This window comes from Burkholderia sp. LFS061 (assembly GCF_047978125.1).
GTDB lineage: Bacteria > Pseudomonadota > Gammaproteobacteria > Burkholderiales > Burkholderiaceae > Burkholderia > Burkholderia pyrrocinia_C.
In genome coordinates this window covers 1-55,275 of the sequence record NZ_JBFPFS010000045.1, presented here as the reverse complement: position 1 = coordinate 55,275, position 55,275 = coordinate 1, and the positions used below count along the sequence as shown (strand labels likewise).

51 protein-coding genes and 1 pseudogene are annotated in these 55,275 nt (G+C 64.4%); 23 read left to right on the top strand and 29 right to left on the bottom strand.

Going from position 1 to position 55,275, the window contains the following annotated elements; all coding sequences use genetic code 11:
• The first annotated feature begins 220 nt into the window (after positions 1 to 220).
• Complete coding sequence (locus tag ACNQQL_RS29435; RefSeq protein ID WP_347067589.1) at positions 221 to 1,624, top strand: hypothetical protein; 1,404 nt, start codon at positions 221 to 223, stop codon at positions 1,622 to 1,624.
• A gap of 187 nt (positions 1,625 to 1,811) precedes the next feature.
• Here the strand turns inward: ACNQQL_RS29435 and ACNQQL_RS29430 are convergent, their stop codons facing one another.
• Entirely contained in the window at positions 1,812 to 2,216 is a 405-nt protein-coding gene (locus tag ACNQQL_RS29430; protein ID WP_347067587.1) for a DUF6088 family protein, read from the bottom strand.
• 573 nt (positions 2,217 to 2,789) lie between these two features.
• Positions 2,790 to 4,619, bottom strand: a complete 1,830-nt coding sequence (gene glmS / locus ACNQQL_RS29425) for a glutamine--fructose-6-phosphate transaminase (isomerizing) (RefSeq protein WP_347067585.1) — start codon at positions 4,617 to 4,619, stop codon at positions 2,790 to 2,792.
• Between the two features lie 156 nt (positions 4,620 to 4,775).
• Between glmS and ACNQQL_RS29420 the strand changes: the two genes are divergently transcribed.
• Positions 4,776 to 5,267, top strand: coding sequence for an Lrp/AsnC family transcriptional regulator (locus ACNQQL_RS29420; protein WP_034181959.1), 492 nt, complete (start codon positions 4,776 to 4,778; stop codon positions 5,265 to 5,267).
• Positions 5,268 to 5,277: 10 nt separating this feature from the next.
• Here ACNQQL_RS29420 and panB read toward each other — a convergent pair whose 3' ends face one another.
• Positions 5,278 to 6,129 (bottom strand): 3-methyl-2-oxobutanoate hydroxymethyltransferase, encoded by an 852-nt coding sequence (gene panB, locus ACNQQL_RS29415; RefSeq protein WP_072438418.1) that lies wholly within the window; start codon positions 6,127 to 6,129, stop codon positions 5,278 to 5,280.
• 77 nt (positions 6,130 to 6,206) lie between these two features.
• On the opposite strand from panB, the gene ACNQQL_RS29410 reads away from it, so the two are divergent.
• On the top strand, positions 6,207 to 7,025 hold the full coding sequence (locus ACNQQL_RS29410) for a helix-turn-helix transcriptional regulator (protein ID WP_347067582.1): 819 nt from the start codon (positions 6,207 to 6,209) through the stop codon (positions 7,023 to 7,025).
• A gap of 28 nt (positions 7,026 to 7,053) precedes the next feature.
• Here ACNQQL_RS29410 and ACNQQL_RS29405 read toward each other — a convergent pair whose 3' ends face one another.
• Both ACNQQL_RS29405 and ACNQQL_RS29400 read right to left on the bottom strand, forming a co-directional pair.
• Positions 7,054 to 7,587, bottom strand: coding sequence for a methylated-DNA--[protein]-cysteine S-methyltransferase (locus tag ACNQQL_RS29405; RefSeq protein ID WP_072438421.1), 534 nt, complete (start codon positions 7,585 to 7,587; stop codon positions 7,054 to 7,056).
• Positions 7,584 to 9,068 (bottom strand): DNA-3-methyladenine glycosylase 2 family protein, encoded by a 1,485-nt coding sequence (locus tag ACNQQL_RS29400; RefSeq protein WP_347067580.1) that lies wholly within the window; start codon positions 9,066 to 9,068, stop codon positions 7,584 to 7,586. The genes ACNQQL_RS29405 and ACNQQL_RS29400 overlap by 4 nt, the downstream gene beginning before the upstream one ends.
• A gap of 320 nt (positions 9,069 to 9,388) precedes the next feature.
• Here ACNQQL_RS29400 and ACNQQL_RS29395 point away from each other — a divergent pair, with 320 nt between their 5' ends.
• On the top strand, positions 9,389 to 10,681 hold the full coding sequence (locus tag ACNQQL_RS29395) for an MFS transporter (RefSeq protein ID WP_347067578.1): 1,293 nt from the start codon (positions 9,389 to 9,391) through the stop codon (positions 10,679 to 10,681).
• Positions 10,682 to 10,750: 69 nt separating this feature from the next.
• Here the strand turns inward: ACNQQL_RS29395 and ACNQQL_RS29390 are convergent, their stop codons facing one another.
• The gene (locus tag ACNQQL_RS29390) at positions 10,751 to 11,854 is read right to left on the bottom strand and encodes a LacI family DNA-binding transcriptional regulator (RefSeq protein WP_347067576.1); all 1,104 of its coding nucleotides are present in this window, start codon (positions 11,852 to 11,854) and stop codon (positions 10,751 to 10,753) included.
• 101 nt (positions 11,855 to 11,955) lie between these two features.
• Between ACNQQL_RS29390 and ACNQQL_RS29385 the strand changes: the two genes are divergently transcribed.
• Positions 11,956 to 12,792, top strand: coding sequence for an NAD(P)-dependent oxidoreductase (locus ACNQQL_RS29385; RefSeq protein ID WP_347067574.1), 837 nt, complete (start codon positions 11,956 to 11,958; stop codon positions 12,790 to 12,792).
• A gap of 19 nt (positions 12,793 to 12,811) precedes the next feature.
• On the opposite strand, the gene ACNQQL_RS29380 is transcribed toward ACNQQL_RS29385, so the two are convergent.
• Positions 12,812 to 13,132 (bottom strand): DUF1330 domain-containing protein, encoded by a 321-nt coding sequence (locus tag ACNQQL_RS29380; RefSeq protein ID WP_175964257.1) that lies wholly within the window; start codon positions 13,130 to 13,132, stop codon positions 12,812 to 12,814.
• A gap of 383 nt (positions 13,133 to 13,515) precedes the next feature.
• The gene (locus ACNQQL_RS29375; protein WP_175746697.1) at positions 13,516 to 13,974 is read right to left on the bottom strand and encodes a MerR family transcriptional regulator; all 459 of its coding nucleotides are present in this window, start codon (positions 13,972 to 13,974) and stop codon (positions 13,516 to 13,518) included.
• A gap of 77 nt (positions 13,975 to 14,051) precedes the next feature.
• Between ACNQQL_RS29375 and ACNQQL_RS29370 the strand changes: the two genes are divergently transcribed.
• Positions 14,052 to 15,296 carry an NADH:flavin oxidoreductase/NADH oxidase family protein gene (locus ACNQQL_RS29370; RefSeq protein ID WP_347067571.1) on the top strand — a complete coding sequence of 415 codons (1,245 nt, stop codon included), beginning with the start codon at positions 14,052 to 14,054 and terminating at the stop codon, positions 15,294 to 15,296.
• 114 nt (positions 15,297 to 15,410) lie between these two features.
• On the opposite strand, the gene ACNQQL_RS29365 is transcribed toward ACNQQL_RS29370, so the two are convergent.
• The 3 genes from ACNQQL_RS29365 to ACNQQL_RS29355 form a co-directional block, all read right to left on the bottom strand.
• Complete coding sequence (locus ACNQQL_RS29365; protein ID WP_347067569.1) at positions 15,411 to 16,874, bottom strand: PepSY domain-containing protein; 1,464 nt, start codon at positions 16,872 to 16,874, stop codon at positions 15,411 to 15,413.
• Between the two features lie 235 nt (positions 16,875 to 17,109).
• A complete protein-coding gene (locus ACNQQL_RS29360) occupies positions 17,110 to 17,595 on the bottom strand; it encodes a hypothetical protein (RefSeq protein WP_072438437.1) in 486 nt (161 codons plus the stop codon).
• Positions 17,596 to 17,793: 198 nt separating this feature from the next.
• A complete protein-coding gene (locus tag ACNQQL_RS29355; RefSeq protein ID WP_347067568.1) occupies positions 17,794 to 18,117 on the bottom strand; it encodes a DNA-binding protein in 324 nt (107 codons plus the stop codon).
• Positions 18,118 to 18,709: 592 nt separating this feature from the next.
• Here ACNQQL_RS29355 and ACNQQL_RS29350 point away from each other — a divergent pair.
• A complete protein-coding gene (locus tag ACNQQL_RS29350) occupies positions 18,710 to 19,342 on the top strand; it encodes a LysE family translocator (RefSeq protein WP_347067566.1) in 633 nt (210 codons plus the stop codon).
• 73 nt (positions 19,343 to 19,415) lie between these two features.
• On the opposite strand, the gene ACNQQL_RS29345 is transcribed toward ACNQQL_RS29350, so the two are convergent.
• Positions 19,416 to 21,044 carry an NADP-dependent glyceraldehyde-3-phosphate dehydrogenase gene (locus tag ACNQQL_RS29345; protein WP_347067564.1) on the bottom strand — a complete coding sequence of 543 codons (1,629 nt, stop codon included), beginning with the start codon at positions 21,042 to 21,044 and terminating at the stop codon, positions 19,416 to 19,418.
• Between the two features lie 936 nt (positions 21,045 to 21,980).
• Here ACNQQL_RS29345 and ACNQQL_RS29340 point away from each other — a divergent pair.
• Positions 21,981 to 24,110, top strand: coding sequence for a TonB-dependent receptor (locus ACNQQL_RS29340; protein WP_072438445.1), 2,130 nt, complete (start codon positions 21,981 to 21,983; stop codon positions 24,108 to 24,110).
• A gap of 129 nt (positions 24,111 to 24,239) precedes the next feature.
• Here ACNQQL_RS29340 and ACNQQL_RS29335 read toward each other — a convergent pair whose 3' ends face one another.
• Entirely contained in the window at positions 24,240 to 25,187 is a 948-nt protein-coding gene (locus ACNQQL_RS29335; RefSeq protein ID WP_258282997.1) for a LysR family transcriptional regulator, read from the bottom strand.
• 225 nt (positions 25,188 to 25,412) lie between these two features.
• On the opposite strand from ACNQQL_RS29335, the gene ACNQQL_RS29330 reads away from it, so the two are divergent.
• Positions 25,413 to 26,441, top strand: a complete 1,029-nt coding sequence (locus ACNQQL_RS29330) for a DUF1338 domain-containing protein (protein WP_072438449.1) — start codon at positions 25,413 to 25,415, stop codon at positions 26,439 to 26,441.
• A 364-nt stretch (positions 26,442 to 26,805) separates the two neighbouring features.
• Here ACNQQL_RS29330 and ACNQQL_RS29325 read toward each other — a convergent pair whose 3' ends face one another.
• Genes ACNQQL_RS29325 through ACNQQL_RS29315 form a run of 3 tightly spaced genes read right to left on the bottom strand, consistent with a single transcriptional unit; the run spans position 26,806 to position 27,639 of the window.
• Positions 26,806 to 27,003 (bottom strand): CsbD family protein, encoded by a 198-nt coding sequence (locus ACNQQL_RS29325; RefSeq protein WP_072438451.1) that lies wholly within the window; start codon positions 27,001 to 27,003, stop codon positions 26,806 to 26,808.
• 53 nt (positions 27,004 to 27,056) lie between these two features.
• The gene (locus tag ACNQQL_RS29320) at positions 27,057 to 27,419 is read right to left on the bottom strand and encodes a BON domain-containing protein (RefSeq protein ID WP_204422338.1); all 363 of its coding nucleotides are present in this window, start codon (positions 27,417 to 27,419) and stop codon (positions 27,057 to 27,059) included.
• Between the two features lie 55 nt (positions 27,420 to 27,474).
• Positions 27,475 to 27,639, bottom strand: coding sequence for a hypothetical protein (locus ACNQQL_RS29315; protein ID WP_175964246.1), 165 nt, complete (start codon positions 27,637 to 27,639; stop codon positions 27,475 to 27,477).
• A 369-nt stretch (positions 27,640 to 28,008) separates the two neighbouring features.
• On the opposite strand from ACNQQL_RS29315, the gene ACNQQL_RS29310 reads away from it, so the two are divergent.
• From ACNQQL_RS29310 to ACNQQL_RS29280, 7 genes are all read left to right on the top strand, one after another.
• Positions 28,009 to 29,538 carry a helix-turn-helix transcriptional regulator gene (locus ACNQQL_RS29310; protein WP_347067560.1) on the top strand — a complete coding sequence of 510 codons (1,530 nt, stop codon included), beginning with the start codon at positions 28,009 to 28,011 and terminating at the stop codon, positions 29,536 to 29,538.
• Between the two features lie 140 nt (positions 29,539 to 29,678).
• Positions 29,679 to 29,870, top strand: a complete 192-nt coding sequence (locus ACNQQL_RS29305) for a CsbD family protein (protein ID WP_072438455.1) — start codon at positions 29,679 to 29,681, stop codon at positions 29,868 to 29,870.
• A gap of 410 nt (positions 29,871 to 30,280) precedes the next feature.
• Positions 30,281 to 31,432: a branched-chain amino acid ABC transporter substrate-binding protein gene (locus tag ACNQQL_RS29300; RefSeq protein ID WP_347067557.1), complete on the top strand. Its 1,152-nt coding sequence runs from the start codon at positions 30,281 to 30,283 to the stop codon at positions 31,430 to 31,432.
• Positions 31,399 to 31,626, top strand: coding sequence for a hypothetical protein (locus ACNQQL_RS29295; RefSeq protein WP_072438459.1), 228 nt, complete (start codon positions 31,399 to 31,401; stop codon positions 31,624 to 31,626). Before ACNQQL_RS29300 ends, ACNQQL_RS29295 begins: the two co-directional genes overlap by 34 nt.
• Complete coding sequence (locus tag ACNQQL_RS29290) at positions 31,623 to 32,795, top strand: FAD-binding oxidoreductase (RefSeq protein WP_347067555.1); 1,173 nt, start codon at positions 31,623 to 31,625, stop codon at positions 32,793 to 32,795. The genes ACNQQL_RS29295 and ACNQQL_RS29290 overlap by 4 nt, the downstream gene beginning before the upstream one ends.
• 408 nt (positions 32,796 to 33,203) lie before the next feature.
• Positions 33,204 to 34,049: a GNAT family N-acetyltransferase gene (locus tag ACNQQL_RS29285; protein WP_347067554.1), complete on the top strand. Its 846-nt coding sequence runs from the start codon at positions 33,204 to 33,206 to the stop codon at positions 34,047 to 34,049.
• Positions 34,050 to 34,152: 103 nt separating this feature from the next.
• Positions 34,153 to 34,533: a VOC family protein gene (locus ACNQQL_RS29280; protein ID WP_347067552.1), complete on the top strand. Its 381-nt coding sequence runs from the start codon at positions 34,153 to 34,155 to the stop codon at positions 34,531 to 34,533.
• A gap of 211 nt (positions 34,534 to 34,744) precedes the next feature.
• On the opposite strand, the gene ACNQQL_RS29275 is transcribed toward ACNQQL_RS29280, so the two are convergent.
• Positions 34,745 to 35,716 carry a LysR substrate-binding domain-containing protein gene (locus tag ACNQQL_RS29275; RefSeq protein WP_072438468.1) on the bottom strand — a complete coding sequence of 324 codons (972 nt, stop codon included), beginning with the start codon at positions 35,714 to 35,716 and terminating at the stop codon, positions 34,745 to 34,747.
• A 136-nt stretch (positions 35,717 to 35,852) separates the two neighbouring features.
• Between ACNQQL_RS29275 and ACNQQL_RS29270 the strand changes: the two genes are divergently transcribed.
• On the top strand, positions 35,853 to 38,153 hold the full coding sequence (locus tag ACNQQL_RS29270; protein ID WP_072438470.1) for an NADP-dependent malic enzyme: 2,301 nt from the start codon (positions 35,853 to 35,855) through the stop codon (positions 38,151 to 38,153).
• A 183-nt stretch (positions 38,154 to 38,336) separates the two neighbouring features.
• Here ACNQQL_RS29270 and ACNQQL_RS29265 read toward each other — a convergent pair whose 3' ends face one another.
• From ACNQQL_RS29265 to ACNQQL_RS29225, 9 genes are all read right to left on the bottom strand, one after another.
• Positions 38,337 to 38,651, bottom strand: a complete 315-nt coding sequence (locus tag ACNQQL_RS29265; RefSeq protein WP_072438546.1) for a high-potential iron-sulfur protein — start codon at positions 38,649 to 38,651, stop codon at positions 38,337 to 38,339.
• A 56-nt stretch (positions 38,652 to 38,707) separates the two neighbouring features.
• Positions 38,708 to 39,049: a cytochrome C oxidase subunit IV family protein gene (locus tag ACNQQL_RS29260; RefSeq protein WP_034181991.1), complete on the bottom strand. Its 342-nt coding sequence runs from the start codon at positions 39,047 to 39,049 to the stop codon at positions 38,708 to 38,710.
• A gap of 8 nt (positions 39,050 to 39,057) precedes the next feature.
• Entirely contained in the window at positions 39,058 to 39,765 is a 708-nt protein-coding gene (locus ACNQQL_RS29255) for a heme-copper oxidase subunit III family protein (RefSeq protein WP_347067549.1), read from the bottom strand.
• On the bottom strand, positions 39,762 to 40,373 hold the full coding sequence (locus tag ACNQQL_RS29250) for a cytochrome c oxidase subunit 3 (protein WP_072438474.1): 612 nt from the start codon (positions 40,371 to 40,373) through the stop codon (positions 39,762 to 39,764). The genes ACNQQL_RS29255 and ACNQQL_RS29250 overlap by 4 nt, the downstream gene beginning before the upstream one ends.
• Positions 40,370 to 42,127, bottom strand: coding sequence for a cytochrome c oxidase subunit I (ctaD, locus tag ACNQQL_RS29245; protein WP_347067547.1), 1,758 nt, complete (start codon positions 42,125 to 42,127; stop codon positions 40,370 to 40,372). Before ctaD ends, ACNQQL_RS29250 begins: the two co-directional genes overlap by 4 nt.
• Before the next feature lie 24 nt (positions 42,128 to 42,151).
• Positions 42,152 to 43,300, bottom strand: coding sequence for a c-type cytochrome (locus ACNQQL_RS29240; RefSeq protein WP_347067545.1), 1,149 nt, complete (start codon positions 43,298 to 43,300; stop codon positions 42,152 to 42,154).
• A 334-nt stretch (positions 43,301 to 43,634) separates the two neighbouring features.
• Positions 43,635 to 44,147 carry a hypothetical protein gene (locus ACNQQL_RS29235; protein WP_347067543.1) on the bottom strand — a complete coding sequence of 171 codons (513 nt, stop codon included), beginning with the start codon at positions 44,145 to 44,147 and terminating at the stop codon, positions 43,635 to 43,637.
• An 83-nt stretch (positions 44,148 to 44,230) separates the two neighbouring features.
• Positions 44,231 to 44,515, bottom strand: coding sequence for a hypothetical protein (locus ACNQQL_RS29230; RefSeq protein WP_416392780.1), 285 nt, complete (start codon positions 44,513 to 44,515; stop codon positions 44,231 to 44,233).
• Positions 44,516 to 44,663: 148 nt separating this feature from the next.
• A complete protein-coding gene (locus ACNQQL_RS29225; RefSeq protein ID WP_347067541.1) occupies positions 44,664 to 45,173 on the bottom strand; it encodes a DUF1269 domain-containing protein in 510 nt (169 codons plus the stop codon).
• A 652-nt stretch (positions 45,174 to 45,825) separates the two neighbouring features.
• Here ACNQQL_RS29225 and ACNQQL_RS29220 point away from each other — a divergent pair.
• Positions 45,826 to 46,119 carry a hypothetical protein gene (locus ACNQQL_RS29220; protein ID WP_416392779.1) on the top strand — a complete coding sequence of 98 codons (294 nt, stop codon included), beginning with the start codon at positions 45,826 to 45,828 and terminating at the stop codon, positions 46,117 to 46,119.
• A 215-nt stretch (positions 46,120 to 46,334) separates the two neighbouring features.
• Complete coding sequence (locus ACNQQL_RS29215) at positions 46,335 to 47,303, top strand: hypothetical protein (RefSeq protein WP_416392782.1); 969 nt, start codon at positions 46,335 to 46,337, stop codon at positions 47,301 to 47,303.
• A 35-nt stretch (positions 47,304 to 47,338) separates the two neighbouring features.
• Here the strand turns inward: ACNQQL_RS29215 and ACNQQL_RS29210 are convergent, their stop codons facing one another.
• From ACNQQL_RS29210 to ACNQQL_RS29200, 3 genes are all read right to left on the bottom strand, one after another.
• On the bottom strand, positions 47,339 to 49,033 hold the full coding sequence (locus tag ACNQQL_RS29210; protein WP_347067539.1) for an NfrA family protein: 1,695 nt from the start codon (positions 49,031 to 49,033) through the stop codon (positions 47,339 to 47,341).
• Positions 49,030 to 50,988 (bottom strand): glycosyl transferase family protein, encoded by a 1,959-nt coding sequence (locus ACNQQL_RS29205; protein WP_416392781.1) that lies wholly within the window; start codon positions 50,986 to 50,988, stop codon positions 49,030 to 49,032. Before ACNQQL_RS29205 ends, ACNQQL_RS29210 begins: the two co-directional genes overlap by 4 nt.
• A gap of 143 nt (positions 50,989 to 51,131) precedes the next feature.
• A complete protein-coding gene (locus tag ACNQQL_RS29200; protein WP_347067535.1) occupies positions 51,132 to 51,479 on the bottom strand; it encodes a hypothetical protein in 348 nt (115 codons plus the stop codon).
• Between the two features lie 464 nt (positions 51,480 to 51,943).
• Between ACNQQL_RS29200 and ACNQQL_RS29195 the strand changes: the two genes are divergently transcribed.
• From ACNQQL_RS29195 to ACNQQL_RS29180, 4 genes and pseudogenes are all read left to right on the top strand, one after another.
• Complete coding sequence (locus ACNQQL_RS29195; protein ID WP_239483243.1) at positions 51,944 to 52,249, top strand: hypothetical protein; 306 nt, start codon at positions 51,944 to 51,946, stop codon at positions 52,247 to 52,249.
• A 12-nt stretch (positions 52,250 to 52,261) separates the two neighbouring features.
• The gene (locus ACNQQL_RS29190) at positions 52,262 to 53,905 is read left to right on the top strand and encodes a DUF2334 domain-containing protein (RefSeq protein ID WP_347067532.1); all 1,644 of its coding nucleotides are present in this window, start codon (positions 52,262 to 52,264) and stop codon (positions 53,903 to 53,905) included.
• 293 nt (positions 53,906 to 54,198) lie between these two features.
• Positions 54,199 to 54,891 carry a translesion DNA synthesis-associated protein ImuA gene (imuA, locus tag ACNQQL_RS29185; RefSeq protein ID WP_110281348.1) on the top strand — a complete coding sequence of 231 codons (693 nt, stop codon included), beginning with the start codon at positions 54,199 to 54,201 and terminating at the stop codon, positions 54,889 to 54,891.
• A pseudogene (locus tag ACNQQL_RS29180) lies at positions 54,824 to 55,275 on the top strand (DNA polymerase Y family protein); the annotation flags it as partial. The gene imuA and the pseudogene ACNQQL_RS29180, both read left to right, overlap by 68 nt.

Below are 55,275 nucleotides of genomic sequence, written 5' to 3'. Positions count from 1 at the left end.
CGGTCCAGCTTCGACGATCCGTCGCCAACTCAGCAGCCAATCGCATACGAAATCCTTTTGCGCAGCGACCTCGTGATCAAGACGAGGCGTTTTTCAACAGCCTGCTAGGGGGTGCTGGATGCGAGGGGCTTGCTTCGCCCAGCTTCAATCCATGGTCACAATCAAGTTTTACCTGATGCGACCGATAAGCAATGAATAGCAAAAAAGGCGGAGGTCCCTCATGCGTTACTTCGCGGTTCTAGAGTCGTTAGATGGTGATGTCGACCAAGAACACGTGTATCTAGACTGTATTTCTCAAGAGACATTTTCAGTCATGCGGCGAGTCGGAGGGCTGGCTCAATTTTCATCTGAACAGGCTGACGAGTATATGGGAGCCGTACTCCAGGTCAGGCGCGAATCATTTGCGCCGAGTCTACTGGATAGAATCAACAACGCGTCCGTACGAATTTGGTTCACGCTTACGGTCTCTGAGGTACGCGACGATGCAGCGGCGGTAGACATTCCTGCGACGTTTGTTTCCCTTGCCCCGACAGCCGCTGATGCGGAAGCCATTACTCTGTATATTTCACGACCGGAGGCACTCGACGCCGACACTCAGGCCGCGGCCGAGCGCATTTTTGACGCAACGCAGCTTGCCCCCAATTCGTTTGAACGGTTTGCGAGGCGGCTTGAAAAATTGTTTGCAAGCGAAGGCCGACGACATGTGGTTGCCTATCACGTTGGCCAAGGCAATTGCAATGCAGTAGTCGATGAGCACGAGCATCCGGTATTGTTCTTCGACCTAGGCTGGCCCATTCAGACCAATATAGCTGGCGCGCCAAATCCGCCGCCGCAGCTTTTCGATGTGCAAAGTGATGCTGGCATAGCACCGGTTGTGCTCTCACACTGGGATTGGGACCATTGGGCATATGCGCTCGAAAGCTGGCGTTACGACAGGGCCCGAGGCGCGCCTTTCGCGACGTGGAAAAGTGCGGCGCTTCACCGTCCGTGGCTTGTACCTGCACCGGAGAAGGCAATGAAGCTTGGTCCAAGCCATTATCTTCTTATTTTGAAACTCTACCATCAACGATGGGAGGGGCGACGGGCACTGCATTTCTGGTCTAGGCGAAAGAGCATGTGGGAAACTGGCAACCTGACGCTACTCAAGTGCTCCACCAAAAAACGAGACGTGTCCTATCGTAACAACTCCGGATTGGCGATGGTCGTTCGTATCGATGACGGTTGGAAGCGGGGGCTTGTGTTACTGCCGGGCGATTGCGAATTTGATAGCATTCAGTTTGACCGAGTTAGCTCGTGGGATTCACGTCGAATTGTCGCGATGGTCGCCAGTCATCATGGCGGAAAATTGAATGTCTTCGCCATTCCAGAGACCACCGTCTCAGACGCACGTCTCGTCATTTCGTCAGGCAAGAATAGATACGGCCATCCGAACAGCCGCATGTTAGACAATTACAGATTGCAGGGGTGGCATGACCAACAGCACACAAATTCATGGCACCACCGTCCGCGAATGTTGTCCTTAGTTCCGCGCATTGGAGCCACTCTCGTACAGCCCGTGAGCTTTGACAAGCCACGATGCGAGTGTGAAGGTATTCCCGACGCCAACATGTCTCTCGGAATCTGACCAATGTTCGCCGCATATATGAAGCGGCGAACATCACATCATCCAACCAAATCGGCGCACGTATCCGATTCGCTACAGGCACGCGTGACTGCGGCGCTAGGTCAGCCTTCTGCTTGCATATATGAGGAGGGCGGGCGAGATTTCCAGCTTGTGCCGCGAAAAGCTGCTTCAAACGGCCAATGCACCGTTATCGACCTATCTCGTATTTCACCGTCTTGCTTCCGACCCGGATTTTTCGACGTATCCGGCGTGCCCCCGTGTTGACCAAACCGTCCATTGGAATTTGGGTGGTAGTTCCCGCGTTGTACTCGCGCGCGAACCGTCCTGGGCGTACTTCAATGTTCAGCTTCTTGAAGGTCTCGGCGGCGACCGTCTCGAACGGGGCCGCTGGCGCCAGCGCGTTCGTGAATCTGTTGATGCGTGTTTTGCAGTAAACGCCGAGGCTGACACGTATCAGGCGTCCATCGCCGACCATTTTCGCAAGTACTCGGCTCACATGCGAGGCACTGCCAAGTGATGCAACCTCGGAGCGTAGAATGACTACACTTTTGCGTCTCTTAATAGAGAGAGCGATTCGGTCTTCAAGCTTCATGTGCTCTCCCTGCGGGGCGTTCATCGTTTCAAGATGTTGCGTATGCTCAGAGACAATCAAAGTATATGCGCTCGTGCCTTCTGGGGCCCGTGCGAAACCTATGCCTGCCGGAACACAGGGGTTTCTTAGCTCGCCACAGCGAAACCTGCATCATGCGGTGAAAGGCGGGGCATGAGCCGACAGCGCTTTCTTCCCTGTCCGCCGAAACCAGACAGCCGTTGCGTACAGGGGGCGACGCAATTACTTGAAAGGTATGGCCCAAAGGGCTGCCTCGGCCGACGCGGCCGAACGTTCCGCAGTCGAAGTGCTGACTGCCTCAGCCCGACGTGTCCTGAGCTGATGGGATAGTCACTCGTCATGAATGGAAAGGGGCTCAATACGGCGCGTGGATGGGCGCGATTTTTCCGAGGCATCCCGCGCTTTGGCCGAGCGCAAATGCCGTTGGAACAGTTTCACTTAAGCCCCGCCCGGCAGTCGTTTGCGGGGATTTCGGAGGACGTTAAGTGAAACTTCGCGCGTCGCTTTAAGTGGAACTATTCGAAGTTGCCAGCCCCCCGGCAGTCGCCGCCCGCCTCACTCCACCGTCACCGACTTAGCCAGATTCCTGGGCTTATCAATATCCGTCCCCCGCGCCAACGCAGCGTGATAGGCGAGAAGCTGCATCGGCACCGTATGCAGAATTGGCGAAAGCGGCCCGTAGTATTCATTGAGCCGAATCACCTCGATCCCGTCACCCGGCACCAGCCCACAGTCCACATCCGCGAACACAAAAAGCCGCCCGTTCCGCGCACTGACCTCATGCATGTTCGACCGGAGCTTCTCGAGCAGCATGTCATTCGGCGCAACCGCAATCACCGGCATCTCGTTGCTCACCAGCGCAAGCGGCCCATGCTTCAACTCGCCGGCCGGATACGCTTCGGCGTGAATATAAGAAATCTCCTTCATCTTCAACGCACCCTCGAGCGCGATCGGGTAATGCATCCCGCGCCCGAGAAACAGCATGTTGTCGCGTCGCGCGAGCAGTTCCGACCACGCCATGATCTGCGGCTCCAGCGCGAGCACCTTCGACATCGCGTCGGGCAGATGCCGCAGCGCACGCAGATGTTCCTTCTCCTCGTCATCACTCAACCGCCCGCGCACCTGAGCAAGCGACAACGTCAGCAAGAACAACGCAACGAGCTGCGTCGTAAAAGCCTTCGTCGAAGCCACCCCGATCTCGATCCCCGCACGCGTCACGAACTGCAGCGCACATTCGCGCATCAACGCACTCGTCGCGACGTTGCAGATCGCGAGCGTATGCATCATCCCGCGCTGCTTCGCGACATGCACCGCGCCGAGCACGTCAGCCGTCTCGCCGCTTTGCGACACCGCGACAACCAGCGTGCGCGGATTCGGCACGCTGTCGCGATAGCGAAACTCGCTGGCAATTTCAACGCTCGCCGGCAGTTTCGCGATGCTCTCGATCCAGTACTTCGCGGTCAGTGCCGCGTGATAGCTGCCGCCGCACGCGAGCAGCAGCACCGAGTCGACTTCATTGAACACGCGCCACGCACCGTCGCCGAACAGCTCGGGCATGATCGACGCGACGTCGAGCAGCGTATCGGCCACCGCCTGCGGCTGCTCGAAGATCTCCTTCTGCATGTAGTAGCGGTACGATCCGAGATCGACCGCGCCGCTATGCGCGGCGACCCGCTGCACCGTGCGCTCGACGCGCTGGCCGGCCGCATCGACGATCCAGTAGCGATGCAGCTGGATATCGGCGACGTCGCCGTTCTCCAGATACGCAATGCGATCGGTGATGCCTGACAGCGCAATCGCATCGGACGCCAGGAAATTCTCGCCTTCGCCGACGCCGACCACGAGCGGCATCCCGTCGCGCGCGCCGACGATCCGGTGCGGCTCGTCGCGGCACATCGCCGCGATCGCGTAGCTGCCGCGCAGTCGCGTGACCGCGCGCCGCACCGCATCGAACAGGTCGCCGTCGTACAGGTGGTCGATCAGGTGCGCGATCGCCTCGCTGTCGGTCTGGCTCGCGAACACGTAGCCCTGCGCCTGCAGTTCTGCGCGCAACTGGTCGCAGTTCTCGATGATCCCGTTGTGCGACAGCGCGATGCGCGCGTTGGCGTCGCTCGGCGAGAAGTGCGGATGCGCGTTGAGCGTGACGGGTGCGCCATGCGTGGCCCAGCGCGTATGCGCGATGCCGGTGTAACCCGACAACGCATGCTCGGCGATCTCGCGCTGCAGGTTGGCCACGCGATCGACGCTGCGGGCACGTGCCAGCGCACGGTCGCGGTAGACCACGACGCCGCACGAATCGTAGCCGCGGTATTCGAGCCGCTTCAGGCCGTCGACAAGGTTCGGCAGGATGTCCCGCTGGGCGACCGCCCCGACAATTCCACACATATCGCGCTCCGTAAATGTCCTGTCTGGATCAGTGAGAGCGATGGTAGAGGCGGTTGAATGGAATTAAATTTCAAAATGTCGACATAAATGAAACGACGCGTAGATCGTCTATCATGTTGAAATTAAATTTCACATCCTGACCGGAAGGAGCCGCCGATGGCCGGCATCACCCTCGACGATCTCGACCTGCGCATCCTCGCGATCCTGCAGGACGACGCGTCGGTGTCGAACCTGCAACTGGCCGAGCGCGCGCTGTCGTCGCCGCCGACCTGCATGCGTCGCGTGCGCCGGCTGACGGAAGCCGGCGTGATCCGCCGGCAGGTCGCGGTGCTCGATCCGGTCGCGATCGGCACGGCCGTCACGGCGCTGATCGAGATCAGCCTCGACCGGCAGACGGCCGAAGACTACGACGCGTTCGAAGCGTACGTATGCGCGGAGCCGGCCGTCACGCAGTGCTACCGCGTGTCGCCGGGCCCCGATTTCGTCGTGGTGGCCGATCTTGCCGACGTCGCCGAATACGACGAATTCGCGCGGCGGCTGTTCACCGGCGCATCGAACGTCCGCAACGTGCGGACGTTCTTCTCGACGCATCGCGCGAAATTCGAGGCGAACGCGCGGGTCGCGCATGCGATGCGCAAGCGCGCGTGATCGCGTCGCGTCAGGCGGCGGCCGCGTCCGCCAGTTGCAGCGGCTTGCCATACCCGAAGCAATGCGCCGGTTCGGGAAACACGCGCTGCCGCACGTCGTGCGCGTACTGGCGGATCGCGTCGCGCATCACCGTATTCGCATCGGCGTAACGTTTCACGAAGCGCGGCGTGTATGCATCGAACGCGCCGATCATGTCCTCGGTCACGAGCACTTGTCCGTCGCACGCGGGCGATGCGCCGATGCCGATCGTCGGGATCGTCAGCGTTTCAGTCAGATGGCGCGCGAGCGCTTCGGCGGTGCCTTCGATGACGACGCCGAACGCGCCGGCCCGCTCGGCCGCGCACGCGGCATCGAACACTTGCGCGGCCGAACGCGGGTCCATGCCCTGCGCGCGGAAGCCGCCCGTCGCGTTGGCCTGCTGCGGCATCAGGCCGACATGCGCCATCACCGGTATGCCGCGCTCGGTCAGGAAGCGGATGGTGTCGGCCATCTCGCTGCCGCCTTCGAGCTTCACGGCCTGCGCGCCGGTTTCGGCGAGCAGCCGCGCGGCAGAGCGATAGGCCTGCGCGGGCGATTCCTGGTACGTCGAGAACGGCAGGTCGACGACGACGCACGCTTGCGCGGCGCCGCGCACGACGGCCGCACCGTGTGCAATCATCATGTCGAGCGTGACGCGCAGCGTATCGTGCATCCCGTACAACACCATGCCGACGGAATCGCCGACGATGATCACGTCGGCCACGTCGTCGACGAGCTTCGCCATCGGCGCGGAATACGCGGTCAGCGACACGAGGCTGCCGATGCCTTTGGTCGAACGGATCGCGGTGACGGTCTTGCGGGTGGTGCGGGTATGAGCGCTCATGTTCGGAAGCCGTGTGAAAGAAGAGCCGCCACGGTAGCATCGCGCTCGTTCGTGCAATGACCTTCGGAGGACGTCTTATGTTGCTGGCGGGACAATCGGGTGACCCTTACGCAGTGCCGCCGATGGCGCGCCTGCCGAGGCCGCTGTACGTGCGTGCGTTCGGGATTCCCGGCAACGTGAGCGTCGACGCGCACAGTCATCCGTGGGCCCAGCTGATGTATGCGACGAGCGGCGTGCTCGAGGTGTCGACGCCGTCGGGTCGGCAACTGTTGCCGCCGCACTATGCGATGTGGATTCCGCCGCACGTGCCGCATGCGGTGTCGACGCGCGATTGCGTCGCGTTCCACAGCCTGTATCTCGACGAAGCGATCGCGCGCAGCGATGCGAACGACGATTGCACGATCCTCTGCATGACGCCGCTGCTGCGCGAGCTGGTGATTGCCACGGCCGAATTGCCGGTGAACTACGACGAAGCGGGGCCGGACGGCGCGCTCGTCTGCCTGATCGCCGACCGGATCGCGCGGATGCGGCCGGCGCCGCTGACGGTGCCGCTGCCGCGCGATCCGCGCCTGCTGAAAATCGCGCGCGCGTTGCATGCGCATCCGGGCGATACGCGCAGTCTCGACGAATGGGGCCATCAGGTCGGCGCGACGCGGCGCACGCTGTCGCGGCTGTTCCGGCAGGACACGGGGCTGTCGTTCACCGAATGGCGGCAGGCCGTACGGCTGCTCGCGTCGCTGCCGCTGCTCGATGCCGGCGAGCCGATCGGTGCGGTGGCCGCGCAACTGGGCTACGACTCGACGTCGTCGTTCATCGCGCTGTTCCAGGCGAAATTCCGCATGACGCCCGGTGCGTATGCGAAGCGTGAAGCGCGCCGGCCTGTATTGAACGCGTGATGCGGCCACGCGTGCCGCGCGCCGTCACTCAGAACGCGAGCGCTGTCTGCACCGGATGATGTGCGCCACGCTCGAACCCGGCACCTTCTAGCGACAGCAGCGCGCGCTTGCGGTCGATGCCGCCCGCATAACCGGTCAGGCTGCCCGACGCGCCGACCACGCGATGGCACGGCACCATGATCGACACCGGGTTCCGGCCGACCGCACCGCCCACGGCGCGCGCGGCGCTCATCGGCAACCCGACGCGTTCGGTGATGTCGCCGTACGACACGAGCTCGCCGAACGGAATCGCGAGCAGTTCCTTCCATACACGCCGTTGAAACGTCGTGCCGCGCAGGTGGATCGGCACCGAGAACGTTTCGCGCATGCCGGTGAAGTATTCCGCGATTTCTTCCGCGACCTTGCGCGCGATCGGCGAAGTGACGAGCGCGTTTGCTTCCTGCGCGATCGAAAGCGACGGGAAGTATTTCTGGCCGACGAAGAACAGGCCCGTCAGCGCATCGTCCTCGATGCGCACGGCGATGTCGCCGAGCGGGCTCGGAATCAGGTGAGCGGGAGTCATCGCAATACGTCTCCTTGAAGGCGCCACACATGCAATGCGGCATACGCGCGCCACGGCGCCCAGCGCGAGGCATGCGGCGCAGATGATGGCATGCGCGAGCGTTCGATGTGTTCGATGTGTTCGCCGCGTGCGGGAAGCAACGCATCGTCGGCCGGGAATGCATTCGGCCAGGCCATCGCACGCATCGCGACGTACTGTACCGCGCGCTCGTCGAAGCCGGGCATCGCGCGCAGCGCGGCGAGCGTCGCGTCGAGCGGCGCCATCGGTTCGAGTGCGAGCATGCCGTCGGTGACAGCGCGTGCGAGCGACAGGATCGCCCGTGCCGTTTCGCGCGTAATGCCGAGTTCTTCAAGCGCCGCCGGTGGCAGGGCGGCCAGCGTCGCCGCGGGAGGCAGCGCATGCGTCAGCCCCGGCAGCACGCCTTCTACCTTAGTGCCGAAGCGTTCGGCGATGCGCGCGAGCACCGCACCCGCATGCGCGGCCGCGAGCCGTTCGCCCGCGATCGCGCGAAGTGCGATTTCGAGGCCGTCGAACGCGCCGGGCACGCGCAAGCCGGGTGAGCCGCTCGCGAGTGCGCCGAGATGCGCGTCGATCACGTCGGGGCGGCTGTCGAGATCGAACAGCCGCCGCACGCGCGCGAGCACGGCCGGCACGACCGGCGTCAGCGCGGGCGACACGGTGACGGCCAGCGCGAAGCGCTGCGGCACGTGCGCGACGGATAACCATCCGGTTAGGCGGTCACCATCGTTGCGATTCGGCAATTCGACGACGCGCGCATAGCCTTGCGCGTCGATCCGCTCGACGCCGTCGATCTGCCGCTGCGCGAGAAAGCGCATCAGGTCGGCCCACGCGAACGGCGGCCGGTATGGCAGCGGGAACGTCATGTCGCCTTCGGCGGACGCGCCGGCCCCTTTGCGGAGCCGCAGCGGATTGAGGCCGTAGCGCTGCCGGAACAGGTCGTTGAAGCGCCGCACGCTGCCGAACCCGGCCGTCGATGCGACGACGGCCACCGGCAGCGCGGTGTCGGTCAGCAGCCGCTTGGCCATCAGCAGCCGGTGCGTCTGCGCGAACTCGACCGGCGATACGCCGAACTGCGCGGCGAAGATCCGGCGCAGATGGCGTTCGGTCACGCCGACGCGCCGCGCGAGCGCGTCGACGGAATGCTCGTTCAGGAACCCGTCCTCGATCAGCGTGGCGGCCGCGTCAGCGAGATTGCCTGAGAGGTCGAGCAAGCCGTGGCCGGGCGCGAGCTCGGGGCGGCAGCGCATGCACGGCCGGAAGCCGGCTTTCTCGGCGGCCGCGGCGGTCGGGTAATAGCTGCAGTTCTGCGCTTTCGGCGGCTTCACCGGGCAGACGGGGCGGCAATACACGCCCGTCGTCGCGACGCCGACGAAGAACCAGCCGTCGAAGCGGCGGTTCCGCGAAAGCAGGGCGTCGTAGCAGGTGTCGGGATCGAGGCGCATGAAACGACTGTAAACCATCCCCGTCATCGATTCTGGCTGGAATCGGACATGTGTATCGGCGTCCGTGCCCCGATTCGCGCGTTGGAAAATCCGGGAAAAACGGTTAATACCACTCTTCGAAACAGTCGTCTCTTTTGCCGCGACCATTTTGAGATGACTCATCGAAATCCCCGACTGACAGCGGGCCGGCCGACGCCCTATGCTTTGAAAAACGTTTTCCAGAAGGGTTGGCGATCGGCCGTGCGCGACAGCGCGCCATGGCCGTCCGCCCCGGCGCCGGTCGCCGGTCAACGAATATCGTGCGGCGCGACGGGCGCGGCCGCGCATCGGAGACATTCATGCAATCTGCCGTCGTCGGCACGGTGCGCGCCGTCGCCAGCCGCTACCGCTGGACCGTCTGTGCGCTGCTGTTTTTCGCGACCGTCATCAACTACATGGATCGGCAGATCCTCGGCCTGCTCGCGCCGATGCTCCAGCACGACATCGGCTGGAGCCAGGTGCAGTACGGCCGCATCGTGATGGCGTTTTCCGCGTTCTATGCGCTCGGGCTGCTCGGCTTCGGGCGCATCGTCGACTGGTTCGGCACGCGCGTGTCGTACGCGGTGGCGATGCTGGTATGGAGCATCGCCGCGATGCTCCATGCGGCGGTCGGCTCGGTGACGGGCTTCGCGTTCGTGCGTGCGCTGCTCGGGATCGGCGAGGGCGGCAACTTCCCGGCCGCGATCAAGACGACGGCCGAATGGTTTCCGCGCCGCGAACGCGCGCTCGCCACCGGCATCTTCAACTCGGGCGCGAACATCGGCGCGGTGTTCGCGCCGGCGATCATCCCGGCGATCGCGGTGGCCTACGGCTGGCGCGCGGCGTTCGTGATCATCGGTGCAATCGGCATCATCTGGCTCGCGGTGTGGCTCGTGCTCTATCGGCAGGCCGACACGCGCGCGCTCGCCGCGGAATACGACGAGCCGCGCGACGAAGCCGAAGCGCTGGACGCGGCGAACGCGAACGCCGGTGCGCCGCGCTGGGGCGAGCTGATCCGCAAACGCGAGACGTGGGCGTTCCTGGTCGGCAAGTTCCTGACCGACCCGGTGTGGTGGTTCTACCTGTTCTGGCTGCCGAAGTGGCTCAACGAGTCGCGCGGGATGGACATGCAGCACATCGGCCTGCCGCTCGTCTGCATCTATGCGCTGACGACGGTCGGCAGCATCGGCGGCGGCTGGCTGTCGTCGATGCTGCTGCGCGCGGGCTGGAGCGTGAACCGCGCGCGCAAGACGGCGATGCTGATCTGCGCGTGCTGCGTGCTGCCGATCGCGTTCGTGTCGCAGGTGCAGAGCCTGTGGATCGCGGTGCTGATCGTCGGCCTCGCCGCCGCCGCGCACCAGGGCTGGTCGGCGAACCTGTTCACGACGGCGTCCGACCTGTTCCCGCGCCGCGCGGTCGCGTCGGTGGTCGGCATCGGCGGGATGGCTGGTTCGATCGGCGGCGTGCTGTTCTCGGAAGTGATCGGCCAGGTGCTGCAACGCACGGGCCACTACTGGGTGCTGTTCGCGATCGGCGCGCTCGCGTACCTGCTCGCGCTGGCGATCATGCATGTGCTCACGCCGAAGATGAAGCCGGCGAAACTCGACGCTTGATCGTAGTTCGGAAAACGAACGCGCCGCCATGGGCGGCGCGTTTTCGTTTTGAGGCGCTCGGCAGGCGACTCAACCGGCCGCTGCCGTCGACGCGCGCATGATCAGCCGCGGCTCGAACGTCGAATAGCTCGCATCGGTGCGCCCCGCGAGCGCGTCGATCAGCTTCTGCATCGCGAGCTCGCCCATGTTCTCGCTCTGGATGTCGACGGTCGTCAGCGCGGGCGCCGCGTATTCGCCGTACGGCACGTTGTCGATGCCCGCGACCGACACGTCCTGCGGCAGCCGGAAGCCGAGCGACGCGGCTTCCTTCATGAAGCCGAGCGCGATCAGGTCGTTGTAGCAGATCACAGCCTGCGGGCGCTGCGGCCCGAGCATCACGCGCGAGCACGCGCGTTCGCCGGCTTCGGCCGTCGGCGCGTGCGCGTCGTGCACGTCGAGCGTGAGCCCCGCTTCGGCGAGGCAGTCGCGCGCGCCCTGGATCCGTTCGTCGTTCACGCGTGCAGTGCCGAAGCCGAGATACGCGATGCGCGTGTGCCCGAGATTGAGCAGGTGGCGCGCGAGCATGTAGGTCGACAGCCGGTTGTCGATGCCGACGCTCGGAATCGGCAGGCCGGGGCTGCGGCGCAGCAGCACGAGCGGCTTGTTGAGATCGAGCATCCAGCCGGCCTCGTCGTCGGGCATCCGCGTGCTGACGATCAGCCCGTCGACGCGCTGCGCGAGCGCCTCGATCAGCGAGCGTTCGCGTGCCTGGTTCTCCTCGGTATCGACGAGCAGCAGCGTGTAGTCGTGCTGCAGCGCGATCCGGTTCGCGCCCTTGACCACGTTCGTGAAGTGCGGATTGCTGATGTCGAGGATCACGAGGCCGATCGTGCGCGTGCGCCCGGTGATCATCGAACGCGCGAGCGGGTTCGAACGGTAGCCGAGCCGGTCGATCGCCTCCTTGAGCCGCGCTTCGACCACCGGCGAGAAGCGCTGCGTGCCGTTCACGTATTTCGATACCGTCGCGACCGACACGCCGGCTTCCGCGGCCACGTCGCGGATCGTCGGGGAAACTTTTTTCATCGGAAGGGTAACGTTTTCGTTCGATAACGCCGGATTGTGGCAGAAAAAGCCGGCACGCGGCCACGAGCTGATATCGGGAAAGTGCGGATGGCTGCGAACAGGTTCGACCATTGACGTTCGGTTGCGGTCCCGCGTATAGTTGGAAAACGTTTTCCGATTCGAGGTAAAAACCGGATCGGAGTCCAGGTCAGATTCAAGGAGAAGGAGATTCGATGAACGCCTCATCCACCGGCACGCGCAAACCGTTCGGGCGCCTGCTGCTGACGGGCGCGGCCGGCAACCTCGGCCGCCAGTTGCGCGGCGCACTCGCGCAATGGGCCGACGTCGTGCGCGTCAGCGACATCGCGACGCCCGGCGACGCGGCCGCGCATGAAGAAACCCGTGTCGTCGATCTGGCCGACCGGCCGGCGGTGATGCAGCTCGTCGACGGCGTGGACGCGATCGTCCATCTCGGCGGCATTTCGGTCGATGCGCCGTTCGACGATCTCGTCGGCGCGAACATTACCGGCACGTACAACCTGTATGAAGCCGCGCGCAAGCACGGCGTGAAGCGCGTCGTGTTCGCGAGCTCGAACCATGCGATCGGCTTCCATCCGGTCACGGAAGTGCTCGACGCCGATTCGCCGCTGCGCCCCGACAGCCTGTACGGCGTGACGAAGTGCTTCGGCGAATCGCTGTCGCGCTACTACTTCGACCGCTTCGGGATCGAGACCGTGTGCCTGCGGATCGGCTCGTCGTTCGAGGTGCCGAAGAACCCGCGCATGCTCGTGACGTTCCTCAGCTATCGCGATTTCATCGAGCTCGTGCGCTGCTCGCTGCTGACGAACCGCGTCGGCCACGCGATCGTTTACGGCGCGTCGGACAACCCGGTGAAGTGGTGGGACAACACGAAGGCCGGTTTCCTCGGCTTCCGTCCGCGCGACAGCTCCGAGCAGTTCGCGGGATTGTTCCCGGTCACGGCGCCGACCGCCGACTACGACGATCCCGCGCAGTGGTTCCAGGGCGGCGGCTTCGTCGTCGGCGAGCCGATGGAGCGGAACGCTTCGTAGGTATCGCAGGCGTCGGGTTTCACCGCAGGATGTCGGTCGCCTTGTGCCGTTCATCGACGCCGTCGATCAGGATCAGCGGCCCGCTCGCGTGCCGTGCGCGCAGCGGCTGGATCTGCCGGTACGCATCCGACTCGTACCATGCGCGCGCCGTGTCGAGATCCGGGAATGCGATCGCGATCAGGTCGCCGCGCCACACGCCTTCGCGTACCTCCGGCCGCGCGCCGTGAATGACGAACCGGCCGTCGAACGGCGCGAGCGTGCCGTCGATGCGTTCGAGGTATTCGACGATGTCGTCGCACATGTCGACGTCGTGCAGGTGGGCGATGGCATAGGCGGTCATGGCGGGCTCCCTGGCGTGACGCGGTTCGTCGGTCGATGGAGCCATGATCGCGGCGCGGGCGGCGCGCGTCGATTACCTGAGACGTAAGCGAATCCGCACGGCCGCGCGCAAGCGCGCCGACCTGCCCACCGCTCGCGCGGTGCAACGGCTTTCACGCGCGCGAGCCTATGACCGTCAGAGCGACGCAGGCGTGTCGCCGCACTGCCTGGCGCATGCATTGCCGATACCGGATGTCAGCAGCGCAGCGATGAGGAATCCTCTGAAATGGGGGATCGTCATGCAGATAAGGTCAGGAGGTCGCGGTGCGGAAGCCGGCGCGTACGCGTCGGCTCGTCTCGCCGCACTGCGGGTTGATCGATCGGTGGGTGACGCAGTGCAATCGGTCACGCGCGCTTGCGCGTCGGCCGTGCGACGGGCGCCGGCGCCAGCGGTTCGCCGGCCTGCTCGCACAGCCGGTCGAGCATGCGTTGCGCGGCACCCGCGCAATCCTCGCCCGCCGGCTTGTTCTCGATCTCGTCGATCAGCGTCTCCAGATGGCGCCGGTTCTGCGCGAGACGCTGTTCGAGCAGCGCGATCTCGTCGACCTTGTGCCGCAGCGCGACCAGCAGTTCGTCGCGCGGCCACGCGCCGAGATCGGGCGGCAGCACCGCGCGGATTTCGTCGAGCGCGAATCCCGCGCGCTGCGCACGGTCGATGATCGCGAGCCGCGTCAGCGCTTCCGGCCCGTATTCCCGATAGCCGTTCGCTTGCCGGCGGGCCGGTTCGAGCAGGCCGCTCGCTTCGTAGAAGCGGATGCGCGACGCCGCGAGGCCGCTGGCCCGCGCCAGTTCGCCGATTTTCATGGGGTGCTCCAAAGGGGCTTGACCTTAAAGTTGACTTTAAAGTTATCGTTGGGCATCGTCAATCGAGGATGCGCTCCATGAACCTGTTTACGCCCCTGACACTGCCCAACGGCGCGGTGATCCCGAACCGGCTGGCCAAGGCCGCGATGGAAGAGAACATGGCCGATGCGGACCACGCGCCGTCCGACGCGTTGCTGCGCCTGTACCAGGCCTGGGCCGACGGCCAGGCCGGGCTGATCCTGACCGGAAACGTGATGGTGGACGGCCGCGCGATGACCGGGCCGAACGGTGTCGTGCTCGAGAGCGACACGCATCTCGACCGCTTCCGCCGCTGGGCGCAGATCGCGCGCTCGGGCGGCGGGCACGTGTGGATGCAGATCAACCACCCGGGGCGCCAGATGCAGGCGGCGCTTGGCCAGACGACGCTCGCGCCGTCGGCCGTGCCGCTCGCGCTCGGCGCGCTGTCGAAGCAGTTCCCGGTGCCGAAGGAAATGACGGAGGCCGATATCGCCGAGGTGCAGCAGCGCTTCGTGCGCGCGGCGCAGCTTGCGGAGCAAAGCGGCTTCACCGGCGTGCAGATTCACGCGGCGCACGGCTATCTGTTGAGCCAGTTCCTGTCGCCGCTGACGAACCGCCGGCAGGATCAGTGGGGCGGCAGCATCGAAAATCGCGCGCGCCTGCTGCTCGACATCGTGCGGGCCGTGCGCGCGACGGTGTCGCCCGCGTTCGTCGTCGCGGTCAAGCTGAACTCGGCCGACTTCCAGCGCGGCGGCTTCAGCGCGGACGACGCGAAGCGCGTGGTCGAGCTGCTGAACCCGCTCGACGTCGATCTCGTCGAACTGTCGGGTGGCAGCTATGAAGTGCCGGCGATGCAGGGCGAGGCGCGCGACGGGCGCACGCTTGCGCGCGAAGCGTATTTCCTCGAATTCGCGCGCGACATCACGGCCGTCGCACGGATGCCGCTGATGGTCACGGGCGGCATCCGGCGCCGCGCGGTCGCCGAGCAGGTGGTCGAAAGCGGCGTGGCGATGGTCGGCATCGCGACCGCGCTGTCGATCGATCCGAACCTGCCGCGCGACTGGCGGGCCGGCAAGGACAGCGCGCCGGTGCTGCAGCCGATCCGGTGGAAGAACAAGGCGCTGGGCGCGCTGGCCAACATGGCCGTTGTCAAGTTCCAGCTCACGCGGCTCAGCGAAGGGCGCCGCACGAACCCGCAGGTGTCGCCGCTGCGCGCGCTGGTCCGGCAGCAACTGGCCGCCCAATGCCAGACGCGGCGCTATCGGAAGTGGATGGCGGGGCGCGCGGCGAGCCCGCGCGCGTGACGTCGCTTTCCCGTGCCTGCCCGGCGGGCGCGCAAGCTGTGAGAACGGCAGTGGGCAGCATTGGTCTGAACTTCATGCTTCGGAATCCTTTGAATCGGTGGAATCGCTTCGCGGTCATGCTGCCGCGCGCGCCGCACGGCCGAACAGCAGGCGGTCGATCAACCAGACCGCGACGATCGTCATCCCCATCAGCGGGAATACGATCCCGAGCAGCACGAGCCCCGCGATCCAGCCGCGCATCGGCGGCGTGCCGCGTTCGCGCGACGGCGCGCCCAGCTTCCCGGCCGGGCGGCGCTTCCACCACATCACCGCGCCCGTGACGGCCATCGCGGCGAGCCCGAGCGACAGCACCGCGCAGATGATCTGGTTCGCGAGCCCGAAGTAGCGACCCATATGCAGCGACGTGCCGTACGACACGGCTTGCGACACCGCGCCGTAGTCGCCGTAGCGGATGTCCTTCAGCACCGCGCCGCTGTACTGATCGATGTAGATCGTCCGCTCCGCCTTCGGGTCGGCCGGGAAGTACGACGCGGTGAACACGCCGTCCGCGCCCGACGGCAGCGCGAGCGTGTAGCCGCTCGTCACGCCGAGCCCCGCGACGATCGCGATCGCGCGTGCCAGCGGCAGCGGCGCCGGCGTCGGCGCGGACGGCGAATGCGGAACGGGCACGTTGCCGACCGCCCACGGCGTTTGCGGCAGCGGCAGGTCGTCCATCACCATTCCCGGCATCGACTCGCCCGATTCGTGGTGATGGCCGGACGGCGCGGCGGCCTGCGCGCGCGCTGGCTCCGCGGCAGCGCCCGGGCGAGCCGAACGCACCGACGCGCCGCCCCATGCGCCCTCCGGCGCGCCGAGGTTCACGGTCGCGGCGAGCGCCTTGAAGTTCTTGCCCCACGAGCCCGACCACGGCAGCCCCGACAGGATGAATGCCACCGTGCCGGCCGCGAGCCAGATGCCCTCGGTCGCGTGGATGCTTTTCCACAGCGGCCGGCCGCGCAGCGACAGGTCGGGCCGCAGCGCGCGCCCGACACGCGCCGCGCCACGCGGCCACCACAGCGCGATGCCGGTGCCGACCATCACGAACGTCCAGCACGCGGCGAGTTCCATCAGCAACTCGCCCGTCTTGCCGAGCAGCAGCTTGCGATGCAGCATCCGGTCGACCTGCATGAAGCGTCGCTCGATGCTCAGCGTGCCGAGTACGCTGCCGTCGTATGGGTTCACGTAGACGCTCTCGCGGCTGCCGTCGCGCAGCCGGAACACATATTCGGCGCTGCGGTCCGGCGCGGTGGAGACCTGGACGGAAACCGGCGTTGCGCCGGCCGGCATCGCGGTACGTGCGTTTGCGAGCAGCGTGTCCGGATCGAGCCTTTGCGTGGCGCGCGACTCGACGAGCAGCCGGTGCGGATACAGCAGCGGCTCGATCTGCGGCTGGAAGCAATAAAGCGTTCCCGTGATCGCGAGGATCACCAGGAACGGCATGACGAACAGGCCGGCATAAAAATGCCAGCGCCAGAGCGTCCGGTAACCGGCGCTTGCGGAATGGGCGGGCGAGATCGCCCTCTCGATGGTGGTCGACATGGTGTCAGCTCCTCATGATCGTCGATCGGCGAGGCCGGCGCGGGCCGGCCGCCGTCAACGCGCCGGCATGCGAGCGTCGACGTAATGGGCAACGCGGCCTGATGCGCAGGCCATGCGCAAGGCGGCGCCGCCCGCGCGACGCGGACAGTCGGGTGAACGCTTGAATCGGGTTTAGTGAAACGAACGGCATGAAGGCTCATGCACATCGACGTGCACGAGCCGCTGGGCGGAACGTTCAGCAGAACAGAGGAGGGGCGCGGGAGGGCGGGCGATCGTCGAATATCGATCGCACGACGGGAAGGAAATCGGGAGGAATCCGGAAACGCCGCGGAATCGCGGCGGGAAACAGCAGCACCAGCAGGACGAACGACGCGAGTGCCGTGAACAGGGCGGCGCCGAATGCGCAGAGGCTGTCGCCGTTGCCTGAGGGCGCCGTCTTGTCGGCGTGCGCGTCGTGTTTGAGCGCATCGACGAGCGCCAGCGCATCGTTGGCCGGCGTGATCGGCGTGCTGGCGTCGAAGCGGGCGGCCAGTGCGGCCACGTCGACGATCAGCGGGCCACGGCCCGAACACAGCACCACCGAGCCCGCATCCGGACCGTCCGGATCGAGCATCACGGCACCCGACATCAGCGCGCGGGACAGCAGCGTCACGAGGAGGAAACCCCACAGAAGCTGTCGCGCGACGCCTTGCCGGAGCAGGAAGCGGCGAAGTGCGTTCATGGCGCGCGATTGTACATCCGTTTGCGGGGAGGGGCCGGCCACAGCGCTGATGATCGGGATAAGCCGGCGAGCGAGCGGGCGTGTGCGCGGGGCTAACGCGTCATGCATCGCTCGGCTTCGTGATCGCGGCGGCGATCGATGCGCGCATTCCGTCGTATCGGGAGGTGCCCTTGACGGAATCTGCCTCGCCAGGCCGCGTCACGCCGGATACGAATCGTCGACCTTCAGGTCCGCGAGCCGGAACAGCGTGCGCAGCGTCTGCGGATGAATGTCGCGGCGCGCGGCGAGCGACGTCAGCATGAAGTCGAGCACCTTCGCGTAGCGAAGCAGCACGAGGCAGCGCGGCAGATCGGGCGCGCGGCCGCGCATCTCTTCGGCGATGTGGACCATTTCGGTCGACAGCGTTCGTGCCATCTCGAGTTCCATCTGCTGTTTTTCGGTCCAGTCGGGCAGCGGCTGTTCGAGCACCTTCGCGAGAAAGAGCTGGAACGCCGTGTCGGACGAATTGGGCAGCGCATCCATGAGGGGCCTCGTTGCTTGCGCGGATCGTTCGGGCGTATTCGTGGATGCGCCCGAGGTTGAATTTGTGTCCGCGCGGGTCGTCGGCGCGGCTTTTACCGGAACGGAATGCAGTTTCCGTACCAGCGCCGCGATCCGATTGTCGAGCGATGTCGAGCGGCGATCCGGCGCCGGCCGGCGAGTCCCGCCGGTAGTGGGTTGCGCAGGCGGTCGAGGAGGATGTCTACAGGCGGGGCGTGGTGGACGTCAGGCCCACGGAGGGGCTCGGCGACGCGAAATGCTTCACGGATGTAACGTAACGCGGGCGGAACGCGCGGTGCGTTTCTGCCGGCGAACGGCCGAAACGTGCCGATCCACGCGTTCCGCCCGCGTCTGCCGTGCGTTCGCTGGCGGGGACGTCGAAACGGGACGAGCTCCGATGCATGGCGGAAACGGGCGGTGAATGCGCCGGGTGTTTCATATCCGAGACGGTTTCACGAACGGCGATTCGATTGGCGTGGCCGTCGAACTGGCCCAGCGATTGGCCGCGCAATTGTCCATGGGCAGACGGCCCGCGTTTGCCAACAATCTCGGAACCAACCCTGCGAGATTCGACATGAGCGTCCACGCCTTCTTCTCGGCCAACCTGCTGCTGGCCTACACGGCCTATTTCATCGGTACGGCCAGCCCGGGGCCAAGCAATCTCGCGATCATGTCGGTCGCCGCGAACCAGGGCCGCAAGGCGGCGCTCGCGTTCGCGCTCGGCGTCATTTCGGGGTCGATGTTCTGGGCGACCGTGGCGGCGCTCGGCGTGTCGGCTGCGCTACTCGCATGGTCGAAGCTGCTGGTCGCGATCAAGATCTTCGGCGGGCTGTACCTGCTGTGGCTCGCATTCAAGTCGGGGCGCACGGCGCTGTCGGGCACGGCGGCGGCATCGCTGAACGCGGCGCGCGAGCAGCGGCTGTCGCGCTTCTACATGCGCGGCGCGATGCTGCACTTGACCAATCCGAAAGCCATTCTCGTGTGGGTGTCGATCGTCGCGCTGTCGTCGAACGGCGCGGGCGCGTCGCACGGCGCCGTCGTGCCGGGCTGTGTCGTGATCGGGTGCCTGGTGTTCGGCGGTTATGCGCTCGTGTTCTCGATGGACGGCGCGCGCCGGCTGTACGTGCGCGGCCGTCGCGCGATGGAAGCGTGTCTCGCCGTCGTGTTCGGCGTGGCGGGGATCAGGCTGCTGGCGTCGAATGCATGACAAACAGCGCGGTGTTCGCTGAAACCCTCCGCAGCATCGACGCGCGGCGGAGGGTTCCCGCTTCACGATGGCTTCAGAAAATAAAGCCCGTATTGATGAACTTCGACGTGTGATCCGACACGATCGAGTCGAGCAACTGCTTGCTGCTGTCGGTCTGCTTCGCCGCGACCATCGAGCGGATCGAGAACGCGCGCAGCGCATCGCTCACCGACAGCGTGCCTTCTGCCGAATCCTTGCGGCCCGCGAACGGGAACACGTCGGGCCCGCGCTGGCACTGGCAGTTGATGTTCACGCGGCACACCTGGTTCACGAGCGGATCGACGAGCGCGCCGATCTGCGCCGGATCGGAACCGAAGATGCTGACCTGCTGGCCGTGATCCGACGTCGTCACGTAGTCGAGCGCGGTGTCGACGTCGTCGAACGGCGCGACCGGAATGATCGGCCCGAACTGTTCCTCGCGGTACAGCTTCATTCCTTCTGATACCGGATACACGACGGCCGGATAGAACAGCGTCTTGCTGAATTCGCCGCCCGAGTGGTTGATGACCTGCGCGCCCTTGGCCTTCGCGTCGTCGATCGCGTCCGTCATGTAGGCCGTGCGATGCATGCCGGGCAGCGGCGTGATGCTGACGCCTTTTTCCCACGGCATGCCGATCTTCAGCTGTTCGAGCGCGGCGGTGAAGCGCTTCAGGAATTCGTCGACGATCGAGCGGTGCACGAGCAGCATCTTCAGCGCGGTGCAGCGCTGGCCGTTGAACGACAGCGCGCCGAGCAGGCATTCCTTCACGGTGAGGTCGAGATCGGCGTCGGGCAGCACGATCGCCGCGTTCTTCGCGTCGAGGCCGAGGATCGCGCGCAGCCGGTGCGACTTCGGGTGCTGCTTCTTCAGGTGATCGGCCACCTTGCTCGACCCGATCAGCGCGAGCACATTGATCTTGCCCGACGCGAGCATGTGCGGCACGACCACCGCGCCCGGCGCGTAGATCGTGTTGATCACGCCGTGCGGGAACGCGTCGCGGAACGCTTCGAGCAGCGGCTCGAACAGCAGCGTGCCGTACTGAGGCGGCTTGAACACCACGGTGTTGCCCATCAGCAGCGCGGGGATCAGCGTCGCGAAGGTCTCGTTCAGCGGATAGTTGTACGGGCCCATGCACAGCACGACGCCGAGCGGCGTGCGGCGGATCTGGCCGATCGTGCCTTCCGCGATCACGAAGCGCGAGTTCGCGTTGTCGAGCTCCTTCAGCGCATCGATCGTCTGCGTCATGTACGTGACGGTACGGTCGAACTCCTTCTGCGAATCGGCGAGGCTCTTGCCGATCTCCCACATGATCAGGTTCACGACCAGTTCGCGCTGCGCGACCATCCGCTTGATGAAGTCCTGCATGCACGCGATGCGCTGCTCGACCTTCATCGTCGGCCACTCGCCGCGGCCCGAGTCGTACGCGCGCACCGCTGCGTCGAGCGCCGCGTCGCTTTCCGTTTCGCCCATTACCGGATAGCTGCCGATCTCGACCTGCTCGACGCTGCCGTCCGCCTGCCGCACGCACACGGGCGACAGCACGGTCTTGGTCGCACCGTTCCACGGTCGAAGTTCGCCGTCGACGAGCGACACGCGCTGGTGAATCGGCGAAGCGAGCCGGAACTCGGCGGGGATGTCTTGATACGCGGGAAACAGTTGTTGCAGGGAGGCGGAATCGGGCATGACGGTCTCGTTTGACTAGGTGTCCGGGAAGGACGGGCGATGCGAATCCTGAGCTGAATGATCCTCGATCCTGAATCGGCATGATGACGCGGGCACGACGGCACGTCACGCGGGAACATGGCCGAATCGGCGATTGGAACCAGTTCCATTAAAAAGGAACGCCGATGCGAATGCAAGAATTGCCGAATCTCGTCGCATGTATCGTAAGCATTCAGAAAGACTGTTGCCGAATGGCCGGTATAACGCGTTTGTTGCAACCGCAAACGTTTCACTTCGGCTGGTTTGGGCGGATAATGGCGCAGCGCGACGAAGAAAAAAATGAAGCGAGCCTGAGAGAGCAGACGTAGTGAACAACAGAAGAAGGTCCGCCGCGCTGCCGATGCGAGGTCGGCTGCCCGGAGCGCCGGGTCGGGGTTGCCCGGTCCGGCGCGCACCGGACCGTTGAATACGTGCCGCCCGTGCTTCACCGGATCCTTCGTGATCCTCTCCAGGCTTTTCGTCGTCGTATCCCGAACCCCGCCATCTGCCTGACCGTTTCCGTGCAATCCATTCGATACGGCCGATCGATTTCTTTCGATGTGCTTACGCCGATATGCGGCTCAGCGCCTCGAAATGAAAGGCATTCGTCAGGAATGCAGAGCGCGATGCGCATGCACGTTGCGGGCAGGCGACACGTTAAAAATTAATCGAAAACACGAATCATTCTCGTTTATTATTCCGCACCATTACGAGCCGTGACGGGATGTCACGGCTTTTTTCGTGCCGGTCGTGCCGGCCGGCATCCACCCGCGCCGGCCGTTCGCCGCCGGCATGCGCGACGGGGCGATCCCCCGCGCGCCATCTAGTTCACGGAAAGGCTTCGTCGGTCGCTGCGCGATTCGCGCGTCGACCGGACGCGTTTCCGTTCGCCGTTTTCCTTCACCCCCTACGCTTACGATGAAACTCAACACGAGCGCTTGCCATGCGCTTCTGATCGTCACGTCGCTGGCCGGCGCCCGTACTTCGTTCGCGCAGGCGAGCGACGCCGCGGCGACCTTGCCCGCGATTTCCGTCAATGCGGCCGCCGAGCATGCGTCGTACGACGCGGGCCGTTCGCGCGCGGCGACCAAGACCGACATGTCGCTGATGGACGTGCCGCAGACGGTGAACGTCGTCCCGCACGCGGTGATCGAGGACCAGAACGCGACGTCGATGCAGGACGCATTGCGCAACGTGCCGGGCGTCGGCTTCTCGGTCGGCGACGGCCAGCGCGACCAGATCACGATCCGCGGTTTCAACAGCATCACGGACCAGTACGTCGACGGCATTCGCGACGACGCGCTCTACTATCGCGACCTGTCGAACGTCGAGCGCGTCGAGGTGCTGAAGGGGCCGGCGGCCGTGCTGTATGGGCGCGGCTCGGCGGGCGGCATCGTGAATCGCGTGCTGAAGCGGCCGGACGCGAACCCGGTGCGCGACGTGGGCGTGACGCTCGGCACGCGCGGCGAGCGGCGCGGCGAATTCGACCTCGGCTGGAATGCGAACGACGCGGCGCGCTTCCGCATCACCGGCGCGGCCGAGAACTCGAACAGCTTTCGCGACCAGTTCCAGCTCAACCGCCAGGCGATCGCGCCGTCCGCGCAGTTCAAGCTGGACAGCAACACGGTGCTGAACGTCGAATTCGACTACCTGCACGATCGCCGCACGTCCGACCAGGGCCTGCCCGCGTATCGCGGCCGGCCGGTCGACGTGCCGATCAACACGTATTACGGCTCGGCCGACGCGGCGAACAGCTCGTACAACGACGTCTCCGCGAAGAGCGCGACGGTGTCGCTCGATCACCGCTTCAGCGATACGCTGTCGTTCCATGGCGCGATCCGCGCGTACGACTTCTCGCTCGAGCGCAAGAACTACGTGACGTTCGAGCCGATCAAGACGGCCGCGCACCCGGTCGTGACGCTCGACCAGTCGACGCGCCAGCGCACCGACCACGGCATCGACGGCCTGTTCGAGCTCACGCAGAAGACGTCGCTGTTCGGCATGCGCCACGAGCTGCTGTACGGGCTGGAGCTGTCGCAGCAGCAGAAGTTCGACACGATCTACAACGTGACGAAGGTCGCCACCTACGATCTCTTCAATCCGCAGCAGGTGATCCTGCCCGGCGTGCCGACCGGCGCGCGTGCGAAGACGAACGCGTCGACCGTCGTCGGGCTCGCGGGCGTCTATGCGCAGGACCTGATCTCGCTGACCGAGCACTGGAAGGTGCTCGCGGGCCTGCGCTTCGACTACCTGAACCAGATCCGCCACGACTACACGTCGTCGAACGTCAATCTCGACCGCACCGATCACGCGTGGAGCCCGCGCGTCGGCCTGATCTACGAACCGCTCGACTGGCTGACGCTGTACGGCTCGTTCAGCCAGTCGTTCTCGCCGCTCGCCGATACGCTGATCAGTTCCGGCGCGTTCTCGAACGGCGCCGCGCTCGCGCCGCAGAAGACCACCGCGTATGAAGTCGGCTCGCGCTTCGACCTCGGCGGCAAGGCGACGGCCAGCGTCGCGCTGTTCGACATGCGCCAGACCAACCAGCAGATCGGCGATCCCGCGAATCCCGGTTATGCGCTGCCGATCGGCACACAACACGTGCGCGGGATGGAGCTGGGCTTCACCGGCGAGATCGCGCCGAAGTGGTCGGTGTACGCCGGTTACGCTTACATGAACGGCACCGTCGACGGTTCGCCGCAATCGACGGCGGCCGGCCTCGCGCTGTCGAGCAACACGCCGGGGCTGATGCCGCGCCACAGCGCGAACCTGTGGCTGAAGCGCGAACTGCCGTACGGCTTCTATGCGGCGGCCGGCATGCAGTTCCAGTCGGCGCGTTACACGTCGGCCAGCGATCTCGTCACGCTGCCGTCGTTCACGGTGTTCAACCTGGGCGCCGGCTATCGAAGCAAGAAGGTCGACGTGACGCTCACGCTCGACAATCTGTTCAATCGCCGTTACTTCATTGCCGCGCACGGCAACGCAGACCTGTACAACATGCCCGGCGATCCGCGTACGCTGACCGCGACGGTGAAGTGGCACATGTAACGCTCGCGCTGCGCGACAATGCGGGTCTTCGTCACGACGACCCGCACCTTGCTGCCAATGATCCGGAAACCGATTGATGTGTCGAACGTGAACGGCCGCGCCCGCGCGCTGTGACCTGAAGCGAGCGCGCTACTCGACGTCCTCGTCATCCTCCGCATCGGCGCCGTCCGCATCCCCCTCCGGTGCCGCATACGCGCTCGCCTGCTCGAGCAGCCAGCCGCGAAACAGCTCCAGCGGCTTGCTGTGGCTGAATTCCGTCGGATACACGAGGTAGTACGCCGAATCGCCGACCGTCGCCGCGTCGCACGGCACGACCAGGCCGAGCTGCTGCAACTGTTCCTCGACGAAGAACTTCGGCACGAGTGCGATCCCGAGCCCGGCCGCGGCCGCGCTGATCAGCATCGTGTGCAGCTCGTAGCGCACGCCCTGCATCGTGCGGATATCTTCGACGCCATGCGTCTCGAACCACTGCGCCCACGCGCCGGGGCGCGTCGTCGAGTGCAGCAGCGGATACGCGAGCAGATCCTCGACACGCTCGACCGGCCCGTCGAGCAGCGCGGGCGAGCAGATCGGCACGACTTCCTCGCCGAACAGGTAGTCGGACGACGTGCCGGGCCAGGTCGGCTTGCCGTAGTGGATCGCGGCCTCGAAATGGGTGTCCTCGAACGAGAACAGGTCGGTGCGGCTGCCCATGTTCACGCGCACGTCGGGCGTGCGGTCGTAGAAGCTCTTGATGCGCGGGATCAGCCAGTGCGACGCGAACGTCGGCAGCACCGCGAGCTCCAGGTAGCCGCCGCCGCTGCCGTGCGCGATGATCGACAGCGTGTCGCGGTCGAGCGCTTCCAGCGCGCGCCGCACCTGCGTGCCATATAGCTTGCCGGCGCGCGTCAGCACGACGCGCTGCTTCACGCGCGCGAACAGCCGCACGCCGAGGCTCGCCTCGAGCGTCGCGATCTGCCGCGATACCGCGCTTTCGGTCAGGAACAGCTCCTTGGCCGCGTGCGTGAAGCTCTCGTGGCGCGCGGCGGCTTCGAAAGCCACCAGTGCGCCCATGTTGGGGATCTTGAATTTGCGCATGATGCTCGATTCGTCTGACGAAAAGGGCCACGCCACGCGGGGGCAAAGGGCGGGCGAAGGACGGCCAATAATTCCAAAAACTCATCACGTGTCAATTTAATCTCGCTTTACGCCCGGCTGCAACCCTTTGAATAATGCTCCCCACGCAAGGTCAGGCGCCCGCCGGGCGGCCGGCCGACGAGTTGCCGGCACGTTTGCCGGCGATCCCCCGAGACGAGAATCCTGATGCGCAATCCGAATATCGAGAGCTTGCTGACGAAGCTGCTGGGACAGGCGAAGACCGACGCCCTGTTCTCGACCCTGAACATGCCGGCCATCCTCGAAGAATGGGAGGACGGCGTCGTGACGCGCGCGGAGATCGCGCAGGCGATGAACATGGCGCTGTTCGAAGGGCTGCTCGAGCGTTCGGCGAACGGTCGCGCGTACACGGCCGACGCGATCGAAAGCGGCGGCTCGGTCTACTTCGACCACGGCGCGCTGCGCACGGTGCGCTGGCCGCACACGGGCGCGCTGCCGCCGGGCGAGGCCGCGTTCACGCGCATCCTGCGTCCGCTCGGCTTCCGCCTGAACGGCCGTTATCCGCTCGACAAGCTCGGCATGACCGGCCGCGCGTATGCGCACGAGGACGCGCCGGACGAAATCGCGCAGTTCTTCGTCAGCGAACTGCACCCGGAACGTTTCTCGAAGGAATTCCAGCAGGCGGTGACGAACGTCGTGAGCTCGTCGCGCGATCCGCTGTCGCCGGCGGCCGTCGCGCTGCTGTGGGAAGTCGAACGCGAAGGCTGGCTGTCGCTCGACGCCGCGCACGCGCTGCTGCCGGAGATCGTCGGCGCCTTCGCGCGCCAGCACGACCTGCCGAACGAACTCGACTACGAAACGCTGCTGATGGAATCGGCGGAAATGGCGTGGATCTCGACCGAAGGCAACGCGTTCAACCATGCGACCGACCGCGTCGCCGACGTATTCAAGCTGTCCGACGACGAGAAGGCGAAAGGCCGGCCGATGAAGCCGGAAGTCGAGCGCTCGCGCTCGGGCCGCGTGTTCCAGACCGCGTATCGCGCGGATACCGTCGAGCGCGAGTTCCGCACGCGCGACGGCGGCACGGTGAAGCGCAACGTGCCGGGCTCGTTCTACGAGTTCATCACGCGCAAGCGCACGTTCGACCAGACGGCGCGCCGCTGGGTAACCGACCTGCGTTTCGATGCGGGCAACGCGCAGGGCATCTTCAAGATGACGGCGAACGCGGCGAAGTAATGGACGTAAAGCGGGGCGCTGTGCCCCGCCGCCGAAGCAACGAGCCGATCGGGCAGGGCGCGCACGCGTCCTGCCCGATTTGCATTGGGTGGCCCGTGATGCAGCGGGATGCGCGCGGACGTTCGATCGGCAGCGGCGGATCGCCGTCGATGGCGCTGTCGGATGGCTAGCCTGCAGGCGCAGGCGGAGCGCGCCGGACGCCGCGCCGCCGTCAGAAGATGTGCGTGATCAGATAAAACAGTACCAGCAGCCCGACCGGTACGCCGAGCAGCCAGGCGATCAGATATTTGCCCATGTCGTTGTCCTGGTGGCCGCGACGCCGGCGGCGCCGCGGCGGGTTGAGGGTTGCGGTTTGCCGGTTGCGTTACAGCTCGCGATCGAATTCCTTCAACTGCGCTTCGGCCGCGTCGCGGGCGATCCCGTAACGTTCCTGGATCTTCCCGGCCAGATAGTCGCGATTGCCTTCCGCGACCGCGAGATCGTCGTCGGTCAGCTTGCCCCACCTGGCCTTCAGCTTGCCGGTGAGCTGCTTCCACTGGCCCTTGATCTTGTCCTCGTTCATCGTGTGCTCCTTGTCGGAATGGGATAAAAGCGCGGCAGCCGCCGCGCGGGAGGTCAGGCCTTTGCCTTCAGGCCGGATGCGTCGACGTGCTTCACGCCCTTGACCGCGCGCGACACGGCGATCGCCTTCTTCACGGCGATCTTCGAGGGCAGCACGCCCGTCAGCGTGACGACACCGTCGACCGTCTTCACGCCGATGTCGAGACTCTTCACGCCGTCGGTGGAGGCCAGTTGGGTCTTCACCTTGGTCGTGATCCATGTGTCGGTGACGGGCTGGTTCGATTCGGCCTGCATGCCGTTACCGTTGCCGTTGTCGGCCGACGTGTCCTGCGCATAGGCGCTCGCGAGCGGCGCGGCACTCAGCAGGACGGCCGCGCCAACGGCGAGCAGGGTCGAAAAATGCCGGGTCTTGTTCATTGAAGTTCTCCGTCGATTGGCGTGTTGAATGGGTAAGTGCGAACGGCGTTGTCGATCACCGGGCGATCGGCGTGTCGTAGCCGGGCTCGCGCGGCGGGATGTCGGGGCGCGGCACGTCGGGCGGCAGCGGAACCGGCGGGTCCGTGCCGGGAGACGGTTCGGGCGGACTGTCCGGAGGCGGTTCGGGCCGCGTCGGATCGGGTGTCTGATGCAGCTTCATCGTGCTTCTCCTGTGCGGTTCGGAGGGCAGCGCATGAGCGCCGATGCAGTACCAGCGTACCGATGCGAACGGATGGGGACATCGCGCAAATTCACCTGTTCGACTAGTGCGTTTGCACGGGGGCGGTGACGGGGTTGGAGTGCGTCGGTCGCCCGAGATGCGGGGAGGGCGGGCGGGGCGGAAGCGGCGACGATCGGCGGGGTGCCGTACGGTAGCGGTGGGCCGTGCGAATGTACTATGGCGGGTAGTGCATTCGCGCCTGTCGCGCCGATGGGCGGCAAGCGATCATCGCCAAACGCGCCGGCCGGCGCGTGTCGACAGAGGCGCGGCCGGCCCGGCAGTCATGTTGATGACATGGACAACCATTCGATGAACGAACAGGTCAACGAACAGGCGCTCAAGTCGCATACCGACCGGCGCCAGCTGCACCAGATCATCGCGGGGCTCACCGAGGGCGTGATCCTGATCGAGCCCGACCAGCGGATCGTGTGGGCGAACGAGGCCGCCCTCGCGATGCACGGCGTGACCGAACTGACGGCGCTCGGCGCGACCGTCACCGAATATCGCGAGCGTTTCCGGCTGCGCTACCGGAACAACCATCCGGTGCGCGACGGCCACTATCCGATGGATCGCGTGATCGCCGGCGAGGAGTTCAGCGACGTGACGGTCGAAGTCGAATCGGCCGCCGATGAAACCGTGAGCTGGGTTCACCGGATCCGCAGCCTCGTGCTGACGAACGCGGCCGGCGAGCCGGACTGCCTCGCGCTCGTGCTGCACGACGCAACCGAATGGGCGAGCGCCGAGGAGCGCTTCGAGCGCACCTTCAACGCGAACCCGGCGCCGGCCGTGATCTGCCGGCTCGACGATCTGCGCTACGTGAAGGTCAACCAGGGCTTTCTCGACCTGACGGGCCACGCGCGCGACGACGTGCTCGGCCGCTCGGTGTACGAGATCGACGTGCTCGAACAGGCCGAGCGGCGCGAGCTTGCGATCGAGCGGCTTGGCGAAGGCGCGACGATTCCGCAGATGGAAGCCGTGCTGAAAGTCGCCGACGGCGGCACGAAGGCGGTGGTCGTCGCCGGGCAGCCGATCGACATGAACGACGAAGCCTGCATGCTGTTCACGTTCATGGATCTCGAACCGCGCAAGCAGGCCGAGCGCGCGCTGCGGCAGAGCGAGGAGCGCTTCGCGACGGCATTCCGGATGGCGCCGGTCGCGACCGCGATCGTCACGGCCGACCGTTTCGAGCTGCTCGACGTCAACGATGCATTCGCCGCGATGACGGGCCATCCGCAGGACGACCTGCTCGGCAAATCCGCGGACGAGGTCGGGCTGTGGGCCGAACGCGGTGCGTGGCGGCGTATCGAGGCCCGGCTCGTGCGCGACGGCAATGTGCGCAGCGCCGATGTGCAGATCCGCACGCGCGACGGCGACGTGCGCGATTGCGTCGTGTCGGCCGATCCTGTCGCGATTCACGGGCGGGATTGCCTGCTCGTCGCGCTGCTCGACATCAGCGATCGCAAGCGCACCGAGATGGAGCTCGTCTACGCGATCGAAACCGCGATGCAGGATGCGTCGTGGTTCAGCCGCACGCTGATCGAGAAGCTCGCGAACGTGCGGCGCGCGAATGCGCCGGACGCGGGCGCGCAACTGTCGGACCTGACCGCGCGCGAGCGCGACGTGTTCGATCTGCTGTGTCACGGTCTCGCCGACAAGGAGATCGCCGGCCGCCTCGGGCTCGCGCCGAACACCGTGCGCAATCACGTCGCGACGATCTACGCGAAGCTCGACGTGCACAGCCGCGGCGAGGCGATCGTGTGGGCGCGCGAGCGCGGGATCGTCGGCGCAGCCGAAGCGAACGGCGCACGCGAGAAGGGTGGGGAGAAGGGCAAGGACTGACGCCGCCGGTGCGAATGCACCATGCGCGCTGGTGCATCCGCATCTGCCATGCGCGGCGGATGCGTGCAAACCTGTCCACTCGGCGGTGCGGCGCAGGCCGTCACGCCGCCGGCTTTTCCCAACCGTCGCAGGAGACGACCATGGACAGGAATCGCATCGAAGGCAAGCTCAAGCAGGTCAAGGGGTCGGTCAAGGAAGCGCTCGGCAAGGTGACGGGCGACCGCAAGACGGAAGCGGAAGGTATCGCCGAACAGCAGGCCGGCAAGATCCAGGAGAAAGCCGGCGAGGCGGCCGACGCGGTGCGCAAGCATACGGGCGCGGATCGGCACTGACCGGATGACGCGACGCTGCGGGCGTCGCGATTGGCGTGCCGGCGTCGCGGCGATGATGCGTCGTCGGCATGACAGCAGCCGGCCTTTCTGGACGGGCGCCGACGCGTATCTCCACTGGCGCCTTCGGTTCACGGCCGGCCGCCGCGCGGGCCGGCCGCGCGGAACTTGATGAAAAATCCTCACAACGTAGTTCCGATAATTCGTTTGCTGCACGGGTATTGGCTACCCACAATCCGTTCACCTCTTTCGCGGTGAAAGGTTCTTCGGAGACGGAACCTCAGTGATCGGCCGACCGGTTTGACGCCTTCGTCGAATGGCGCCACGGCGGCGGACGACATCACCGGCACGCGAGAGGTCGCCGACGCGCGGCAGTCGCGCGTTGCATCCCGACCCACAGAAGAAGGATTGCCATGACGTTCCGCATTCGTTCGCTTTCCGGCGTTGCATTGACCGCCGCGATCCTCGCGTTCCAGACGGGCGCGGCCCATGCGCAGGAGACGGTCGTCAAGGTCGGCGTGGCCGGCCCGCTGACGGGCGGCGGCGCCGCGTACGGCAAGGACATCGAGAACGGCGTGCGCATGGCCGTCGACGAAGCGAATGCCGCGCGCACGACGGTGGGCGGCAAGCCCGTGAAGTTCGTCGTCGCGTCGCAGGACGACCAGAGCGATCCGCGCACCGGCGTGCAGGCCGCGCAGCAGCTTGCCGACGCGCAGGTGGCCGTCGTGATCGGCCATTTCAATTCGGGCACGACACTGCCCGCGTCGAAGATCTACGCGAAGGCCGGCATTCCGATGATCACGCCGTCGGCGACCAATCCCGACATCACGCGCGCCGGGCTCGGCACCGTGTACCGCGTGATCGCGACCGACACGCAGAACGCCGGCAACGCAGGCGCATATGCGGCGAGCGTGACCAAGGCGAAGCGCATCGCGATCATCGACGATCGCACCGCGTTCGGCCAGGGCGAAGCCGACGAATTCGAGAAGTCCGTGAAGGCGAACGGCGGCACGATCGTCGCGCGCGAATTCACGAACGACAAGGCCGTCGACTTCAGCGCGCAGCTCACGAAGATCAAGAGCACGAATGCCGATCTCGTGTTCTTCGGCGGCCTCGACGCGCAGGCCGCGATGCTCGTGAAGCGCATGCGGCAGCTCGGCATCCGCGCGCAGTTTCTCGCGGGCGGCGGCGTGATGAACGCGAACTTCATCAAGCTGGCCGGCAACGCGGCGGAAGGCGCGGCCGTGTGGGAATACGGGCAGCCGCTGTCGCGCCTCGCGAAGGGCAAGCTGTTCGAAACGAAATTCAGGCAGAAGTACGGTGTCGACATGCTCGCGTATGCGCCGTTCGCGTACGACGCGACGTGGATCGCGATCAACGCGATGCAGAAGGCCAATTCGACGAAGCCGGCCGATTTCAACGGCGCGTTGAAGGACACGCGCTACGACGGCATCACGGGCACGATCGCGTTCACGAACACGGGCGACCTGAAGAACCCGAGCTCGACGCTGTATGAAGTGAAGAACGCCGCGTGGCAGCCCGTCACGACGAAATCGGCGGATTGAACGCAAGCGCGCGGACTTTCGCGGCGATGCCGGACGTGCTGAAATACCGTGAGCGATCGGTTGCGATCGCGGCGCACGCCGGGGCGATCGCCCGGGAAGTCCGCGGACGCGACGCCGCGCGCGACGCGGCACGAACAACCAACGGGCGTGGCCGGCTGGCCGCGCCTTTTACGTGCAACTGGAGTCAGTCGTGAGTTCTCAAGTCGTCATCGTCGGCGGTGGTGTGATCGGCAGCTCGATCGCCTATTTCCTGCGCGCCACCGATCCGACGGTCGCCGTGACCGTCATCGAACGCGACCCCACCTATGCGCGATCGTCGTCGGCGCTGTCGGCCGCGTCGATTCGCCAACAGTTCTCGACGCCGCTGTCGATCGAGATGTCGCTGTTCGGCATCGACTTCCTGCGCACGATCGGCGAACGGCTCGAAGTGGACGGCAACCGGCCGTCGATCGATTTGCACGAAGGCGGTTACCTGTTCCTCGCGACGGCGGCCGGCGATGCGACGCTGCGCGAGAACCATGCGCTGCAGACCAGCCTCGGCGCCGATATCCGGTTGATGGATTGCGATGCACTGCGCGCGAAGTTTCCGTGGCTGAACGTCGACGATCTCGTGTCGGGTGCGTACGGCGTGAGCGGCGAAGGTTGGTTCGACGGCTACGGGCTCGTGCAGGCGCTGCGCAAGAAAGCGCAGGCGCTCGGGGCGCGTTATGTGGCGGCCGACGTGAAGTCGGTCGAACGCGATGGACGGAAGATCACGCATGTCGTGACGGGCGACGGCGAGCGTTATGCGTGCGACACGCTGGTCAACGCGGCCGGTGCGTGGACGCGCACGCTGTCGTCGATGATGGGCGTCGACATTCCCGTGTATGCGCGGCGCCGCAGCATCTTCAACGTGTCGTCGCCGGCCAAGCTCGCCGATTGCCCGCTGCTCATCGATCCGACGGGCGTGTATTTCCGGCCGGAAGGGCGCACGTATATTTGCGGCACGTCGCCGAGCCCGGATCGCGACCCGGACGATTTGCCGCTCGACGAAGTCGATCACGACCTGTTCGACGACGTGATCTGGCCGACGCTCGCGAATCGCGTGCCGGAGTTCGAGGCGCTGCGCGTGGAGAACTGCTGGTCCGGATACTACGAGTACAACGTGTTCGACCACAACGCGATCATCGGGTATCACCCGGAGCTCGACAACGTCGTGTTCGCGAACGGCTACAGCGGCCACGGGCTGCAGCAAGGGCCGGCGACGGGGCGCGGGGTCAGTGAACTCATTCTGGGCGGGCGTTACGAAACGCTCGACCTGTCGCCGCTCGGCTGGGCGCGAGTGCTGGAAAACCGGCCGATCGTCGAAAAGAACGTCGTGTAGCACGGCGTGACCGCCCGGTGTGGGGTGGGCGGTATTCTCCTTGTGTCTCAAACCCATTGGCCCGACTTTGTCGGGCTTTTTTTGTTCTTCGCGGATTTTGGTGGTGGGCGCTCGGCGACCTGTTGCAGCCGGTCGACCGTTCGGACATTCGAGGGCCGCCTGGTGACCCAGTCGTCCGGGTTGCCGATATGCATCGATTGCAGTGCCCGTCGGACCGGAATAACCGTTATGGTCGCTTCACTCTGTTACCCGCCCTTGGGATTATGATGACGCGATCGGCGGCCGTGGCTTCGGGCACGATTGCGCGGCCTGTTCTGTCAGTTGGCCGGCGCTCGCTTGCCGGCGCTTTCCCGATGCATTTTCCGTAACACGAGGCGGCGATCTTTAAAGCCGCGAGTGGGGCGAACCATGGATCAAGGCGGTGACTTTATCGTGCGGACCATGTCGGCCGACGAGCTGGCCATGTCGGTCGAATGGGCGGCTGCTGAAGGGTGGAACCCAGGCTGGCATGATCCGCACTGTTTCAGGGAAGCGGATCCGGCTGGGTTCTTCGTCGGTGTTTGGCGCGGCGAGCCGGTCGCGTGCCTTTCCGCCGTCGCCTATGACGAACACTTTGGTTTCATCGGCCTCTATATCGTGAAGCCCGGGTTTCGCGGCAAAGGCTTCGGTATGCGAATCTGGCAGCACGGCATGCGTTATCTTGGAGACCGCAACATTGGTCTCGATGGTGTCGTCGCCCAGCAGGCGAACTACAGGAAATCCGGGTTCCGGCTCGCGTACCGCAACATCCGCTATCAGGGGCGCGTGGACGGCATCGGGTGCGCGCATGTAGCGGCCGCGACCGATGTGCCGTTCGAGCAGTTGCTTGCCTACGATCGCCAGTGTTTCCCCGCGGCGCGCGAGCGTTTCGTCTCCGCGTGGATCGCGCAACCGGATGCCGTTGCGCTCGCAACGGTCGACGCCGGCCGTGTCGCCGGATACGGTGTCGTGCGCCGCTGTAAGGCCGGCTGCAAGATCGGCCCGCTCTTTGCCGATGATGCAGGCGTCGCCACCGGGCTGTTTCGCGCGCTGGCGGCGAGCATGCCTGGCGAGGTCATCGTGCTCGACGTGCCGGAGACGAATCCTGCGGCCGTCGCGCTGGCGGAACGGCACGGGATGACGAGCGTGTTCGAAACCGCACGGATGTACACGAAAGACGCGCCTGCGATCGCGCTCGATCGCGTGTTCGGGGTGACGTCGTTCGAGCTGGGGTGATGGAGCGGACGGGGCTGCCGTCGACGGCAGCATGTGGCAACATCGCGGTGATCCGCACTTCACGTCGGGGCGCGGGCGGGCCCAACTATCCGAGAGGGAACTCATGTTTGACCACGTCAAATTCGGAGTCAGCGATTTCGCAGCGAGCAAGGCGTTTTTCCTCAAGGCACTTGAACCGCTTGGTGTAGTAGTCGCGGGGGAGGGGGAACCTTCGTACGGCGTCGAGCTTTGTCCGCCGGGGCCGTGGCAGCCTTCGTTGTGCCTGTTCCAGACGACGGAGACGCCCGCGCATCTTCACATCGCGTTCAAGGCCGAGAATCGGCGGCAAGTCGACGAGTTCTATCGTGCGGCGCTCGAGGCGGGCGGGAAAGATAATGGCCCGCCGGGATTGAGGCCGCGTTATAACGCGAATTACTACGCGGCGTTCGTCATCGGGCCGGATGGGCACAATATCGAGGTGGTTTGTCAGCGGGCGGAGGAGTGAATTTCTGTCGAGCCGCGTTGGGCGGCGGGACTGTCTCTCGCGTCACGCTTTTATCGATAGCGGTAGACGGATGTATTCGAAGCCATGAGTGAACATTGGCGTGACTGAGAGCGTGCATGCGCGAATATGAGAAGCAGCCAAGATTGACCGCTCGCACTGCGAGTATGAATTGTTCGTAGCCGTGCGGCAGGTCCCTTGCCTGGGACAAACCTTACCTCCGCGCTTCCCCATACGTCTCCTTACACACCTCCCGTAGCGCCTCGACGAGCAAATCCCGCGCCGGCGAGTGCGAATCAGCGGAGCGGGTAAACAGCGCAATGGGCGGAAGCGTCCACACCAGCGAGTAAGGCACGATCGCCACGCCGGCAATCCGCACCAGTTCCTCCGCGATATCGGCCGGCACGATCGAGACGGCCTCGTCGCTCGACGCGATCATTTCGCCGATCAGCTTGGACGAGTAGCTTTCGACGATCGGAACGGGCGGCGGGATGCCGGCCGACAGAAACAGGTCGGTCACCTGTTCCCGCATCGGCGTATGCGGCGCGCCGAGAATCCAGTCGAGCGCGTGCAGCTTGTTCCAGTCCAGCGTCGTGCGGGCCAGTTTCGCGGCAAGGCGCCGGCTCGCGATCATGCGCGGCTGCTGCTGGTACAGCACCTCGAAGGAAACCCGGCCCAGATCGATCGCCGACGAAGCGCGCCCGATCACGATATCGACGCTGTGATCCTTGAGTTGCAGCAGCAGCTGATCGCTGGTGCCTTCGTGAATCGTTACGGTCAGGCGCCGTTCCATGCGCGCTTGCAGCCGCTTCAGCGCCGCCGACAGCATCTGGCCGGAGATGAACGGAATCACGCCGATGTGCAGGTGGGCCGCATGCCCGGCGGCGACGGCCTCCATCTCGCGGGCGAGGTGGTCGAGATCCTTGATCATCGCCTTCGCCCGTTCGAGCACGACCGCGCCGAGCGCGGTCGGCCGCATGCCGCGCGACGAGCGCTCGAAGAGCGGCGTGCCGAACATGCTCTCCAGCTCGGACAGCGCGTTCGTCACCGCGGGCTGGCTGCTGGCCATGTGCTCCGCGACGCGCGTCAGCGACCCGTGCTGCTGGATCTGCAGCAACAGCACCAGATGCCGAATCTTCAGACGTGCGCCAAGCCGCCTGACCACATCGTTTGCGTCAAAAGTCATTGACTGGTCACGCATCCATCATGAAAAAGTGATGGACCGATATTAAAACAGAATCATCTCCTTATGGCGGATCCCTAGAATCACCTCCATGGATCGCGCCGGGACTGGCCTGGCGCCCGTGCCCGGACCGAAAAACATGAAACAGACAGAGACACAGCAGCAGGCAGCGTTCGACTATCACGAGTTTCCGACCCCGGGGAAGATCTCGGTCGTCGCCAGCAAGCCGCTCGTGACCCAGCGCGATCTCGCGCTGGCTTACACCCCGGGCGTGGCGGGTGTGTGCGAGTCGATCGCGGCCGATCCGCTGCAGGCGCACCGCTTCACGAGCCGCGGCAATCTGGTGGGCGTGATCACCAACGGCACCGCGGTGCTCGGTCTGGGCAACATCGGCCCGCTCGCATCCAAGCCGGTGATGGAAGGCAAGGCCGTCCTGTTCAAGAAGTTCGCCGGGATCGACGTCTTCGACATCGAGATCAACGAGACCGATCCGGACAAGCTGGTCGACATCATCGCCGGCCTCGAACCCACGTTCGGCGGCATCAATCTCGAGGACATCAAGGCGCCGGAGTGCTTCACGGTCGAGCAGAAGCTGCGCGAACGCATGAAGATTCCCGTCTTCCATGACGATCAGCACGGCACCGCCATCACCGTATCCGCTGCGTTCATCAACGGGCTGAAGGTCGTCGGGAAGTCGATCTCGGAGGTGAAGGTCGTGACGTCGGGGGCCGGTGCGGCCGCGCTGGCCTGTCTGGACCTGCTGGTCGACCTCGGACTGCCGGTCGAAAACATCTGGGTGACCGACATCGAAGGCGTCGTCTATCGCGGCCGTACCACGCTGATGGACCCGGCAAAGTCGCGCTTCGCGCAGGAAACCGATGCGCGCAAGCTGTCCGAAGTCATCGGCGGCGCGGACGTGTTCCTGGGCCTGTCGGTCGGCGGCATCCTGAGCGCGGAGATGCTGAAGGAGATGGCGGCGCGTCCGCTGATTCTCGCGCTGGCCAATCCGACGCCGGAGATCTTCCCGGAACTGGCGCATGCGACGCGCGACGATGTCGTCATCGCGACGGGCCGCTCGGACTACCCGAACCAGGTCAACAACGTCCTCTGTTTCCCGTACATTTTCCGCGGTGCACTGGACGTGGGCGCGACGACGATCACCCGCGAAATGGAGATCGCCGCCGTTCACGCGATCGCGGGGCTGGCCGAGGAAGAGCAGAACGAAGTGGTGGCGGCGGCCTATGGTGCGTACGACGTGGCCTTCGGCCCGCAATACCTGATTCCCAAGCCGTTCGATCCGCGTCTGATCGTGCGTATCGCGCCGGCCGTGGCCAGGGCGGCGATGGAAGGCGGCGTGGCGACGCGCCCGCTGACGGATCTCGACGCGTATGTCGAGCAACTGCAGCAATTCGTCTACCACTCCGGCGCGTTCATGAAGCCGCTGTTCGCGACGGCGCGTCAGCTTGTGCGTGACGGCGGCAAGGCGCGGATCGTCTTCACCGAAGGCGAGGACGAGCGCGTGCTTCGCGCCGTGCAGGTGATCGTCGACGAGAAGCTTGCGCGTCCGATCCTGGTCGGGCGTCCGGAGGTGCTGCTGGCGCGGATCGAGCGGTTCGGCCTGCGTATTCGGCTCGGTCAGGATGTCGAAGTGACCAATCCGGAATATGACGAGCGGTTCCCGCAATACTGGACGACGTATTGGGAACTGCGGTGCCGGGACGGCATTTCGAAGGAGATGGCGCGCGTCGAAATGCGGCGTCGCCTGACCCTGATCGGCGCGATGATGGTGCGGCTCGGCGACGCGGACGGGATGATTTGCGGGACGGTCGGCGAGTATCACAATCACCTGCGGTTCGTCGACGAAGTGATCGGCAAGAAGCCCGGTGCGTCCACCTACGCGGCGATGAACATTCTGCTGCTCGACCAGCGGACGGTGGCGCTGGTGGATACGCACGTGAACGATAATCCCGATGCCGAGCAGATCGCGGAATTCACGATTGCTGCGGCCCGGCAGATGGAATGGCTGAACCTGACGCCGAAGGCTGCGTTGCTGTCGCGCTCGAACTTCGGTTCAGGCAGTGCGGCTTCGGGTGTGAAGATGCGCCGGGCGCTGGAGATCGTCCGGGAGCAGGCGCCTGATATCGAGGCGGATGGCGAGATGCACGGCGACTGTGCGCTCGACGAAGGGCTGCGGTCGCGGCTGCTGCCGATGTCGCCGCTCAAGGGCGCTGCCAATCTGCTCGTTTGTCCGAACGTCGATGCGGGGAACATTGCGTACAACCTGCTCAAGACCGAGGCGGGCAGCAATGTGGCGGTGGGGCCGTTCCTGCTCGGAGTCAACGCGCCGGTGAACATCCTCACTTCGAGCTCGACGGTGCGGCGGATCGTGAATATGGCGGCGTTGACGGTGATCGAGGCCAATCGGAGTGCTTCTGCCTGATCGATCGGCGCTCGTGGGGGAGGGCTACGGCCACCCCCCCGCGTTTGTCGGTACTCGGCCGGTTGCTGCCGCTCGACACGCATCGACGAGCGGCCGCTCCAACGCGCACATGAGACGCAATTCCACTTTGGCACGCCGATGCCGTTTCAAGCCGCCGGCAGCACGGCCGCCACGCCGTCCCCGCTACGCCTTTTTCGCATAGGCGCTGCACCAGCCTTTGGCATTGACCTGCTTGCCGCTGAAAATGGTGCACGGCGCCATCGCGACGCCGGCTTTGCCCTGGAAGAACTGGCAGCTCGCACAAGCCTGGCCCGCCTGAAAGTTCGGGAACTTCGCATGGTCGACCCGGCTTGCATCCGTCTTGTAACCGAGAGCCTGGGCATTTGCATCGGATTCCTGAACGGCGCCGGCATCTGCCGCCGCCGCGCGGCGTCCAAATGCCAGCGCGGATGCCAGAACGGTGGTGGTTGCAATAAAACGTCGGCGTGAAAATTTCATGGTGTCCTCCTGCATGTGCGAAGCGCTCGTCGCGTGACGAACGGGCGGCGAAGGGATCAGTGGAAGAAGAGTTCCCGCATGCCGAAAGTGTGATGCGCTTCGGCCGCCATCAGCACCATCAGCACCAGCAGGCACAGGGGCGGGATCAGGATGGCGTACACCAGCGCCAGCCGCTCCCACATCATGTGCATGAAAATCGATACGATCAGCCCGGCCTTGGCGATCATGAGCACGACGATCAGCACCCAGCGCAGCAGGCCCTGCACGTGGAAGTAATCCACCATGTACGACAACGTGCTCAGCACGAACAGCAGGCCCCAGATCTTCAGGTAAAGGCCGATCGGATGCTGCTGGCCGTGCGCGGCGTCGGGTCGATCGGCGGGATCGGTGTGGTCCATGGCCTGCCTCACCACAAATAGAACAGCGCGAAGATGAACACCCACACCAGGTCGACGAAGTGCCAGTACAAGCCGGCGATCTCGACGATCTGGAAGTTGCCGTGCTCGGTAAACGCCGGTTGCAGGATCTTGCGCGCGATCAGCAGCAGGTAGATCACGCCGCAGGTCACGTGAAAGCCGTGGAATCCGGTAATCATGAAGAAGCACGCGCCAAACTGCGCCGCGCCCAGCGGGTTGCCCCACGGGCGGATCCCTTCATGGACGATCAGCTTGGTCCATTCGAAGGCCTGCATCGACACGAAGGTCGCGCCCAGCAGCGCGGTGGCCAGCAACAGGGCGGCGGCGCGCCTGGCGTTGCGCCGGTAGCCGAAGTTGACGGCCATCGCCATGGTGCCGCTGCTGGTGATCAGCGTGAACGTCATGATGGCGATCAACAGCAACGGCACGTCCACGCCGCCCACCGTGAGCCCGAACACCTTGGAGGGATCGGGCCACGGCACCGTTGTCGACATGCGCACCGACATGTAGCCGATCAGGAAGCTGCTGAAGACGAAGGTGTCCGACAGCAGGAAGATCCACATCATCGCCTTGCCCCACGGCACCTTGAAGGCTTCGCGGTCGGCCGACCAGTCCGTGACGATGCCGCGCCAGCCGTCAGGCCCGGCGTCGGTGGGCGGGGTGTCGGCGGATTCGGTGGGAAGCGTGGGTGCGGTCATGGCGCGGCTCCATACAGCGGCCCGCAGATGGCCGCGACGAACGCAGGGGTGAGCCACCACATCGCCGCCAGCAGCACGAGCCAGACAGCCAGCAGGAAATGCCAGTAGAGGGCGCACAGCGCGATGGCGCGCTGGGCCCGGAACGGGTCCGTGCGCCGGAGACGCGCGATCGTCACGGCCCAGGCCGCCAGCCCGCCCAGCACATGCAATCCGTGCAGGCCGGTGAGCAGGTAGAGGAAGCTATTGGAAGGATTGACGGTGACGGTCTGCCCGGCCGCCGACAGCATGCGCCAGGCGATCAGTTGCCCGATCACGAACACGGCCGCCAGCACGCCGCCGCACGCGAGCCACGCCACGCGGTGCAAGGTCAGCTGCCGGGCACGCTGCATGGCAACGCTTGCCAGCACCAGCGCGCCGGTGTTCCACCACAGCAGCGCCGGATGCGGGATCGGCTGCCAGTCGGGCTCGCGCATGCGCATGCCATAGGCGAGCAGCAGCAGCGAAAACAAGGTCGTCGCCACCGCCATGAAGACCATCAGGCCGATGCGGCTCGCATTCGGCAGGACCGGTGGTGCGTCGGGAACGAAGGGGCGGGGCAGTGTGGTCATTCGCGAGCCTCGCCGGGTTGAAGCGTCGGGCGGGCCGCCGGCTCGGGCGCCGTCGCGGGCGGCTGGTTCTGCGGGACGAAGTCTTCCTCGTGCCCCGGCGGGCTGTATTCGTAAGCCCAGCGGTAGACGACGGGCAGCGCGGCGCCCCAGTTGCCGTGCACGGGCGGCGTTTGCGGCGTCTGCCATTCGAGCGTGGTGGCCCGCCACGGGTTGCCGTCGGCGCGCTTGCCGCGCGCGAGGCTCCACGCGAGGTTGTACAGGAACAGCAGCTGCGCCGCCGCAACGATCAGCGCAACGACGGTGATGAAGGTGTTGAGCGTCTGCGCCGAATGGGGAATGAAGCTGTAGCCCTCGTACGCGTAATACCGCCGCGGCATGCCGAGGATGCCGAGATAGTGCATCGGGAAGTAGATCGCATAGGTGCCGACGAAGGTGATCCAGAAGTGCGCGCGCCCGAGCGTATCGTTCAGCATGCGGCCCGTCACCTTCGGATACCAGTGGTAGATGCCGCCGAACACCACCAGGATCGGCGACACGGCCATCACCATATGGAAGTGCGCCACCACGAAGTACGTGTTCGACAGCGGAATGTCCACGCTCACGTTGCCGAGATAGAGCCCGGTCAGCCCACCCAGCACGAAGGTGCTGATGAAGCCGATGGCAAACAGCATCGGCACGGTCAGGTGGATATCGCCGCGCCACAGCGTCAGCACCCAGTTGTAGACCTTGAGCGCGGTCGGGATGGCGATGATGAGCGTGGTCGTGGCAAAGAAGAAGCCGAAGTACGGATTCATGCCGGCGACGAACATGTGGTGCGCCCAGACCACGAAGCTCAGCGCGCCGATGACGACGATGGCCCACACCATCATCCTGTAGCCGAAGATGCTCTTGCGCGCGTGCGTGCTGATGAGGTCCGACGCGATGCCGAAGGCCGGCAGCGCGACGATGTAGACCTCCGGATGCCCGAAGAACCAGAACAGGTGCTGGAACAGCAGCGGGCTGCCGCCGGCATGCTTGAGCGTCTGCCCCATCGACACCACGGCCGGTATGAAGAAGCTGGTGCCGAGTATCCTGTCGAGCAGCATCATCACCGCCGACACGAACAGCGCCGGAAACGCCAGCAGCGCCATGATGGTCGCGATGAAGATGCCCCACACCGTGAGCGGCATGCGCATGAGCGTCATGCCGCGGGTGCGCGCCTGCAGCGTGGTGGTGACGTAATTCAGGCCGCCCATCGTTGCCGCGACGATGAAGATCGCCAGCGACACGAGCATCAGCACGATGCCCCATTCCACGCCCGGCGTGCCCGGCAGGATGGCCTGCGGCGGATACAGCGTCCAGCCCGCGCCGGTCGGCCCGCCCGGCACGAAGAAGCTGGCCCCCAGCACCAGCACGGCCAGCAGGTAGACCCAATAGCTCAGCATGTTGAGAAACGGGAACACCATGTCGCGCGCGCCCAGCATCAGCGGGATCAGGTAGTTGCCGAAGCCGCCCAGAAACAGCGCCGTCAGCAGGTAGATCACCATGATCATCCCGTGCATGGTGACGAACTGGTAGTAATGGTTGGCGTCGATGAAGCTGAACTTGCCCGGAAAGCCGAGCTGCAGCCGCATCAGGTCCGACAACACCATGCCGACCAGGCCGATGGCGATGGCCGTCAGCGCATATTGCACGGCGATGACCTTGTGGTCCTGGCTCCAGATATAGCGGGTCCAGAAGCTTTGCGGGACGTGGTCGGTGTGCGCGTAGGGCATTGCATGTGCTCCGCTGGGAATTCGCTAGGGATTCGTTGCGCTGCTGGCGGCCGGACCGCCTAGCGACTCGATGTAGGTCACCAGCGCGGTCAGTTCCTGCTCGCTCAGGTCGAAAGTCGGCATGACGGGCGAGAAGCCCTTCACGACGCGGGCCTTCGGGTCGCGGATGAAGGCGCGCAGATAGGCTTCGTCCACCTTCGCGGTGCTGCCGTCGGCCATCGTTTCGGTCTTGCCGTACAGGCCTTTCCAGGTGGGGCCCACGCGCGGACTGCCGTCCACGGTATGGCAGGCGACGCAGCCCTTGGCCGCCGCGAGCGTCTTGCCCTGGTCGGCAAGCGCCTGGGCGCTGCCGCCGGTAGCGGCTGCTGCTGCCTGCACCCTGGCCTGCTGCCGCTGCGCGAACGTGGTCTGCTGCGCGAGCCAGCGCGAGAACGATGCTTCGTCTTCCACCACCACCACGCCGCGCATGCCGGAGTGCCCGATACCGCAAAGCTGTGCGCACAGGATGTCGTAGCGCCCCGCCTTGGTCGGCGTGAACCAGAAGGTGGTCACCATGCCGGGCACCATGTTCATGCGCGCACGGAACGGCGGGACGTAGAAGTCGTGCAGCACGTCGCGCGACCGTGCCAGGACCTGGATCGGCCGGTTGAGCGGCAGGTGTACCTCGGGCGCCTCGATCAGGTAGTTGTCGCGGCCGTTGGGGTCGCCGGGGTTCAGGCCGAAGGGGTTGTCGTTGCCGATGTAGCGCACGTCCGTCGTGCCCAGCTTGCCGCCGGGGCCGGCGAAGCGGAAGCGCCATTGCCATTGCTGGCCGAGCACCTCCATCTGCAGCACGTTGCGCGGCGGCCGGATGTAGTCCGCGTAGACGAAGAGCCCCGGTGCCAGCAACGCCGCCACGCCGACAGCGGTCAGGCCGATCAGCCACCATTCCAGCCGCCTGTTGTGCGGCTCGTAGGCCGCGCGATGCCCGCTGCGGTGGCGGTAGCGCATCAGTGCGATCACGATGAACAGGTTGATCGCGATGAAGAGCGCGCCGGTAATGACGATCGTGATCGTCAGCATGTCGTCCATGCGCACCCAGTTCGACGCGATCGGCGTGATCCACCAGGGACTGGCAAAGTGAAACCCCACCGCCAGTACGATGATCAGGATCAGGGCAATCGCAAGCGCCATGGGCCGCCTCGCTGCGTGTCACTCGCCGGAGCCGCCGACAAGCGCTCCTGGCGTCGTTGTGCCGCCTTGCCGTACTTCGTATTGTTGTTTTCGCCGGCAGTCTGCCAGGTCCGATTCGCCAAGCGTTGCAAGTGGCTTTAAAGCAAAGGTAGTCCTCTCCTTTGCATCGTGCAAGGCAGCGCAACGGGGGCAGCGCGCGCCATAGGTGTATCGCGCGAATGGAGAAGCCGCATCGCTGCGATGCAATGCAAAATGGCCGCCTCCGGCATCGGTTGTCGAGGCGGCCGTCCCGCGAGGGCGCCGGGTCTTTAAGCACGGTAGAAAAAACGGCGCGTCAGTGCATCGCGTCCCGCTTGCGCCGTTCGAGCATGCCGTAGACGACGGCGGTGACCACGCCGAACAGCAGGTTTGCCAGCAAGGGCCCGGAACCCCGCTCGGAGACGAACCATGGGAACACGGCTGTCATCACATGGAAGTTCCACACATACGCGACGATCCCGAAGGCCAGCCCGATGATGGCCTCCATGCCCACGCTCGAATCGAAGCGGAACGGCGCAATGATCGCGGCGAGCATCATCCCCATGATGGCGCCGAGCACGTAGTGCAGTACCAGCGCCGTCCCCACGATGCCGAAGCTGAAGACCGACATCTGTTCGAGCGCGCTGCGGCCCATCACCATTGCCGCGATCTTGTGGGTCGGTTGCCACGGGCTTTCGTCGAGCACCATGGTCGACCAGAAGAATTCGAGCACGATCACCAGGGCGCCGCCCGCAAGACCGGCCACGGCAGCGGCGAGCCAGTCGGGCCTGCGCCGTTGCCAATGGTGCGATTGAATGTTCAGTTCCATACGACCTCCTTGCCGACGGTTCAGCTTCGGCACTCAGGTTCAGAAGGCGCCACTCGCGTCAAAAAGTACGCCCTTTATTCGATTCAGAATGGCAGATATGGGTGCCAACGCAAGGTACAAAAACCCTGCGCGATGGATGGCACGGCGGCGTTCCGCTCGAAGTTCGGCATCGTTGTGTCGGCAGGCAGGCAGTTGGCGCGCGGCAGCGTGCCGCCCGTGGTTGCGGTTATGCGATAGCGCGCTCGGCGATACGCATCGATGATGCTGGCGAGGGCGCCGGCGCGTGTCGGGATATGGAGCGGAGATTGCGGCGCCGCGCGATTGCGGGCGTCTGATTTGATGCGACGCAAAGAGGCACGGGATGTCACGGAATAGCCCCTGTACCGGCGTGCCGGGGCAGCGGGAGCACCCCCGACAATTGTCCCGCGTGGACGTATGCCGATTTCACACTGGCGTGAAGCCAGCATGCTCGATGCAGAGACGGCCTCGGGTGTTGCGTATGCCGGTTTTCGAGTTTCAGGGGAAGATCGGTGTCGTAGGCTCGCCGCCCTCCAGATCCGCCTTCGGAAAATGCTGGGCGACCATCTCCTCGATTTCCTGCTCTCGTAATCCCGGCACGTCGGCCATGATCAGAATCTGGCCTTCCCGTATGGCGTCGCGAAATCGCTGGAGTCGCGCGTTCGGCTCGGCGATGCCGATCATAGCGGCCGTCCACGCCCCGAAGCCCGCTCCCGCCAACGTCAATGCGACGACGGCGCCGCCCGCAATCACGAGCTCCGCAGGGGGGAACACAAGCGCGACGAGACCGATAAGCGCGCCCGTCGCGCCGCCGAGTGCGACGCCGCGCTCGAGCGCGTGCACGACATCGCTGCTTTGCAGCAAAGATGCTTCGGGTAACTGATCGAGCGTGACACTGTGATTGGCGAGGACGTGGATATGGCGCCAGATGATGCGTGCGCGCAGCAAGTCGTCGACGATCGCCTTCGCCATCTGCGTATCGGGTACGAGGAAATAAAGGCGTCTCATGTTGGCACTCCTTTTTTTTGCCATCAGCTCATCTTCAACAGAGCATTTTCCATTTTATGTCAGCATCGGCCGCGCGGTAGGTGCGAGCGTACGAGCGTTGGCGCCGCATACCCCAACTCGTTACCTGCCGCAGTGAGTGCGTTTCACGACCAGGCGACCCTGGGTCGCCCCTACGGTGATCGTTGCTTCCATACCCGCCGCAAATCGCGGGTAGCCGGTCTCCACGCCAATGGAAAAATTACCCCGTTCTCGGGCATATGCGAGCGCGGCTTCGGCGGTCGATGTGTGCCGACCTTGCCAAAGACGAGCGCTGTCTTCGGGGCCCGGCTCGGGAACGGCTCGCGCACGGCAAAGGTCGACTGCGGGCTGTCCCGGGCTTCGCATGAACGCGACTGACCGCCGGGGCGCTATCGCTCCGGCCCTTGCCGCGGGAGTCGCGATGTCCGTCGATACGCACATCGACAACTGTCACGCCCGCACGGATTCGTCTACGCAGTGATCGGCAAGAAGCCTGGTGTTTCCACCTACCCGGCAAGGAACATTCTGTTGCTCGATCTGCGGACGGCGGCGTTGGCGGATACGCATATCAACGATGATCCGAACGCGGAGCGGACTGAGGAATTCACGATTGCTGCGGTCGTGCTTTTTTCCGATGTCGCTGCTCGAGAGCGCCGCCAACCTGCCGGCCGGTCCAAACGTGGACGCCAGCCGCATCGCGTACAGCCGGCTCAAGACCGAAACGGGTAGTCACGCGGCGGTGGAACTGTTCCTGCTGAGCGTCAGCGCATCCGTGAACACCCTCACTTCGAGTTCGCCGGCGCGGCGGATGGTGACTATGGCGGCGTTGACTGTGATTGAAACCAACCGCATACGTTTGCGCGATCGAGCGTCGGAAGCAGGGCGGCGACGGGTTCGCAAGGCATCCATAGCCGAATCCCGCTGGTGACGGGTTTCACTATTCGGCCGCCTTGTGAACCAATGTTGTTGGGTATTCGTTTAGGGATGCTGGACATTTCTCCCGAAGGCATCGCGTCGCAACTTCTCCTGCGCGAGGCATCGCCCTGCGATGTTCCGGAGCCATTTCTGTCGATATCGTCCGATAATTATATTTTATTTTCGTCTAAAATCGCGCTTCTTCTTACTTTAGGACGGAAGGACGTTTTGAAAAGACTGACGAAAAACATCTCGCGCACGGCCGTTGCCGCGTGCATTGCTTATGCTGGGCTCTTGCCTTTGTCCCAGTCCGCCCAAGCTCAGGTCGAACCCCTGAAGAATCCGGTCTACGGCGTCACGCTCGACGATCTGACGAAACTCGATGCGATCATCGCGTCGCTGCAGAACCTGCCGTACCGGCCGACAGTGCGTGTCGTGTTCGATCCGGGTACGCCGGCCTCGGACTACTACGCACCGCTGCTGCGTCTGCACTCGGTCGCGTATGTGATGGGCGAGATCTACGATTCTTACTATTTCCCGACGACGCTCTCCACGTATCAAGCGAGAACGCAGGAATTGGTGTCGCAACTGAAGAACACCGTCGACGTGTGGGAGATCGCCAACGAAATCAACGGCGAATGGCTGCGCAACAACCCGAGCGGTACGAACTCGGTGGTCAATTCGCAAGAACAGCAGATCGGCCAGATGGTCGCCGCGGCCAACACGATCGTCAAATCGAACGGCGGCAAGACTGCGATCACGCTGTACTACAACGACGACAGCAAGGGTACCAACTGCTGGGAGAAACCCCAGGATTACTGGAAGACCTGGCCGATGAACTTCCTGTCCTCGACGGTTCGCCAGCAGGCCGACTATGCGTTGTTCAGCTACTACCCGTACCAGGATTGCCCGGGGCTGAGCCCGTCGTGGAAGAACGATTTCGCGGCGCTGGAAAGCATTTTCCCGAACGCGAAGGTTGGCTTCGGCGAAATCGGTACGTCGGATATCTCCGCGCCGGCGTCGGTGCAGCAGAACCTGATCAAAACCTATTACCCGATGGTCAACACCATGAACGACCCGCGTTTCATCGGCGGCTTCTTCTGGTGGAACTACGTCGAACAAATGCTCCCGTACTCGACGAGTTCGTATTTCCAGTTGCTGCGTCAAACGATCATCACGCTTAAGTCGCCCAACTGATCGCGCCATCCGCGCGTAAGCGTCAGCGTCGCAGGTTAAAACCACAATGTTGCGCGTACCACGAGACCACGTGCGCGTACCGCTGACGTCAACGGAAACCTGTATTGCACCGTGACATCCAGATAGCTTGCCGGCGCGCTATACCTGCCTTCGCGAAACCAGTACCGGAACTGGATGCCGGGCCCCGCACCGATCGCCGTCTTGTTCGGCTGGCGGTTGTCGTGATCGCCGGCCACCGCGGCATGCGGATAGACGGTCAGCCGATCGCTGAGCGCCGTCAAACGCCAGGTGTGCCCGTAACGCAACTCCGAATAGATGATGTATCGGCCTGCCTTGATGAAGTACGCACCTTCGACATAGGCCTGCCAGCTACGCCAGCTCGGTTCGGTGACCCGCAGGTCGGTCCCCGCTTCCGACGAATAGCCCAGGCGCATCAGCCAGTCCGTCATCGACAGGCTGCCGACGTGGAAAAGCCGCTCGGCGGTCATCACCACGTTCTGGTCGGGTATCGGCTTGTAGCGAACCCCCACCGAACCCTGCACGGTCGGCATGCCGGTCACGTTGCCGCTTCCGTCGTATGCCGTGCCGTATCCGCGCACGAAGAACTGGAGAATGCGTCCGTTCTGGTAGCCGATCTTCGGTGGCTGCCAGTACGCTTCGATACCCGGCTGCAACACGCTGATGGTGCCTTGCGGGCCGAACGCGGCCGACTGGTAGGGCGCGCTCAGCACGAAGCCCCAGGTGCGCTGAAGTTGCTCGACTTCTCGCCGATAGCCGAACTTGTGCTGCGCATCGAACTTGTGTTCGTTTTCATCGGCGTCGAGACTGTGCTCGAACAGCTCGACGGACTGCTGGTTCAAGCCGATACGCTTGGCGGCATAGCCTGCGTCCGCGTAGTTCATCGCGTTGCCGGCTCCGCCGTCGAAACCCTCCTGGAATGCGTCGAGCGCCTCGCGATCCTTGTGTTCTCGCAGCAGGTCATAGGCCTGCTGCAACTTCTGTGTCGCGGTATCGTCCACCGGTATTTGTGGCGCCTGCTCGGGTTGCTGGGCCTGCGTCACGATCGACGCGGCCATCTTCCGCTCGGCGTCCGTCGTCGCGTCGCGGGCGGCAAGATCCGCCACGCGGATCGCGCTTTCGCGATCGCCCGACATCAAGCTCAACTGCGCGATACGCAACTGAATCGCGGCCGATTTCTCATCTGCCAGCGGCGCCAGCGCAACGCCGGCTTCATGCGGACGATGCGCCGCGAGCGCACTGTCCGACCATGCGAGACGCAGGTTGCGCTGCTGCTCCTTGCTCCATTTACCTGTCGCGACGGCGGCCGAGAAATCGCTGCATGCCACGTCGTAACGCTCCTGCCGCTGCGCCAGGTAGCCATGCTCGGCCCGTACCGCGGCGCTTTTCGGAAAACGAACGCTTAACGATTCCGTCATGGCGTCCGCTTCGTCGATTTTTCCTTCACGCTTGAATACATCGAGGAGCAGCAACCCGAGCTGTTCGCTTCCGGGCTGAATCTTGAGGGCGCGCTGTGCATACTCTTCCGCGCGGGGCAGGTCGCCGGCACTGATTGCCTTGTATGCGCCATCGGCGAGCCGATAAGCCTTGGGAGCGAGCGGCTGCGTGGCGTGTACGGGGGCTTGCCAGGCCAACGATACGGCGATCGCCAATGCACTCAATCGCGCGCAGCGCTTGAGGCCAACAGCGATCGGGAGTCTGGAGCGTTTCATGCCTGTTCTCCCGACGGCTTTTGCATTGGAGAAACCTGCGACGTTGCATCGTCGCCGTCACGCACTCGCGCGAGTTCGACGAAGCGCGAGTGTCGGGCGAGTTCGGCCGCAATCTCCGTATCGCAGGCAATGAAATACGCAACGTTCGTCTTGGCGCCGCGTCGCACGATATCCTGTTCGTCTTGCGTGAGCGGCCGCCCGACCGCCACGTTCAACGTTCCGTCGTCTGCGGTCGAAAACGGGATAGCCCGATACGTGTACTGCAGTTCGAATGCCAGCGAATCCGCGAAGTGGCCGACCGCCACATTGCCCAGGCTTACCCGCGGGAGTTCCGCTTGTTCTGCGATCGCATCCGCCAGCGATTCGGTGGAGATCGCGCTACCTTCGATCAACAGTTCGCCCAGCCGCTTGCCGCATGTCAGCTGCCTCTCCAGGCCTGCCTGCAATTGCTCCAGTGAGACCACGCCCCAGCCGACGAGGATCTCGCCAATCTTGTGGCGGACTTTCCCGAGCTGTTCGTTCGACAGGTAGGTATGACTGGTCTTGTCCCATGCGATCGGCTTGCCGCTTGCGAGGTGGCCGAGATAGATGCGCCACGCCCGGCAAACCGCGTAGAAATTGATCAGGTTGTTGACGAACATTCTCGGAATCGAGAGCAGCCCCTGGACCGGACCGTTCAGCTTGCTGACAAAGTAGTAGCGCTGCCCGGCGCGGGCAAACAGCATGACGGTGTTCACCCAGAGCAGCGGGGCTATCCATTCGCTCGCCGTGACGAGAGGGGCGCTGACGGGGACGACATGACCTAATTTCTGAAGGGCGGCAAGCGCTACGAAATTGATTAGTACACCGTAAGCAATCACTGAAAAAAGTGAGGTGACGATACCCTTGCGGTCGTGGAAGAACATGTAGCGGGTGAGGAAATCGCCCTTCCAGCCGAGTTGCTCCCACCCCTGAAAGGCGATGCCGAGGATCCAGCGCGCACGCTGTCGATATGCGGTGCGAAATGTCTTCGGAAAATATTCTCGGGTGGCCAGCAGGTTTCGATTGGCGGCTCCGCCCTTTGCGGGCTTGGCCCCTGCATCCTGCGGGATATCCGAAAGCGGAAAGCGGGCAAAGGTTTCCTTCATGCCCAGGTCTCTCAACCGAAAGCTGAAGTCGTAGTCCTCGGTCAGCGAGCTGGTGTTGAACGGACAGCCGCCGCTCTCCTTCATCGCCGCTTCGATGGCGCGCCTGCTGTAGCAGGATGCAACGCCCGCGCCGGGGACGACGCCGGTCAGACGGGCTCGCGCCGGTACGTCCTTCTGGTGCGTTTCGCTGAAGTCGTCCATGTAGCATCCGGCCACAAACTCGTTCCATTTCCGCGGCAATGACAGAACGGGGAGCTGGACCAGGTCGCTATCCGCAATCGCATGACTGAGGTATTTGAGTTCAATCGGGTGAATGACATCTTCGCAGTCGTGCATCACGACGCCCGCGAACTGAATATGATGCGTTTCTTCGTAGCGCAGGATCGCTTCGATGATCCAGTTCAGGCAGTCTGCCTTGCAGGTCGGCCCATCGTTCATGACCGTTGCGCGCGTCACCCTGCCCGGATAACGGCGGACCATGCGCTCGACCTCCGCCGTGGTTTCGGCGTCGTTGTGATAGGTGCCGACGAAGATGACATATCGCTCGTACTCCATGGTCGCCAATGTGTTTTCAATCATTTTGGCGATCACGTCATACTCTTTCCACGCCGGAACCATGAGCGCCAGATAGCGTTCTTCCTCGGCGCGCAGCATGCCGATATCGATAGTCTGTGTTTTTTCGTGACGCAGAAATCGCCCGATTTCGAATGACCAATAACAAGCGTCGAGCGTAAGGTCATCCAGTGTGCTTACCAGAATGACGATCGCGGTCAGAATGGTGATAATGTTAAGTGCATATAAATATGCAATCCATATTGTGTTATCCATCATTTCCCCGCGATTTTATATTGTATGCAATTCTTCTCCCTTGCACCAACGAAGGACGAATATCTGCCCGTCCTCGTCGACCCCGTCACTCCCACTTCGCGGCTTGCGCCGCAAAAAAATCCTGTCACTCGAAAAAGGCTCCGTCAGCCTGGAGTTTTCTCGATGCGATCACGTAATATCCTTAAAGATGAAACGTGTTCAGTGGGTGACTTTTGAAAGTTGGTATTTACCTCGCATACTTCCGTCTCCCGCCGGGATGGATCCTGCACCATTAATGCTTGCATCCGCTCTCGATCCAGCTCCCCGCAGCGCTCCCTGCGCACCGTCGTTTCAGTCGTTTCAATACGCAGGTCATAAAGCAAGTCGCGCGCCATTGCCGCGCCGCCCTTGACCGTCCGGGCGTCTGCGGGGCGTCGCACAAGATCGACCCACCGAATTCGAGCCAAACGTTTCAGTGCTGAAACGCATGATCGATTGATCTGACGAAACATGATTTGCGGACCCGCTGCCGCGCCCCGGCTGCCGCCGTCGGGGGAATCGTCACGCGAATCCGGCGATCACCGGCCTCTCCAGTCGCCAAGACATGTTCGAGCCATACGAGTCGATTGCCGCGTCACCATGCGCAAAGCGTTGAGGGAACTGGTTTTCCCTGAATCGTCCGAACAGGCTTCACTTGTTTGTCAGATGACAGCCTCGAAAGCGGATACGTTGCACACCTGAAACGTTTTTTCTAAACAATTTTGGATTGCCATGGTGTGCCGATTTCGGCGCCCTGATCCCGCGCCCATTTGCGACCGATGGTACGTTTCTAGCTTGAAAGAAAAACAATCCCGTCCTGTATTTTTGTCTGGCATCAAGTGCGCAGGAAAAAATAACGACATAACGCCCTGATTATTAAATGGCACCAGCCGTGCTCGTTTCGTTAACGAGATGAATTTATTTTGCATATCAAAGGATGAAAATCATGATTTCTCATCGCAATCGATATTTTCAGAACGGACTGAGCACCGTTGGATCACTCGTCACATTAATCTCCGCGCTCGCCTTCGCCGTCGCTGTTCAGGATGCAAATGCGCAGGAGAAGGGCAATTCGTCTGCGGTAAAGATCAAGCCGCCTCCGTTACCCAACGGTTCCGCCCAGGTCAAGGTGAAGCCGGGTATGTCCGACGAGGAATGGGAGAAGGCATACAAGGAGACGGGGCGCCCCAAGTTCAACTTGAAGTCCGTCAAGAAAGCCGGTGGCAACGTGCAACGCGACTAGGGAGAAACGGCCATGAAAAAGATCTTGCTTGTCATCGCCCTGCTTGCCGGACTCGCGCAAATGACGTTGCCGGGCACGGCGCACGCGCAGGTCACCACGGCACGTACGCTCGTGCTATACGATAACCCGGCCAACGACCCGTATTCGAAGCTCGGCCTGATGTACAGCATCATGTTGAGAAACCTGCTTGGCCATTTCAACGCGACGGTCGATCTGGTTCCGATACAGAACTACACGTCCGGCATGGTCACGAACCACGACGTCACGTTCTACATCGGCGATTACTACAACAACCCGATTCCGACGGCGTTCATGAGCGACGTGATGACCACCACGAAGACCGTGGTCTGGTTCAAATACAACTTGTGGCAGCTTGCATGGAACACGGCCTACACCTTCAACCAGACCTTCGGGTTCAGCTTTCTCGGCATTGCCGGGTTGAACGCGCCGCCTTCGTCGAGCAATCCCAATCCCGGCTTCTACGACACGGTCACGTACAAGAACCTGCCGATGGTCAAGTACTACGCGTATAACGCGTCAACCGGCGCCATCAGTGCGGACCCGGATATCGGGCTGACCCAGATCGTCGATGCCACCAAGGCGCAGGCACTCGTCACCATCAAGAACAGCAAGAGCGGGGCGACCACGCCATACGTCATGCGCTCGGGCAAGTTCTGGTATTTCGCGGATATGCCGTTTTCCTACATCGGCCCGACGGATCGGTATCTGGTGATATGCGACATCCTGCACGACATACTGCAGACCAATGCACCGGTGAATCACCGTGCTCTCGTACGTCTGGAGGATCTCGACGCATATACAACGACGAGTTCGATGAAAAAGCTCACGGACTACCTGTACTTCAAGAGGATTCCGTTCACGATGGCCACCATCCCCGTGTATACGGATCCGAACGGCTATTACACCGGCGGCGTCCCGGAGACGATCCATCTTGCGCAGGCAACGGGCCTCAGGAGTTCGCTGAACTACGCGGTCGCGCGCGGCGGTTCGATCGTGGTGCACGGCCTTACGCACCAGTACGATTCGACGCCGAATCTTCTCACCGCGGTCAGCGGCAGCGACTATGAGTTCTGGTATGCGGTCCAGAACCGTCCCGTCGATGAGGATTCCGTTCAATGGGCGGCAGGCAGGATGGCCGAGGGCATCCTCGAGTTCACGACCAACGGCTACAAGATCGTCGGCTGGGCTGCGCCGCAGTACCAGGTGTCGCCGTTGGCAGCGGCGGCCACCGCCCTCACGTTCCCGACGACGTTCCAGCGGGCCGTCTACTACACCGCGACCAATCCTCAAATCGGAACGGGGGCGCCCAACCAGGACTTTTCGGCCGGGCAGTTCTTTCCGTACATCATCAACTCCGATTACTACGGACAGCGGATCGTTCCGGAGAACCTGGGCAGCATCCAGTACAACATCTGCAATGTCGACCAATTCTCGTGTATCGCATACACATGGCAGCAACTCGTGACCAATGCGCAATACGGTTTGGCGGTGCGGGACGGTTTCGCGTCCTTCTTCTTCCATCCATACTGGCTTGAACCCGATCTCGGATTGCCGGCGTACCAGGACTTCCAGAGCCTGATCACCGGCATTACGAATCTCGGCTATACGTGGGTAGACGGCACGACTGCCAAGTGATACTGGCATGGCGGCAGTTCCGTGCGACCTTCATCGGCGCGCCCGTGGCTTAGAGCTGACTATTGACGTCAGCTCTGCCCGAGCGCGCATGCTCGGCGAGCCAGGACGCTCTGGATATCGCCCTGAATTCCTATCGTCGCCTCTCTCGCGCCTTGGAGATTTTCAGCTAGAATACTGTATATATATACAGTATTGGTGAGCGATCGATCGTGACTACCGTTCTTCTCCATCCCAGCCAGATCCGGCCCGCTGACGAACGGGCTCGGTCCATCGATACGTTGCTCGACGCAAGTATGCATTCCGGCTCGGGGGGAATAACGCTCTGGCGCGGCTCGCAGCTCGCGCGCGGCGGCCCGCGCACGATCGATACCGGCTTCGCGCCGCTGTCCGCCGAGCTGCCGGGCGGCGGCTGGCCGGTCGGCGGGCTCGTCGAACTGCTGGCCGCGCAGCCGGGCTGCGGCGAGATGCGGCTGCTCGCGCCCGCGCTCGCACGCACCGTCAGCGCCCGGCGTCCGCTCGCGCTCGTCGCGCCGCCGCAATCGCCGCATGCGACCGCGCTCGCCAGTCTCGGCGTGCCGGCCGACGCGCTGCTGTGGCTGCGCGCCGGCAGCCGCACGGATGCATTGTGGGCCGCCGAGCAGGCGCTCAGGACCGGCTGTTGCGGCGCGCTGCTGCTCTGGCAGGACGCGCGGCCCGATGCGCTGCGGCGCCTGCATCTCGCGGCCGCGCGCACGGGTGACACGCTGTTCGTGATGCTGCGCCCGCTGTCGGCCGCGCGGCAGCCGTCGCCGGCCGTGCTGCGCGTCGCGCTGCATCCCGTGCCGGGCGGCGTGTCGCTCGATATCGTCAAGCGTCGCGGGCCCGCGCGCGGCGAGCCGCTCGTGCTCGACCTGCCGTCGCCCATCGTGGAGAGTCGTTATGCGCGTCTTGCTCGGCATCCATCTGCCGCGCCTGCCGCTCGACGTGTGCGCCCCGCAGCCGTCTGACGCAGCGGCCGGCGGCGCCGGCTGCGCGGTGCTCGAGCAGGGCGTCGTGCTGATCGCCGATGCGGCCGCGCGCCGGCAAGGCGTGCGCGCGGGCATGAAGCGCGGCGGCGTGCTGACGCTCGCGCCCGGGACGCAGCTCGTCGAACGCGATCCCGCGCGCGAGGCCGATGCGCAGCGCGCGGTCGCGCTCGCGTTGCTGCGCTTCTCGCCGTGCGTCGCGCTCGACGACGAAGCCACGCTGATCGTCGACGTCGGCCCGAGCCTGCGCCTGTTCGGCGGCCTGCCGTCGCTGTGCCGCCAGGTGCGCGCGACGCTCGCGGCGCTCGGTTATGCGGCGCGCCTGTCCGCCGCGCCGACCGGGCGCGGCGCGTGGCTGCTCGCGCG

Bases quoted from the DNA above. Each gene is read 5' to 3' on its own strand.
- ACNQQL_RS29360 (WP_072438437.1), bottom strand. From the start codon at position 17,595: ATGAACGCACTTCGCCGCTTCCTGCTCCGGCAAGGCGTCGCGCGACAG.
- ACNQQL_RS29395 (WP_347067578.1), top strand. From the start codon at position 9,389: ATGCAATCTGCCGTCGTCGGCACGGTGCGCGCCGTCGCCAGCCGCTAC.
- ACNQQL_RS29370 (WP_347067571.1), top strand. From the start codon at position 14,052: ATGAACCTGTTTACGCCCCTGACACTGCCCAACGGCGCGGTGATCCCG.
- ACNQQL_RS29420 (WP_034181959.1), top strand. From the start codon at position 4,776: ATGGCCGGCATCACCCTCGACGATCTCGACCTGCGCATCCTCGCGATC.
- ACNQQL_RS29365 (WP_347067569.1), bottom strand. From the start codon at position 16,874: ATGTCGACCACCATCGAGAGGGCGATCTCGCCCGCCCATTCCGCAAGC.
- ACNQQL_RS29260 (WP_034181991.1), bottom strand. From the start codon at position 39,049: ATGGACCACACCGATCCCGCCGATCGACCCGACGCCGCGCACGGCCAG.
- ACNQQL_RS29190 (WP_347067532.1), top strand. From the start codon at position 52,262: ATGAAAAAGATCTTGCTTGTCATCGCCCTGCTTGCCGGACTCGCGCAA.
- ACNQQL_RS29200 (WP_347067535.1), bottom strand. From the start codon at position 51,479: ATGTTTCGTCAGATCAATCGATCATGCGTTTCAGCACTGAAACGTTTG.
- ACNQQL_RS29305 (WP_072438455.1), top strand. From the start codon at position 29,679: ATGGACAGGAATCGCATCGAAGGCAAGCTCAAGCAGGTCAAGGGGTCG.
- ACNQQL_RS29330 (WP_072438449.1), top strand. From the start codon at position 25,413: ATGCGCAATCCGAATATCGAGAGCTTGCTGACGAAGCTGCTGGGACAG.
- ACNQQL_RS29235 (WP_347067543.1), bottom strand. From the start codon at position 44,147: ATGGAACTGAACATTCAATCGCACCATTGGCAACGGCGCAGGCCCGAC.
- ACNQQL_RS29205 (WP_416392781.1), bottom strand. From the start codon at position 50,988: ATGGATAACACAATATGGATTGCATATTTATATGCACTTAACATTATC.
- ACNQQL_RS29250 (WP_072438474.1), bottom strand. From the start codon at position 40,373: ATGACCACACTGCCCCGCCCCTTCGTTCCCGACGCACCACCGGTCCTG.
- ACNQQL_RS29270 (WP_072438470.1), top strand. From the start codon at position 35,853: ATGAAACAGACAGAGACACAGCAGCAGGCAGCGTTCGACTATCACGAG.
- ACNQQL_RS29225 (WP_347067541.1), bottom strand. From the start codon at position 45,173: ATGAGACGCCTTTATTTCCTCGTACCCGATACGCAGATGGCGAAGGCG.
- ACNQQL_RS29345 (WP_347067564.1), bottom strand. From the start codon at position 21,044: ATGCCCGATTCCGCCTCCCTGCAACAACTGTTTCCCGCGTATCAAGAC.
- ACNQQL_RS29210 (WP_347067539.1), bottom strand. From the start codon at position 49,033: ATGAAACGCTCCAGACTCCCGATCGCTGTTGGCCTCAAGCGCTGCGCG.
- ACNQQL_RS29300 (WP_347067557.1), top strand. From the start codon at position 30,281: ATGACGTTCCGCATTCGTTCGCTTTCCGGCGTTGCATTGACCGCCGCG.
- ACNQQL_RS29220 (WP_416392779.1), top strand. From the start codon at position 45,826: ATGTCGCTGCTCGAGAGCGCCGCCAACCTGCCGGCCGGTCCAAACGTG.
- ACNQQL_RS29285 (WP_347067554.1), top strand. From the start codon at position 33,204: ATGGATCAAGGCGGTGACTTTATCGTGCGGACCATGTCGGCCGACGAG.
- ACNQQL_RS29240 (WP_347067545.1), bottom strand. From the start codon at position 43,300: ATGGCGCTTGCGATTGCCCTGATCCTGATCATCGTACTGGCGGTGGGG.
- ACNQQL_RS29275 (WP_072438468.1), bottom strand. From the start codon at position 35,716: ATGACTTTTGACGCAAACGATGTGGTCAGGCGGCTTGGCGCACGTCTG.
- ACNQQL_RS29335 (WP_258282997.1), bottom strand. From the start codon at position 25,187: ATGCGCAAATTCAAGATCCCCAACATGGGCGCACTGGTGGCTTTCGAA.
- ACNQQL_RS29350 (WP_347067566.1), top strand. From the start codon at position 18,710: ATGAGCGTCCACGCCTTCTTCTCGGCCAACCTGCTGCTGGCCTACACG.
- ACNQQL_RS29375 (WP_175746697.1), bottom strand. From the start codon at position 13,974: ATGAAAATCGGCGAACTGGCGCGGGCCAGCGGCCTCGCGGCGTCGCGC.
- ACNQQL_RS29390 (WP_347067576.1), bottom strand. From the start codon at position 11,854: ATGGTCGAACCTGTTCGCAGCCATCCGCACTTTCCCGATATCAGCTCG.
- imuA (WP_110281348.1), top strand. From the start codon at position 54,199: ATGCATTCCGGCTCGGGGGGAATAACGCTCTGGCGCGGCTCGCAGCTC.
- ACNQQL_RS29195 (WP_239483243.1), top strand. From the start codon at position 51,944: ATGAAAATCATGATTTCTCATCGCAATCGATATTTTCAGAACGGACTG.
- ACNQQL_RS29410 (WP_347067582.1), top strand. From the start codon at position 6,207: ATGTTGCTGGCGGGACAATCGGGTGACCCTTACGCAGTGCCGCCGATG.
- ACNQQL_RS29400 (WP_347067580.1), bottom strand. From the start codon at position 9,068: ATGGTTTACAGTCGTTTCATGCGCCTCGATCCCGACACCTGCTACGAC.
- glmS (WP_347067585.1), bottom strand. From the start codon at position 4,619: ATGTGTGGAATTGTCGGGGCGGTCGCCCAGCGGGACATCCTGCCGAAC.
- ACNQQL_RS29325 (WP_072438451.1), bottom strand. From the start codon at position 27,003: ATGAACGAGGACAAGATCAAGGGCCAGTGGAAGCAGCTCACCGGCAAG.
- ACNQQL_RS29310 (WP_347067560.1), top strand. From the start codon at position 28,009: ATGAACGAACAGGTCAACGAACAGGCGCTCAAGTCGCATACCGACCGG.
- ACNQQL_RS29320 (WP_204422338.1), bottom strand. From the start codon at position 27,419: ATGAACAAGACCCGGCATTTTTCGACCCTGCTCGCCGTTGGCGCGGCC.
- ACNQQL_RS29340 (WP_072438445.1), top strand. From the start codon at position 21,981: ATGAAACTCAACACGAGCGCTTGCCATGCGCTTCTGATCGTCACGTCG.
- ACNQQL_RS29430 (WP_347067587.1), bottom strand. From the start codon at position 2,216: ATGAAGCTTGAAGACCGAATCGCTCTCTCTATTAAGAGACGCAAAAGT.
- ACNQQL_RS29255 (WP_347067549.1), bottom strand. From the start codon at position 39,765: ATGACCGCACCCACGCTTCCCACCGAATCCGCCGACACCCCGCCCACC.
- ACNQQL_RS29385 (WP_347067574.1), top strand. From the start codon at position 11,956: ATGAACGCCTCATCCACCGGCACGCGCAAACCGTTCGGGCGCCTGCTG.
- ACNQQL_RS29280 (WP_347067552.1), top strand. From the start codon at position 34,153: ATGTTTGACCACGTCAAATTCGGAGTCAGCGATTTCGCAGCGAGCAAG.
- ctaD (WP_347067547.1), bottom strand. From the start codon at position 42,127: ATGCCCTACGCGCACACCGACCACGTCCCGCAAAGCTTCTGGACCCGC.
- ACNQQL_RS29405 (WP_072438421.1), bottom strand. From the start codon at position 7,587: ATGACTCCCGCTCACCTGATTCCGAGCCCGCTCGGCGACATCGCCGTG.
- ACNQQL_RS29315 (WP_175964246.1), bottom strand. From the start codon at position 27,639: ATGAAGCTGCATCAGACACCCGATCCGACGCGGCCCGAACCGCCTCCG.
- ACNQQL_RS29265 (WP_072438546.1), bottom strand. From the start codon at position 38,651: ATGAAATTTTCACGCCGACGTTTTATTGCAACCACCACCGTTCTGGCA.
- ACNQQL_RS29380 (WP_175964257.1), bottom strand. From the start codon at position 13,132: ATGACCGCCTATGCCATCGCCCACCTGCACGACGTCGACATGTGCGAC.
- ACNQQL_RS29435 (WP_347067589.1), top strand. From the start codon at position 221: ATGCGTTACTTCGCGGTTCTAGAGTCGTTAGATGGTGATGTCGACCAA.
- panB (WP_072438418.1), bottom strand. From the start codon at position 6,129: ATGAGCGCTCATACCCGCACCACCCGCAAGACCGTCACCGCGATCCGT.
- ACNQQL_RS29355 (WP_347067568.1), bottom strand. From the start codon at position 18,117: ATGGATGCGCTGCCCAATTCGTCCGACACGGCGTTCCAGCTCTTTCTC.